We start from the raw sequence: 57671 nt of genomic DNA on the forward strand, positions 1-57671 counted from the left end.
GATAGAGATGGCCATTATGGAACGGATTGTATTCAACTACTAACCCAACTGCTTTCAAAAACATCCCTCCCTGGTTCTTTCTTTTCATTTTTTCTAATTAAATCATGAAACGTGAAGAGCATGAAGTCAAGTTTCTGAAAAAAAATAGGGATGAAAGATCTTAAAAAACAGCTTGAACATTTTGCATTAAAACAATATTCATGTATACTAAACACTGTAAAGAAAAAATATTGACAAATATTATTGCGAAAGCTATAATTACCTTTGTTGCCTTGAGGTGATACCATTTGAAATGGTCTATTAATCAACTGAACCAACTGCAAAACAAGGGACTTCAAATTGATGAAACCGTCCAATTGACAGACATGAAAGGCGCGCTTTCCGAAATACGTGAAATTTCACCTGTTTCAGTAAAAGGCAGAGCAGATCTGGGCTCTTCTAAAGCAACTTTTCATTTGACGCTGACTGGCACGATGATTCTCCCTTGTGCAAGAACGCTAGTGGATGTTCCATTTCCGTTCGAAATTCATACAACTGAAACGTTTTTATTAAAACCGAATGCAGACTTCGAGATGGAGGAAGATGTCCATCACGTTCAAGAAGATATCGTTGACTTAATACCTGTTATTAAAGAAAACATACTTTTGGAAGTACCGATGCAGGTTTTTAGCGATTCTGTTGAAGGAAATGATCAGGCTGCCCCGCAAGAGGGAAAAGATTGGAAAGTTATCTCTGAAGAAGATAACAAAAACAAGATTGACCCGAGACTTGCCGGCTTATCGAAATTCTTCGATGATCAAGACAGCTAATGCTATTGTTTAGCACTTATATATAGGCTGTTTTAAACACAAAGTTTTAATGAAACTCTGTAAGGAGGTGGGAATAATGGCTGTACCTTTTAGAAGAACTTCTAAAACAAGAAAAAGACTACGTCGTACACACTTCAAATTGCAAGTGCCTGGTATGGTAGCATGCCCAAACTGTGGTGAAGTTAAATTAGCTCACCGTGTATGTAAAGAATGTGGAACATACAAAGGAAAAGAAGTTGTTAGCAAATAATAACTTCATTAAAAACGCAAGGATCTCTGATCCTTGCGTTTTTTTTATGAAATATAAATATGTTCTAGTGCTTGGCCGGTCCTTTCTATAAAATAAAAGATATTCATCTTGTTCTATTAGGGGGATAAAAGTGGGGAAAGTATTAGCAAGCGAGAGAAACGGGATATTAGAGATCAAAATTAACCGGCCAGAACGAAGAAATGCAATTGATTATGATGTGATGAACGAATTAGAAATGATTTTGGACGAGGCAGAAGGCAATGAAAGACTGCTTGCGGCAACCATTACCGGAAGCGGCAGCAAGGCGTTTTGTTCAGGCGGTGATCTTTCTGTTTTCGGGAATATCACGACTGCTGAAGAAGCCCAGCATATGCTCTCTAAAATGGGGGATCTATTATACAGAATCATGACTCTTCCTGTACCGACATTTGCTATGATTAATGGAACGGCTGTAGGAGGAGGGATGGAAATAGCAGCTTCTGCTGATTTCAGACTAGTGAATGAAGAAGCGTCGCTTGGGTTTATTCAGGGAAATCAAGCGATTACAACTGGGTGGGGCGGAAGCACAATGTTATTTGAAAAAATGCAGCCTGATGCAGCCCTGTACATGCTCACGAGCGGACTAAGAATAAATGCAGAAAAGGCAAAAGAGCTTGGATTTGCTTCGAACATTTTTCATTCTGAAACATTTGAAGCAGATGCTTTGGATTTTATAAGAAAGTCTCTTATTCCTTATCCTGATGTGATACGAGGGTATAAAAGAGTTCAGATTAATAAATGGGTCCGCACCGGCCTGAAAGAACGAATGCAGGAAGAAATCGCAAAGTGTGCAGAGCTATGGCCACGTGAAGACCATCTTCGTGCAGTAAGGCATTTCTTCCAAAAATAGACAGTAAAAAACAGCTTGTAACCCTGGGATTTCTGTCACGTTCGATAGTCTATCTATTCTAGCAGGCGCATATGTATGTAAAAAATGCGTATTAGGGGGAATAGAAAATGACTACTACACGTCAGGATGCTTGGACTCAGGATGAGGATTTGATGCTCGCTGAAATTGTTCTCAGGCAGATTAGGGAAGGCGGAACACAGCTTGCAGCATTCGAAGAAGTAGGGAAAAAGTTATCAAGAACGGCAGCTGCATGCGGTTTTCGCTGGAATTCCTATGTAAGAAAGCAATTCAAATCAGGAATTGAAATGGCAAAAGCACAGCGCAAAAAAATCCGCAAACAAGAGACTGAAGAATCAGCTGAACCTTCTATGCCCTCTTTTGAAAGCGAATCACAGTCTGAAGCAGGCGTACCGCTGACTTTTCATGAAGTGATTTCATTTTTGAAAAACTATGAAAACTCTGGAAGTGCTGCAGACTTAAAAAGTGAAAATGAAAACCTCACTAAAAAAATAACCCATCTGGAGCAGCAAATCGAAAAGCTCCAAGCTGAAAAAGAAACCATCCACAGCAATCTGAAGATTGTAGAGGAAGATTATATGATGCTGATTGAAATGATGGAGCGCGCAAGAAATATGGTTGTTCTAAGAGACGATGAGCGCAGCCGCAAGGTGAATTTTCAAGTAGACCGCAATGGGAATCTGGAAAGAGCTGAAAAATAAAAGAATGACCGCAGATGCGGTCATTCTTTTATTTTATTGAAAGGATATTCTTACGCAGATTCGCCTCTTTGTTCTGAAACGCCTTCAGGATACCAGACAAGAGGATTTTCTCCCTTATCCCGCTCCATGTCATAAGTGACGGACTCAAATCCCATTCTGGACCAGAATTCATCTGACTTTATTCTTGAGTTGGTTTTGATTGGAACGCCGTAAGACTTCGCGTATTCAACAAGTGCCGTGCCATAGCCTTTTCGTTTATAATCAGGAAGCACTTCAAGCTTCCATAATTCCAGGTAATCCTGTTTTGGGTCAAAATATTCGTCGAACTTTTTATCGACCCGGTACAGACTCATACGGGCAACTAGTTTTTCGCCGAAGTAAATGCCGTAGAATGGCGAATTACTATCATTTTCTATGATGTTATCCTGAAGATCATCAAGCATGGACAGCTCCTGCAGTCCATATTCTTTAAATTTTTTGAATTCCTCTAATGTCTTATAATTAATAAGCAATTTTTCTACCTTAAACATTGTTTCTCCCCCTTGCAGCCTCTGATCGTTGTATATCATACAGGTTTAAGATAAGAATACAAAATCTTAATAAAATTTTAAAACTTACATTTATTATACCACGAAGAAAAGATTAGAAAAGAGTTTAGTGAGCGTTTTCAATTTATAGCAGGAAATTTAAAGTTTATGAAGAAATGTACTCTGTGGGGATATTCTTTTACACCTTGGGAGGGGAGAAATTGAAGAAGATTTTAATTGCAAACCGGGGAGAAATTGCGCTTCGGATTATCAAAACATGCCAAAAAATGGGGATTGAAACAGTCGTCATTTTTTCTGATGCCGATGCTGAACTGCCTTTTGTTAAAGAAGCAGACTATGCCTTTAGAATAGGTGAAGCTCCTGTGTCGAAGTCCTATTTATTAAAGGATGAAATTTTAAATATTGCTGTCCGGGAACAAGTGGATGGGATCCATCCAGGATATGGATTCTTATCTGAAAATACGGAGTTTGCTCAGGCAGCAGAAGAAAAGGGAATCAAGTTTATTGGTCCGAGTTCTGAAACAATGGCTCTAATGGGAGACAAAGTAGCAGCAAGAAAAACGATGAAGGAAGCTCTTGTACCTGTTGTGCCCGGAAGTGTCACCGGCATTTCAACGATCGAGGAAGCCTGTTCGTTTGCAGCAGAAATCGGCTACCCGGTTATGCTAAAAGCAAGCGGAGGCGGAGGCGGGATCGGCATGCACCGGTGTGACAATGAAGCGGCCCTTATGAAATGTTTTGCCTCAACAAAAACAAGAGCAAAAGCATACTTCGGAAACGATGAAGTTTTTATAGAAAAATTTATTGCAGATGCAAGGCACATTGAAATTCAATTATTTGGAGATCATCATGGAAATGTTGTTCACATGTTCGAGCGTGACTGCTCTGTTCAGCGCAGAAACCAAAAAGTGGTTGAAGAATCTCCTTCTCCGCATTTATCCGGGGAGACAAGGGCTAAGATGTGTGAAGCAGCTGTTGCGGCAGCAAAGCATGTAGGATACATAAACGCAGGAACGATTGAGTTTATTGTTGATGATAAAGAGAACTTTTATTTTCTTGAAATGAATACTAGACTGCAAGTAGAACACAGAGTAACAGAAGGTGTGACCGGGCTTGATCTTGTTGAACTTCAAATTCGGACTGCATCAGGAGCTGAGCTTCCTTTTACACAAGAGGAAATTACGAAAAACGGACATTCTATTCAATTTAGACTTTATGCCGAGGATCCTGTGAAGTTCATTCCGTCACCTGGATTAATTAAAGCGTTTACATTTAATGAAACAGATGGGGTCATTGTGGATTGTGCGTACACAGAAGGGAATACGGTTACACCTTTTTATGACCCGCTCGTGGCAAAAATCATTGTAAACGGCGAAAGCCGTGAAGAAACCATTGAAAAAGCACGGACCTTTTTAAATGAAATGAAAATAGAAGGAATTAAAACAAACCTTCCTTTATTCATTCATATTTTGTCGAATGAACAATTTAACCAGGGAAGATACAGCACATCTTTTCTGCAAACAGCGGTTTTCGCTTAATTTAGAGCTTGTAAAATAAAGAATTTGTTTCACCACATCAAGAATGGAGGATTTATAACATGATCGAAATAAAAGCAAGTATGGCAGGAACAGTATTAAATGTATTAGTGGCAGCAGGGGACGAAGTAACGGCTGGACAAGATGTGATCATGCTTGAATCAATGAAAATGGAAATACCTTTAGACAGCCCTGAAAACGGCGTTGTGGAGGAAGTAAAAACTGAAGCCGGCGATTTCGTTAATGAGGGCGATGTATTAATCATTTTAAAAGCTTAATAAAGGAGGTATTTCCAATGTTGAAAACGGATGAACTGGTCAAAATCCTGAAGGAAAAGACAGCTGAAATTGAAGCTGGCGGACAGCCTAAATATCACGAAAAGCTTCAGCAACAGGGTAAATTGTTTGTAAGAGAAAGACTTAACCGTCTATTTGATAATGGACAATATACAGAGGATGGGAAGTTTGCCAATAACCAGGCAGGCGACCTTCCATCTGACGGCGTCGTTACAGCGATCGGGAAAATAAATAACCAAACCGTTTGCGTAATGGCAAATGATTCTACTATAAAAGCAGGCTCATGGGGAGCAAGAACGGTTGAAAAAATCATCCGCATCCAGGAAACTGCTGAAAAATTGAAAGTTCCATTGCTTTATCTGGTGGACTCAGCCGGAGCGAGAATAACGGACCAGATTGATATGTTTCCAAATCGCCGCGGTGCAGGGAAAATCTTTTATAACCAGGTCAAATTATCAGGCATGATTCCTCAAATCTGTCTTCTGTTTGGTCCTTCAGCAGCAGGCGGAGCATATATCCCGGCATTTTGCGACATTGTCATTATGGTTGAAGGGAATGCCTCCATGTATTTAGGATCACCACGCATGGCAGAGAAAGTCATTGGCGAAAAAGTTTCTCTTGAAGAAATGGGCGGAGCGAGAATGCACTGCTCTGTAAGCGGCTGCGGCGATGTCCTTGTAAAGACAGAAGATGAAGCCATATTAGAGGCGAGAAGATACTTAACTTATTTTCCGCAAAATTATCAGCATGCCTCCATGCCTGCAGAACCAGTTGCTCCGAAGCAGGGCAGAAGGCTGTCTGAAATTGTTCCGGAAAATCAGAATGCGCCATTTGATATGTATGAGTGCATCGACTCTCTCATAGATGCGGGAAGCTTCTTTGAAATCAAACGTTTATTCGCCCCTGAAATTATCACAGGCTTTGCCCGGATGAACGGGAAGGCAGTTGCGGTCATTGCAAATCAGCCGCGAGTGAAAGGCGGCGTTTTATTCGTAGATTCAGCAGATAAAGCAGCGAAGTTTATGCAGCTTGCGGATGCGTTTCATATCCCATTATTATTCCTTGCGGATGTGCCGGGCTTCATGATTGGCACTAAGGTAGAAAGAGCGGGAATTATCCGTCACGGCGCTAAGATGATCGCTGCCATGAGCTCTGCTACGGTTCCAAAAATCTCCGTTATCGTGAGAAAAGCATATGGCGCAGGACTATATGCCATGGCAGGACCGGCTTTTGAAACGGATTGCGTCATTGCTCTTCCTACAGCTCAAATAGCTGTTATGGGTCCCGAAGCTGCAGTTAATGCTATTTATTCAAATAAAATTAATGAAATCGAAGATCCGAAGGAGAGAATGAAATTCGTCCTTCAAAAACAGCAGGAGTATAAAGAAAACATTGATATTTATAAGCTTGCATCTGAAATGATTGTAGATGACATTGTTTCTGCAGATGAGCTTAGAGAAGAACTGATTTCCCGCTTCTCTTTATATGAAACAAAACAGCTTTCATTCAGCGAACGGAAGCATCCGGTTTATCCGGTTTAAAGCCAGCTTTCTTAGCTGGCTTTTCTTATTGAGAAAATGAAAACCCAAGGCTAGTCAAAAAGTTCCAAAAAGCTTTCAGCGAGGTACTAAAAAGTCTTCAGAGGTGCTAAAACATATTTGGTTCGCCAACCAATATCTTAGCAATCCCAGCTGGATCGTACCTGTAACTCGGATATGGCGAAATCCACGTCCCAAATATCGGAAAATGGTGCCCTAGAATCGGAAAAAGTGAAATCCACGTCCCCGATATCGCAGAATGGTGCCCTAGAAATCGGAAAAAGCGAAATTCATGACCCCAATATCGGAAAATGGTGCCCTAGAATCGGAAAAAGCGAAATCCATGACCCCAATATCGTAGAATGGTGCCTTAGAAATCGGAAAAAGCGAAATCCACGTCCCCTATATCGGAAAATGGTGCCTTAGAAATCGGAAAAAGCGAAATCCATGACCCCAATATCGCAAATGGTGCCTTAGAAATCGGAAAAAGCGAAATTCATGACCCCAATATCGCAGAATGGTGCCTTAGAATCGGAAAAAGTGAAATCCACGTCCCCAATATCGGAAAATGGTGCCTAGAAATCGGAAAAAGTGAAATCCACGTCCCCAATATCGGAAAATGGTGCCCTAGAATCGGAAAAAGCGAAATCCACGACCCCAATTTCGCAGAATGGCGCCTTAAAAATCCGAATAAGTGAAATCCATGACCCAAATTTCGCAGAATGGCGCCTTAGAAATCGGAAAAAGTGAAATCCATGTAGCCATTCAATCCGAATGTAAGCATATATCACTGGCGGCTTTTTTATTCCAGCTTTATTAAATATGGGAAATCCTTCATATATTTGATATGATAAAAGAATTAAGGGAAAACGGTGGGATTAGCTGATGGAGATAGGAATTATCGGTTCAGGAGCGGTAGGGTTACTAAGTGCCGCATATTTAAGCAAGAACCATGATGTAACGCTTTATACAAGGCGAAAAGAGCAGGCAGAGCTTATCAATGCTGCAGGAATAAGTTTAGTCAAGGGAAATCAAGAGACCATATCTTTAAATCTTAGAGCTGAAGAAAAACCGGCTTATAAAGAACCGCTTTTAATTGTAACAGTCAAACAATATCAGCTGGATGACATTTTGAATGCCTTGAAAAAAAGTCCGCCTAAAACGGTTCTTTTTCTGCAAAATGGCATGTCTCATATCCCTTTGCTTCAAACCCTGACAGCACATCGGGTATTTGTGGGCACTGTGGAGCATGGTGCATTAAAACTGAGTGACAACACCGTTAAGCATACAGGTTTCGGATGCATTAAGGTCAGCCCATTGTTTCCAGTTGAAAGGTTAAAAGAGCTGTCTATCCTGCAGCTGCAAATGGATCATTTTCCATTTGAATATATAGGAGACTGGAAGTATATGATGTCGCGGAAACTGCTTGTGAATGCTTGTATTAATCCGCTGACTGCTTTATTGCGGGTTCCTAATGGCGAGCTTGCCTCAAATCCCATGTTTAACAAAATGACAGAGAGTGTATTTCATGAAGCAATGAAAGTATTGTCTCTTGAGAAAGGACAAGAAGAATGGGAGCATGTGATGGCCATATGCAGGAATACGGCTCAAAATCGATCATCTATGCTAAAAGACATAGAAGAAGGCAGAATGACGGAAATTGATGGAATCATTGGCTTCTTAATCAATCAGGCAAAAACAAAGAAACTTGAAGTTCCTGTACTTCATTTCTTATATCAAGCCATTAGAGGATTGGAGGGATGATTGTGATCGATTCTATTGTCAGCATTTTTGCATTTGCTGTTTCACTTCCGCTGTTCAGTTTTTTTCTTCTTTTTCTTCTTTTTCTTCTTTTGACAGCCAGAAAAAAAAGAGCCTTGCTGCTTGCTGCAGACATTGCTGTGGTTTTATTTATATTCTCAATTTATTTCAAACTGCTGACATTATCGCAAACTGCATTTTACGGCGGATTATTTTTCGTCTGCCTCCTCATCGTGTTTACAGGTCTACTTTTCCTGATCCGATCGCAATCGTCCATTTCATTTTCAATTGCATTTAAAAAATGCTGGAGGTTCTCTTTTTTGCTTTTGCTGCCGATCTCTACGTTTCTTACTATATATGGAATCATTTCCGGAATCCTTGAATATCTGTAAGATTGCAGGCAAACTTTTTTTATTTTCGAAGCAATAAATGCTATACTCTTCTCGGAAGCTTACATAACCCGGAAAGGAAGTACACAAATGGAGATTACTGACCTCTCCCTTCGCCACACGAACCGCCTTGTGGAAGATATGGTTCATGCAAGGCTAAATACGGTGGATTACTTTGATTATCAGATTACAAATGATGATGTCTATGAGAAGAGAATGAACGATTTAAAAAATAGAACATTCGCTCGGGAAGAATTATCTGATTACCTTTTATCCTATCATCAGAAACACTTCCCTGAAAATCACGCAGTGACCGATAACATTAAACGGCTGAAACAGCCTGACAGTCTTGTTGTAGTGGGCGGACAGCAGGCAGGTTTATTGACAGGTCCTCTCTATACAATACATAAGATTATTTCCATTCTCGTGCTTTCAAAGCAGCAGGAAGATAAGCTGTCGGTTCCTGTTATCCCGATTTTCTGGGTTGCAGGCGAGGACCATGATTTTGCGGAAATCAATCATTTGAATGTATCGCAAAATCAAGTCATAAAAAAGAAAGCCATCAAACACACACAATCCGAAAAAATCCCTGTTTATTATAAAGAACTGGATCAGACGGAATGCTGGAATTGGATTTGCTCTATTTTTGAAACGTATGGTGAAACAGATTATACAAACACGCTGATGGAAAGTCTCAAACAAACATTAAGTACATCAAAAACCTATACTCAATTTTTTGAAAAGCTTACATTTGAAATGTTTTCTGGGTACGGACTTGTCATCATGAACTCCTCTGACCCTGACTTAAGGAAGATGGAATCGGTATTTTTCCAGCAGTTTATCAGAAAAAATGAAGAATTTTCAGAGGCGCTTGCTGCACAGCAGGAGTTTATGAGATCAGTTGGCTATCAGCCGATCATTGAAACAGAAGTGACAAGTGCAAATCTGTTTTATCATCATGAAAATAACGAACGTTCTTTGCTTCATCGTTCAAAAGATAAAACATATTCAGTAGAAGAAAAAGTATCTTTTACTGAAGAAGAGCTGAGGCACCTTGCCGAACAATATCCTGAAAAGCTGAGCAACAATGTTGTCACAAGACCGTTAATGCAGGAGTGTATCCTGCCGACCCTGGCGTTTATTGCCGGTCCTGGGGAGCTAACGTATTGGGCGGAATTAAAAAGAGTCTTTCAGGTTTTAGGTTTTGAAATGCCGCCTGTCGTACCGAGACTGAATATTACATTATTGGAAAGATCCATTGAAACAGATATGCAGGATGTGGAGATCGGGATTGAAGATGTCTTTACACGAGGTGTGGAAAATGCACGGAAAGAGTGGGTCTCAAAAAAAGAACCTTCTCAAATGCCGCCTAAAATTGAGGAGACAAAAAAGCAGTTCGAACAGATTCACCGTGAACTGCGGGAGTCAGCTCTCTCAATTGACGCAAGCTTAGAGCCCTTTTTAATGAAAAATGCGTATTTTATTCAAGCTCAGCTGGATTTATTGGAATCTCACATCGACAAGAAGATTCAACAAAAACATCGGGTGGAAATGGATAAATTCACAAGAATCGGGAAATCTCTCAAACCAAATGGCGGTTTTCAGGAGAGAACCTGGAATATTTACTACTATCTGAATAAATATGGTCCAAATTTTTTAGACGAAATCGTGCAGCTTCGCTATTCTTTTAACAATCATCATAAAATTGTCAAAATTTAAATAACGATTTTCTGAAATCCTGTGGAATACAGGGTTTTTTTTTATGAAAAGAACGTGTAGAATAGGAGGTGGGGAGAAGTGGGGGGAAGTGGTGACTGAGAGGAAGAAAGTGGGGAGACGGACATGTTCATGGGTGAATATCATCATACGATTGATGCAAAAGGCCGCATGATCGTTCCTGCCAAGTTCCGGGAAGAGCTCGGAGAAACTTTCGTCATCACAAGAGGACTTGATCAATGTTTGTTCGGTTATCCAATGAGCGAGTGGAAATTGATCGAAGATAAGCTAAAAGCTCTCCCATTAACAAAAAAAGATGCACGTGCATTCACTCGGTTTTTCTTTTCAGGGGCTGTTGAATGCGAGCTCGACAAGCAAGGCCGCATTAATTTAGCTGCACCGCTTTTGCAATATGCAAAGCTTGAAAAAGAATGTGTTGTTATCGGAGTATCAAATCGGATCGAGTTATGGGATAAAGCAATTTGGGATACATATGTGAATGAACAAGAAGATTCATTTGCCGAAATTGCTGAAAATATGATTGGTTTTGATATATAATGGTCTCTTGTGCAAACAATGAGTAATAAGACATTCCAACATCATATTTAAACATCCAAAACAATCGACTCTGATAAAGGTGGTAACAGCAATGTTTCAACATAAAACAGTATTATTGCGTGAAACGGTAGACGGATTAAACATTAAAGAAGATGGTGTATATGTAGACTGCACTTTAGGGGGAGCAGGGCACAGTTCTTATCTGCTGTCTAAGCTTTCAAAGGATGGTCACCTCTTCGCTTTTGACCAGGATGATGCAGCCCTCTCGCATGCAAAAGAACTGCTGGCAGAATATGCGGGACAGGTTACATTTATAAAAAGCAATTTCAGGTATTTAAAAGAAGAACTTGAACAGTTAGGCGTTACTGAGGTTGACGGCATTCTGTTTGACCTTGGCGTATCATCGCCGCAATTAGATACACCTGAGAGAGGCTTCAGCTATCATCACGATGCACCTCTTGATATGAGAATGGACCAGCATGCCAGCATTTCCGCCTTTGATGTGGTGAATCACTGGACATATGAAGAACTGGTCAAAATTTTCTTCCGTTATGGAGAAGAAAAATTCTCAAAGCAGGTAGCGAGAAAAATAGAAGCAGCCAGAGAAAAACAGCCGATCCAAACGACAGGAGAGCTCGTTGAACTAATTAAAGATGCGATCCCAGCTCCAGCAAGAAGAAAAGGCGGTCACCCTGCCAAACGGATTTTTCAGGCGATCCGAATTGCGGTAAATGATGAACTGAAAGTATTTGAAGAAGCGATTGGACAAGCTGTCGACCTAATTAAACCCGGCGGCAGAGTCAGCGTCATAACGTTCCATTCATTAGAAGACAGAATCTGCAAGACGGCCTTTAAACAAGCTGCTGCATTACCGGAACTGCCTCCTAACTTGCCGGTTATACCGGATGAATTTAAACCGAAAGTGAAACTGATCACAAGAAAACCGATCGTGCCATCAGATGAAGAGCTAGAAGAAAACAATCGAGCAAGATCAGCTAAACTTAGAATCCTAGAAAAACTATAAAGATAGCCAAAAAAATCAGAGGGGGTTGTGTTCATGAGTAATTTAGCAGTGAAATTACAGCAGCAGAGGCAAGAGCAGCATAAACAAATGCCCGAGCAGCAGCAAACGGTCGTCACTACAAGAAGACCAGCCATAACACTAGGGGAAAAAGTGCTTATCGTCGCTTTCTTATCAGTCCTCTTATTTGCAGCCGTCCAAATCGTAACGAACAGTGTAACAGTCTACGAGTCAAATATTGAAATTCAGAAGATTGAGGCCAAAATACAGGATCAGCAAAGAATCAATTCTGATTTAACTGTCCAAGTTAAAGAATTAAGCACATACGAACGCATTTGGGCAAAAGCTAAAGAGCTTGGATTAACACTTAATCAAAATAATGTGAAAGTTGTTAATGAATAATCATGACACAGCCGAAAAATATCAATATGAACAGAGGAGCAGCAATATTAACTTTAATATTTGCATTGCTCTTTTTTGTCTTAATCATCAGATTCCTGTATCTACAGACAACAGGTGAAGTAAACGGAGAAATTCTTGCAGCCCGTGCTCAAGAGCAGTATGAGCGTAAGCGCGGCATTGAGGCGAACCGGGGCTCCATTTTGGACAGAAAAGGAGAAGTGATTGCTCAGGATACGTCAACGTATACTCTCGTCGCGGTGCTTGATGACAGCATGACGACAAACCCCAAACAACCAAAGCATGTCGTTGAACCGGAAGAAACAGCTGAAAAACTAGCTCCACTGCTTGATATGGAAGAGAGTGAAGTCACTGACATATTATCGAAGGATGCTTTTCAGGTAGAGTTTGGTTCTGCCGGAAGAAACATCAGCCATTCATTAAAAGTGAAGATTGAGAAAATGAATCTTCCTGGTATCGGATTTATCAAAGACACCCACCGCTACTACCCGAATGGCACATTCGCCTCACATATAATCGGGTATGCCGAAAAAGACGAAGAATCAAATAAAACGGTAGGGATGTTTGGAATTGAGAAGAGTCTTGATAAATATCTTCAGGAAAAAGATGGCTACAAAGTATATGAGGGAGATAAACAAGGGTTTAAGCTCCCGAATGGAGAAGAAAAAATAGTAGCACCTGATAACGGAGATAATGTATATCTGACGCTTGACCAAAAGATTCAAACATTCCTTGAAGATGCAATGAATGAAGCGGCAAAAGAATATGAACCTGAGAAGATTATCGGAATTGTGGCTGATCCTAAGACAGGGGAGATTCTTGCAATGGGACAGCGCCCAAGCTTTGATCCGAATGTCCGCGATATTGACAATTATTTCAATGATGCCATATCTTATCCATTTGAGCCAGGCTCGACGATGAAAATTTTCACGCTGGCAGCCGCAATTGAAGAAGGCGTATTTGACCGCAATGAATTGTATCAGTCAGGTTCATATAAAGTGGAAGGCGGAAGAATTCGCGATCATAATAAAACAGGCTGGGGAACGATTTCCTTCTTAGAAGGTGTGCAGCGTTCATCAAATGTAGCGATGGCCATCCTTGCGAAGGAAAAGCTTGGCCCAGATCGATTCATGCAGTATATGAACAAGTTCGGATTAAATGAAAAGACCGGAATTGATCTGCCAAACGAAGCGAATGGAAAGTTTAATTATAAGTATGATATTGAAAAAGTAACGACTGCATTTGGCCAAGGTTCAACTGTGACGCCGATTCAGCAGGTGAAGGCAGCAACTGCAATCGCAAACGGCGGGAAAATGATGAAGCCTTATATCATTGATAAAATTGTTGACGTTGATCATGACAAAGTGGTGAAGCAAAATAAGCCTGAAGTTGCAGGCACACCTATTTCTGAAAAAACGTCAAAAGAAGTGCTGGACATTTTGGAAACAGTTGTCAGTTCAGAAAAAGGCACCGGCAGACCATACCAGATTGAAGGGTATGAAGTTGCCGGAAAGACAGGAACGGCACAAATAGCAGGAAGTGATGGGAAATATTTAACCGGCCGGGATAACTACATTTTTTCATTCCTAGGAATGGCGCCAAAAGAAGATCCAGAACTGCTTGTTTATATAGCTGTCCAGCAGCCTGAGCTGAAAGACACAGAAACAGGCTCCATGCCTGTATCATCCATTTTTAATACCGTAATGAAAAACAGCCTGCAGTATTTGAAAATCCAGCCTTCTGAGGAAGCTGAAGAACAGCCTAAGAAAACGGAAACTGAAATTGGTGCAGAAGTGCCGTCCTTTGTAGGTGAAGATTCAGCATCAGCAGAAAAACTCCTGAAATCGAACAATGTTCAGCCGCTTATTCTTGGATCGGGAAATGAAATTGTTGCTCAATATCCGGAAGCAGGCACAAACATGATTGTCAATGAACGTGTGTTTTTACAGACAGATGGCAAAGTCGCGATGCCAGACCTAACTGGCTGGTCATCCCGGGATGTCATGAAGCTAGCTAATTTCCTTGACCTTGAGCTTAAGATAAAGGGAAAAGGATATGTTGTTTCTCAAAATATATCGAAAAATGAGACTGTAAATGAGGACGATCAGTTAATTGTAAAGCTTGAAAGTCCCAAACAGCCAAGCAACGGAGAAAATGAAGAGGCTGAAGAGGCAGCAGCAGAAGATGAAGCTGGGTAGACTATCAGGCTTGGTCAACATCGTTGATCAAGCTTCTTTTTTTGGCAAGTATAAAAAATTTCACAGTTTTGACCAGCTGCTCCTTATCCATGAATGTTCTAGATAATGCTGTACAAGCATATATTTGAACGAGCCTGGATAAGGAGGAGTATAATTCTATGCGCGTTTCAAATGTGACTGTCAGAAAGCGTCTGGCAATGGTGCTGCTGTTTGGATTTTTGACTTTTCTTATTATCGATATCCGTCTTGGATATGTTCAATTTTTTATAGGGGATAAATTGACTGCTCTTGCTAAGGATTCATGGAGCAGAAACATTCCTTTTGAGCCTGAACGGGGCGAGATTCTTGACCGCAACGGCGTCAAGCTTGCAACGAATATGAGTGCCCCGTCGGTTCTTGTTGTGCCGAGGCAGGTGGAAAACCCGGCAGATACGGCTGAAAAGCTTGCTTCTGTTTTAAATATGTCCAAAGAACGCGCTTATGAACTTATTACAAAAAAGCAGTCAATACAGCGCATCAATCCTGAAGGAAGAAAGATCTCTCATGAAAAAGCAAAAGAGCTCCGCGCCCTTGGTCTAAAAGGAGTATACATAGCGGAAGATTCTAAGCGGCATTATCCGTTTGGAAGCTATCTTTCACATGTACTTGGTTTTGCGGGAATCGATAATCAGGGCTTGCTGGGGCTGGAATCCTATTATGATGAACAGTTGAAAGGCACAAAAGGATATGTGAAATTCTACTCAGATGCAAAAGGGAAAAGAATGCCAGAGGAAGCAGATGAATATACAGCTCCAATAGACGGTTTAAATCTTAAATTAACCATTGATTCAAAAGTTCAAACCATTGTAGAGCGGGAGCTGGATAACGCTCAGGCAGCCTACAACCCGGACGGAATGATTGCCATTGCCATGAATCCCAAAAACGGAGAAATTCTTGCCATGTCAAGCAGGCCTGATTTTGATCCTGCAGATTTCAGAAATGTTGATCCGCTGATCTACAATCGGAATCTTCCTGTATGGAGCTCTTATGAACCAGGATCAACCTTTAAGATTATTACATTAGCTGCAGCCCTCGAAGAGAACAAAGTAGATCTGCAGAAAGAACACTTTCATGACGGCGGATCTGTGAAGGTTGGAGGAGCAAGGCTTAAATGCTGGAAAAGAGGCGGCCACGGCAGTCAGTCTTTTCTTGAAGTTGTTCAAAACTCCTGTAACCCGGGCTTTGTAGAATTAGGACAAAGACTCGGCACAAATACTTTATTTAAATATATTCAGAACTTTGGTTTCGGCCAAAAAACAGGGATCGATCTGCAGGGAGAAGGAAGGGGAATTCTCTTTAATGTTAAAAATGTCGGACCTGTTGAGCAGGCGACAACAGCATTTGGTCAAGGTGTTTCTGTAACACCCATTCAGCAGGTTGCAGCTGTTTCAGCTGCGGTTAACGGCGGAACGCTCTTTACACCATTTATTGCAAAGGAATGGATTGACCCCATCACTGGTGACATTGTCAGTCAGACAGCTCCTGAAGCTAAGCGCCGTGTGATTTCAGAAGAAACATCAAAACAGATAAGATATGCCTTAGAAAGTGTAGTGGCACAAGGAACAGGGAGAAATGCATTTGTAGACGGATACCGTGTGGGCGGGAAAACAGGAACTGCCCAAAAAGTAAAAGACGGAGTTTACTTAAAGAATAACTATATTGTGTCGTTTATAGGCTTTGCTCCAGCTGATGATCCAGAAATTGTTGTTTATGCAGCAGTTGATAATCCAAAAGGCACGGTTCAGTTCGGGGGAACGGTAGTTGCGCCAATTGTAGGAAACATCATGGAAGACAGTTTAAGAGAGCTTGGTGTGAAACCGAGAAAAGATCAAATCGAAAAAGAATATAAATGGCTAGACACAAAACTTGTAAATGTCCCGAATGTTGTAGGGCTGACTACAAAGGAACTGAGAGAGCAGATGGTAAACCTGAAGCTTGATATTGCCGGTTCCGGCGACTTAGTTATCCAGCAGTCTCCAGCAGAAGGAGTGAAAGTGAAAGAAGGTTCAACTCTCCGTCTGTATTTAGGAAAAAGCGACAAAAAAACAGATGACGAGTAACTGACTCTTTTTTATATCCAAAAAAGCCGGCATTCACAACACGTGTTTGCCTCACTTTTATTTATGGCGGAAAAGAGAAGCTCATGCTCTCGCACCCTCTGTAATTTTGAATATGGGATAGGAATAGAACTGCTGCCTTATCAATGACATTTTTAAAAGCTGATATGGCTCTTTTAGCGAAGATGAGATAAAATAAGAACTGTGCGTTTTTTAATAAATGGATGATTTTGTATAAAAAATAAAGAAAGAAACTATTGTTGGTTTTTGAGAGGATTTGGTAATGATGAAATTACAGACACTGCTATCGCAGCTGCAAAATATGAAATTAAACGTGAACGAAAATCCAGAAATTCTCTCGATTGAAATGGACTCAAGAGAAGTGAAGGAAGGAAGTTTATTTATTTGTATCAGCGGGTACACAGTAGATGGCCACGACTATGCTGAACAGGCTGTCAGCAGGGGGGCTTCTGCTGTATTATCTGAAAAGCCACTGTCACTTCCAGTACCTGTTATTATTGTTAATAACACAAAAAAAGCTATGGCGCTCCTTGCAGACACATTTTACGGGCAGCCTACACATAAACTTCATTTAATTGGTGTTACAGGTACAAACGGTAAAACTTCAACAACACATTTAATTGAGAAGATTCTTCAAAATTCCAGCCAAACGACTGGATTAATTGGAACGATGTACATAAAAATCGGAGATGAACAATTAAGCGTTAAAAACACTACACCAGAGAGTCTGACTCTTCAAAAAACCTTTGGAACGATGGTTGATAAAGGAGTCAGTCATGCAATTATGGAGGTTTCCTCCCATGCCTTGCATATGGGGCGAGTTCATGGGTGTGACTATGACGTAGCTGTCTTTACAAATTTGTCACAGGATCATCTGGATTACCACCAGACAATGGATTCATATCGGGCCGCTAAAGGCCTTCTATTTTCACAGCTTGGCAATAAATTCGATCAAAAGAAGCCAAAAACAGCTGTCTTGAACGGTGATGATCCTGCTTCTGCCGAGTTTATGAATATGACGGCTGCACATATATTGACGTATGGGATTGATACAGAGTGTGATGTGATGGCGAAAAATATTGCGATGTCTCCAAGCGGAACATCATTTGATCTTCTCACCCCCCATGGCAGTGAGAAGGTAAATATGAAGCTGATCGGAAAATTCAGCATCTACAATGCGCTTGCTGCAGCTGCTGCAAGCCTGGCTTCTAATGTGCCTCTATCTGTAATAGTTGCGACTCTTGGGGACATTGAAGGTGTCCGCGGCCGCTTTGAAGTTGTCGACGGAGGACAGGATTTTTCCGTAATCGTTGATTATGCCCATACTCCGGACAGTCTGGAAAATGTCCTTTCAACGGTCAAGCAATTTGTTCTTGGAAAGACATTTGTCGTTGTCGGCTGCGGCGGGGACCGTGACCGGACAAAACGGAAAATCATGGCGCAGATTGCAGTGAAGTATGCGGATGAACCGATCTTTACATCCGACAATCCGAGAAGTGAAGATCCGATCGCTATATTGAATGAAATGGAAGATGGGGTTAGAGGCGAATATTATCATTCCATTGAAAATAGAGAGAAGGCCATCTATTTTGCCGTTTCTCATGCATCGCCAGGCGACGTCATCTTAATCGCAGGAAAAGGCCATGAAACCTATCAGCAGATCGGTACACAGATTTTCGATTTTGATGATCGCGAGGTAGCTTTGAAAGCTATTAAAGAACGGATTAGAATATGATCCGCTATAAAAGATGTATTTAAGAAATTCACGAGTTTTTATTATATGATGAATCCGTAATCAGAAGCGGTCATCATGCAGCTATTCAGGGAGGATCTAAACATGCTTGAACAAATTATTTTATTTACTATTATTATGGGTTTTTTAATCAGTGTTCTGATATCTCCCATCTTTATTCCATTTTTAAGAAGACTTAAATTCGGACAAAGCATTCGGGATGAAGGACCGAAATCCCATCAGAAAAAATCAGGCACCCCGACGATGGGCGGAATCATGATAATTCTGTCTGTGATTGTAACAACGCTTGTCATGAGCTATAAATTTGCAGAACCAAGTGTGGAAATGTATTTGCTTCTATTCGTTATGTTCGGTTACGGCCTGCTCGGTTTTCTGGATGATTTCATCAAGGTTGTGATGAAGCGCAACCTCGGTCTTACATCAAAACAGAAACTGATTGGACAGATTATTATTGCGGTCATTTTCTATATCGTTTTTAAACAATATGGGTTTTCTTCAGAAATCCGCATTCCAGGCACTGAATTTTCATTTGATTTAGGATGGGCTTATGTCATTCTGATCATTTTCATGCTTGTCGGCGGATCGAATGCTGTTAACTTGACAGATGGCCTTGACGGCTTGCTCTCAGGTACTTCAGCCGTTGCATTTGGAGCATTTGCTGTTCTTGCCTGGAATCAATCTCAATATGATGTGGCTATTTTTTCAGTGGCAGTTGTAGGAGCGGTTCTTGGGTTTCTTGTTTTCAATGCACATCCCGCAAAAGTATTCATGGGTGACACAGGATCACTTGCACTCGGGGGAGCTATTGTCACAGTTGCGATTTTAACAAAGCTTGAAATTCTTCTTGTTTTAATCGGAGGAGTTTTCGTTATCGAAACCTTATCCGTTATTATTCAGGTCATCTCTTTTAAAACGACCGGAAAACGGATATTTAAGATGAGCCCTCTTCATCACCACTATGAGTTAACTGGCTGGTCAGAATGGAGAGTTGTCGTGACTTTCTGGACTGTCGGTCTTGTTTTCGCCGTTTTGGGAATCTATATTGAGGTGTGGTTATAAGATGAAAAGTATTCAAGATTTTACTCATAAACATGTACTGGTATTGGGGCTTGCAAAAAGCGGTTTAGCTGCTGCAAAGCTCTTACATAAACTCGGAGCAAACGTTACAGTCAATGATATGAAGCCTCTTGAAGAAAATGAGTCCGCTAAGGAACTTCAGGCTGCCGGTCTTAAGGTCATTTGCGGCAGTCATCCGAAAGAGCTCCTTGATCATGCAGAATATATTGTAAAAAACCCAGGTATCCCTTATACCAATCCATTGCTTGCTGAAGCTTTGGAGCGGAATATCCCGATTGTGACAGAAGTGGAGCTTGCTTATTTAATCTCGGAAGCTGATATGATTGGGATAACGGGCTCAAATGGAAAAACAACTACGACAACTCTCATTCACGAAATGCTCCTTGCTGATCAGAAGAAGTCTTTGATCGCTGGGAACATTGGCACCGTAGCATGTGAAGTCGCCGAACATGCTTCTAAAGAGAATGTCATTGTGACTGAGCTGTCTTCTTTTCAGCTCATGGGAACAATCAAATTCAGACCTAAAATTGCGCTGCTGCTGAATCTATTTGATGCCCACCTTGATTATCATGGCACTAGAGAAGAATACGCTCTTGCAAAAGCGAAAATCTATGAAAATCAGCAGGCAGATGATTATTCTGTTGTGAACTATGATGACATGGGTGTGCGCCGGGCAGCAGAAAAATCCAAAGGTCAAATTGTTTATTTTTCAGTTTCAGAGAAGCTTGAAAAAGGCGCTTATATAAGCAACGGTTCTCTCTGGTATAACGATGAGCAGATTATTAAAATAAAAGATGTTGTCTTGCCGGGCAAGCATAATCTTGAGAATATCCTTGCTGCGATCTGTGCTGTAAAACTATACGGGGCATCAACAGGCGCCATTCAAAAAGTTCTGACTGCATTTAAAGGGGTTAAACATCGGCTGCAGTTTATCAGCACGATTGATGGAGTAAAATATTACAACGATTCTAAAGCCACTAATATATTAGCAACATCCAAAGCGCTGCAGGCCTTTGATGCACCAACACTATTGCTTGCAGGAGGTTTGGATCGCGGAAACGAATTTGACGAGCTGATCCCATTCCTGGGCAATGTGAAGGCATTCATTACATTTGGACAAACTGCACCAAAGCTTGAGAGAATAGCAGGTGATGCTGGAATAGAAGTGATAAAACGTGTCGATAATGTTGAACAAGCGGCTATGGCGGCGTTTGACTTATCTCAAGATGGTGACATTGTTCTCTTATCCCCTGCGTGCGCTAGCTGGGATCAATATAAAACATTTGAGCAAAGAGGAGACATGTTTGAGAACGCCGTGCATAAGCTAAAGTAAAGGGCTCGTACACGCATCGTCACAAAGCTTGAGCCCTAATTCCATAACATTGGGGTGTTCGGCGTTGACGGCAAAAAGATCTGCACCAGACTTCATTCTAGTCATCATTACCTTGCTGCTGCTGACGATTGGACTGATCATGGTATACAGTGCAAGCGCAGTTTGGGCAACTTATAAATTTGAAGATTCATTTTTCTTTGCAAAGAGGCAGCTGCTTTTTGCAGGTGTAGGTGTAATCGCCATGTTTTTTTTAATGAATGTTGATTATTGGACATGGAGAACCTGGGCGAAAATGCTGATAATAATTTGCTTTGTTCTGCTTCTGGCCGTTTTAGTTCCCGGCATAGGGATGGAGCGAAATGGTTCCCGCAGCTGGATAGGAGTCGGTGCATTTTCCATTCAGCCCTCCGAATTCATGAAGCTTGCCATGATTGCGTTTTTGGCTAAATTTCTGTCAGAAAATCAAAAGAAAATAACATCATTTAAAAAAGGTCTTTTTCCATCGCTTGGCTTTGTTTTTACCGCGTTTGCGTTAATTATGCTTCAGCCTGATCTTGGAACAGGAACCGTTATGGTCGGGACTTGTATTGTGATGATTTTTGTTGCAGGGGCGAGAATCAGCCATTTTGGTTTCCTTGGTTTGCTGGGAGCTGCAGGATTTGCAGGGCTCGTTTTATCAGCACCGTATCGGATTAAACGTATCACATCGTTTTTAAATCCTTGGGAAGATCCGCTCGGAAGCGGATTTCAGATCATTCAATCTCTCTATGCAATTGGACCTGGTGGACTATTTGGTCTTGGACTGGGGCAGAGCAGACAAAAATTCTTTTACTTGCCTGAGCCGCAAACAGACTTTATCTTTGCTATCCTGGCAGAAGAACTTGGCTTCATCGGCGGTTCGCTGATCATTTTGCTGTTTGGTCTGTTATTATGGCGGGGTGTAAGAATAGCCCTCGGTGCCCCGGATTTATACGGTTCATTTCTGGCCATCGGCATTATCACAATGGTTGCGATTCAAGTCATGATCAATATTGGAGTAGTAACGGGACTGATGCCGGTTACGGGTATTACGCTGCCATTTCTCAGCTACGGCGGATCTTCATTGACGCTGATGCTGATGGCGGTTGGTGTTCTATTGAATATTAGCAGATATGCAAGGTACTGAACCTGCATTTCATAGATGAAATAGACCCTGTTGAAAAACAGGGTTTATCATTTTTTAATGCTGAATTTGAATATTTTTGAAAATGTTTCTATTAAATGGGGGATACCTATGAAAATTATGGTAAGCGGCGGAGGGACAGGCGGACACATTTATCCTGCCCTCGCCTTAATAAATGAAATTAAAAAAAATGACCCAAATGCGGAATTTTTATATGTCGGCACAGATAATGGCCTTGAGTCCAAAATTGTTCCAAAAGCAGGAATTCCATTTCGTTCAATTAAGATTTCCGGCTTTAAAAGGAAGATCTCTCTGGACAATGCAAAGACAATCATGCGCTTTTTCAAAGGGGTCAGCGACAGCAGGAAATTCATAAAAGAATTTAAACCGGACGTCGTAATTGGTACTGGCGGCTATGTATGCGGACCCGTTGTCTATGCAGCTTCTAAGCTGAAGGTGCCGGCGATTATCCATGAACAGAACAGTCTTCCTGGAGTGACCAACAAATTTTTAGCGCGCTATGTAGATAAGGTAGCCATTTGTTTTAAAGAGGCAAGAAGCTATTTCCCTGCTGAAAAAACAGTGCTGACAGGTAACCCCAGAGCGTCTGAAGTGGTAACGGATGACGTCAGTCAATATAAGGACCCTGAACTTATGGCTGACAAAAAAACAGTGCTGATTATGGGAGGAAGCAGAGGGGCAAAACCAATCAATGATGCTGTGATCGGCATGCTTGATGAAATGAAAAATAAAGATTATCAAGTTATTTATGTGACTGGTGAAGTTCATTATGAAAACGTAATGGATCAAGTTCTGAATCTGCCGAAAAATGTTGTGATCAAACCTTTCATTCATAACATGCCTGAAGTCTTAAAAGGCATTGATTTAATTGTTGCACGATCAGGTGCAACTACTCTGGCGGAGATAACTGCACTTGGTCTTCCAAGTATTCTGATTCCCAGTCCATACGTAACAGCGAATCATCAGGAAAAAAATGCAAGGGCCTTAAGTGATCATGATGCAGCGGCATTAATCCTTGAAAAAGACCTCTCAAGTGCTGTATTAATAAAAGAGATGGATGATATTTTGCTTGATGCCGTGAATTTAGAAAAAATGTCAGCCGCTTCAAAGCAGTTAGGCATACCTGACGCTGCAATGAAGTTATATAAGGAAATACAGGTTCTGGCTAAGCAATAAATTAGCTTGTTATCATACTTACAGACATAGAATGAAAAAAAGACAGAAGTCATAGGAGTTTACATGATCATAAAAGAGGGTATCAAGTAATTTGTGCCTATCGAACTATGATTCCTATGAGCCTTCTTCAATTGTCATACAGGAAAAGAACAATCTACTTTAGGAGGCTGTCATGGAAAAGATACTTATAAAATTACAGGAAGCAGAAGTTGGAAAAGTTGTTCAAAATGAACCGCTGGCAAAGCATACAACCATTAAAATCGGGGGACCTGCTGAAATTTTTGTGGAACCGAATTCGATTGAAGATCTGAAAAAAACAATGGAAATTGTGACAGAATGCGATGTCCAATGGAGAGCGATCGGCCGGGGATCAAACCTGCTTGTCGGGGATTCTGGCATTAAGGGTGTCGTGATTAAACTAGGAAAAGGACTGGATCATCTTGAAGTGAATGGAGATACCATTACCGCAGGCGGAGGATATTCTCTAATTAAATTAACGACAGTCATCAGCAAACAGGGACTCTCAGGACTTCAGTTCGCAGGCGGCATTCCTGGATCTGTAGGAGGAGCTGTGTATATGAATGCGGGTGCTCACGGTTCGGATATGTCTAAAATCCTTGTTAAGGCTCATATTCTGTTTGAGGATGGAACGATGGAATGGCTGACTGCGGAAGAATTGGATTTTTCATACCGGACTTCCCTGCTTCAGAAGAAACGCCCGGGCATTTGCCTAGAAGCGGTTTTAAAGCTTGAGAAGGGCAATCGCGAAGAAATTGTGGCAGAACTTCAGAAAAATAAAGATTACCGCAGAGAAACTCAGCCTTGGGATCATCCAAACTGCGGAAGCGTTTTTAGAAATCCCCTTCCGAATTATGCCGGCCAGCTGATTCAGGAATCAGGCCTAAAGGGCTATCAGATCGGCGGAGCGAAAATTTCCGAACTTCATGGAAATTTCATTGTGAATACTGGGAATGCCACGGCTAAAGATGTCCTTGATTTAATTGATTTTGTTAAAAAAACAATTTATGAAAAACATGGTGTCAGAATGGAAACAGAAGTTGAAATTGTCGGTGTAAATGAGTAGAGAATGCTCATCTCTTTTTCCTTTTATTGTGGTATACTATCTTTATTGAAGGTACAGTTGCTAAACGGCATACATCATGCCGTTTGTTTCTCTTTTTGAGATGATTTTACGCCCCCGAAAGTGTTTCGGGATGAGGGGTGATTACAGTTGGAAAAAGGCAAAGTCGTTTCGCTTGAAGATCGTGTTCCAAAGCTCATGGAGCATCGGAAACAAAAATCAAACCGCAGATTAATTTTATTTTTATCCGTCTTTTTCATCCTCATATTATTGGTGATCTACTTTCAATCTCCGCTTAGCAAAGTATCTTCCATAGATGTTGCCGGAAATAAGACAATATCTGATGAAGAAATAATAAATATGAGTGGAATCACAGCAAAATCCGGCTTTTGGAGCATTGATGAAAAAGAAGTGAATGATGCCCTGTCAGATTTTGAACAGATTCAAAATGTTAAATTGGACAAGCAATTGCCTAATAAAGTAACGATTGTGGTAGAAGAATATCATAAAGTGGCCTATATCGTGAAAGGAGATCAATACTCCCCCATACTTGAAAACGGCAAAACACTCGATCCTTTGGAAGGGACTTTTCCAGACGATGCGCCGCTTCTGATTAATTGGAGCAAGGCTGAAGAGATTGAAGAAATGACCATGGAACTAATGAGTCTTCCTGACAGTGTAACGAATGCGATTTCTGAAATTTACCATACACCTGAAAAAACGGACCCATGGCATATTACGCTATACATGAATGACGGATATGAAGTGCAGGCCTCAGTCCGCAGCTTTTCAAAAAAAATGATTGATTATCCGGCCATTGTCAGCCAGCTTGCGCCAAATTCCAAAGGCATTATACATATGGAAGTCGGAACCTATTTCGAATCATTCGATAAGAAGGATGAAGCTGCACAAGAAGCAGCGGAAGACGGAGCCGCATTAGAAGCAGAGCCGGAGGGGACAGAGCAAAATGAAAATGAAGATGAGAGGTAGATATGTTGTTCTCTCTTTAATCATGCTTGTTCTCGGTTTTTTAGTTTCGTTTTCTTATCAGCTCACAAAAGAACAGCGTCCTAATAATGGAATTTCTTCTGAACAGTGGAGCAAAGAGTATGAAACAAGACAGCTGCTGATCAAGCAGGAGGAAAGAAATACAGAGCTTCAAAAGGAACTATTTAAAAGCCAGGAAAAAGTAAGAGAAATTGAAGAAAATCTGAAGAATGAAAAGCAGATTTACTTTAATCTTGTGGAAGATGTTGAAAAGTACAGAATGTATGTAGGCGAGCTGGGTGTAGCAGGTGAGGGCATCGAAGTTACTTTGGAGGATTCCTCCTACATTCCAGAAGGGGAAAATGTAAATAATTATATTGTACATGAAGGCCATATTTTTAAAGTGATCAATGAATTGCTTATTTCGGGCGCAAGTGCCATCGCCATCAATGGACAAAGATTATCGCATGATTCGTATATATATTGTAATGGTCCTGTCGTTACTGTGGATGGAAATCAATTTCCAGCTCCCTTTGTCATTTCTGCCATCGGCGAGCCTGCTGTTCTAGAGCAGGCATTAAATATCGCCGGCGGTATTGTCGAGCAGATTGCTTACGATAATATCGTGATAACCCTTGAGAAAAAAAACGAAATAAAGATGAATCCATTATTGCAAGAAAAGAAATCTTGATAGGTGGTTGCCTTGAAGAAAAATCTTAAGGGTGTCAGCTTTGCATTACTGACTATGATATTTGGTTTAATGCTTGCCGTTCAATTTCAGTCGATTATGGAACCGGCAGTAAGAGACACACGTGACATGTGGCAATTGAGGGAGGCCCTCAAGCAGGAACAAGAGACTCAATCAAACCTTCTGCTTGAGATCCGCAAATACGAAGAGCTGATTGATACATACGAAAATGATGAAAATCAAAGTGCAGAAAAAACGCTGAAAGAGACTCTTGAAGAACTTAAAAATGAAGCGGGTTTAACGGAAGTAACAGGAGCGGGTGTGGTCATTACAATTGAACCCCTGTTTGATGAAGCAGTATCGCAGACAGAAGTTGAAAACATTGCACCGGATTTACTGAAACGATTGTTGAATGAGCTGAATTCTTATGGTGCAGAGCATGTCTCTATCGCAGACAGAAGAGTTGTGAATACAACGGTCATCCGTGATATTAATGGTCAAACAAAAATGGACGGGTACAGTTTGAATTCATATCCAATTGAAATTAAAGTCATTTCAGACGACGCTGAAAAGCTCTTCAGCAGACTAAACGGGTCTACGACAATGGACACCTTTGCAATTGACAATTTGCGGCTCACAATTTCTGCGCCCAAGGATCGGATTGTCATACCTCCATATGATGACGCGATTCGGATTAAAAACATGAAGCCGGTTGAGGAAGGAGAGAAATCATAATGTGGCTTCCCATTTTAGGATTAATATTAGGAATAACATTGGGACTGCTCACTGATTTCCGAATTCCCAGTGAATATTCGAATTATCTGTCCATTGCTATACTTGCTGCACTGGATACTCTGCTTGGAGGTATTCGCGCTCATCTGCAAAATATGTACGATGAGATGGTTTTTGTATCCGGATTTTTCTTCAACATCATATTGGCTGCAAGTTTAGCTTTTCTAGGTGTACATCTTGGTGTAGACTTGTATTTGGTAGCAATATTTGCTTTTGGAGTCAGACTGTTCCAAAATATTGCTGTAATCAGACGAATTTTAATTTCCAATTGGACTCAATCGCGCCAAAAACTAAAAAAAAGTTGATTTTTTAAGAGGGAAAATCAAGGATTTGACGAATACTCACTTTAGTATGTATTTATTAAGAAATTAAGGACATGGAAAATAAATGTGACAATGAGAAGTCAATTATCACAAAATTTTTCACCATTGTTACAAATATGTAAAACTAGAGTCATTGTATTGTTGTTCCTCTAATAATAGAATGTAAATGATAAGTTAAGGAGGTGCCATAGAATGAACAACAATGAAATCTTTGTAAGTCTAGACATCGGTACATCCAGTGTTAAGGTTATCATCGGTGAAATGGCAGATGATAATTTAAACATTATAGGTGTAGGCAATGTGAAATCTGAAGGATTAAGAAAAGGGTCGATCGTTGATATTGACGAGACCGTTCATTCTATTAAAAAAGCGGTAGAGCAGGCAGAAAGAATGGTTGGCATACCGCTTAAAAGAGTCGTAGTAGGGGTGACTGGCAATCACGTTCAGTTGCAGGATTGTCACGGGGTTGTTGCAGTTTCAAGTGACAATCGTGAAATTGCTAATGAAGACATAAGAAGAGTGATTGAGGCAGCTCAAGTTATGTCTATACCTCCTGAACGAGAAATAATAGATGTTATTCCTCAGCAATTCATAGTCGATGGTCTGGATGAAATCAGCGATCCGCGCGGAATGATTGGTGTCCGTCTTGAAATGGAAGGCACCATTATTACAGGATCTAGAACGATTTTACATAATCTGCTTCGCTGTGTTGAAAAAGCAGGTCTTGAAATAACGGATATTTGCCTGCAGCCGCTTGCATCAGGAGCCGTTGCATTATCAAAAGATGAAAAAAATCTCGGTGTAGCATTGGTTGATATTGGAGGGGGATCCACGACGATTGCTGTCTTTGATCAAGGTCATCTGCAAACGACAAGCGTCCTTCCAATTGGCGGCGAGAACATAACGAAAGATCTTTCAATCGGACTGCGCACAACAACTGACGAGGCTGAGCGCATTAAAGTGAAACATGGACATGCTTTCTATGATTATGCTTCTGAAGAAGAAGTGTTTGAGGCTGCGATTATTGGCACTGACCAAAAACAGCAATTCAATCAGCTTGAAATATCTGATATTATAGAAGCTAGACTTGAAGAAATGATTGAACTCGTTTTACACGAGATTAAGAGACTGGGTGTTAGAGACTTGCCTGGCGGATTTGTTCTGACTGGTGGAACGGTGAGCATGCCAGGAGTTCTTGAGATTTCCCAGGCTGTTCTGCAAAATAACGTTCGCATTGCTAGCCCAGATTATATTGGTGTTAGAGAACCTCAATATATGACAGGTGTAGGCTTGATCCAATTTGCTTATAAAAATGCGAAGATTCAAGGCAGAAGCATCAGTTCGAATGTTGTTCCTGATAAGCTTGAGAAAACGTCTCAAAGAGAACCTCAGCAGCAGCATCATCAGCAGCAGCGTTCAAAACCAAAAGAAAAAGAAGAGAAAAAAGAAAGCAAAGTAAAAAAATTCTTTGGTTACTTCTTTGAATAACCTGCATCAAGAGGAAGTCATTCGATGGATTAGGAGGATTTTGTATGTTGGAGTTTGAAAGCAATATTGATGGAATGGCAACAATTAAAGTTATTGGGGTTGGCGGCGGAGGAAACAATGCTGTTAACCGTATGATAGAACACGGTGTTCAAGGAGTAGATTTTATTGCTGTGAACACGGATGCACAAGCACTGAACCTATCTAAAGCAGAAACAAGAATGCAGATTGGTTCTAAGCTGACAAGAGGCCTTGGTGCAGGTGCTAATCCTGAAGTAGGAAAAAAGGCGGCTGAAGAAAGCAAGGAGCAGATTGAAGAAGCTTTAAGAGGCGCAGATATGGTTTTCGTTACAGCTGGAATGGGCGGAGGAACAGGAACTGGAGCAGCTCCAGTTATTGCCCAGATCGCTAAAGACTTAGGGGCTTTAACTGTAGGTGTTGTCACTCGTCCGTTTACGTTTGAAGGACGCAAGCGTGCAATGCAGGCAGCAGGCGGAATTTCTTCAATGAAGGAATCAGTTGACACATTAATCGTGATTCCTAATGACCGTCTTCTTGAAATCGTAGATAAAAATACTCCTATGCTAGAAGCTTTCCGTGAAGCGGACAACGTTTTACGCCAGGGTGTACAAGGTATTTCTGACTTGATCGCTGTACCTGGACTCATCAACCTTGACTTTGCGGATGTTAAAACAATCATGTCCAATAAAGGTTCTTCATTAATGGGTATTGGTGTTGCAACTGGTGAAAGCAGAGCTGCAGAAGCTGCTAAGAAAGCAATCTCAAGTCCGCTGCTTGAAACATCAATTGATGGTGCTCAAGGTGTCCTAATGAACATTACAGGCGGATCTAACTTAAGCTTGTACGAAGTTCAGGAAGCTGCTGATATTGTTGCAACTGCATCTGATCAAGATGTTAACATGATTTTCGGATCTGTTATCAATGAAAACTTAAAAGATGAAATTGTCGTGACGGTTATTGCGACAGGTTTCAATGAAGTTGAAATCAACCACAGCAAACCCACATCAAGACCTTTTGGGAATAATACATCTTCAAAACCTATGCCAAAGCCTCGCGACGTAAGAGAAATGAAGCGTGAGCGCGAAGAGCCTGCACAAGAAATGACAAACCGTTCTATGCAGCAAGGTGAAGATACACTCGATATTCCAACATTCTTAAGAAACCGTAATAAACGCCGATAAAACAAAAAGACATGGCCCAAGTGCCATGTCTTTTTGTTTTTCTCCAAATTATTATATGAAACATTTGCCCCATTCCTTTTTGCAGATTGCTCTAAAAGTCCTCTCATATCCTTCACTATTCTCTTAACTAAACCTTTTTCTATTACTAAAGCCGCAGCTTGTTCAAAAGAGCACTAACCAATAAAAGTTAAATAAGGTAATAAATGTTTATTTTTTCATTGCTGTTTTTGCTTTAGATAGTTTGACCTCCATTAACATCATCTAGAAAACCTGTGATAGCCTGCTTCATCAAGTGCCTCTATTTTCAGCTGACATGCTTTAGCCTTAGATGAATTTCCAGAAATATCCTACTAAACTCTTGTTTTATAAAAAGGAAGAATTTGGATACATTAAATGACAAAATTTTCTGAAAAATCCCTTTACATTTAAGATAACAGCCCAGAACTGACAGATATTCAAGCAGAAAGGAGGATCGTTTACGGCGAACTACAAATTAAGGGGGAATTTAAGGAATGCGGAAGAAACGTGCGAAATGGCTAAGTATTGTGTCAGTTTTTATCCTGCTTCTGACTTTGCTGGCTCCTAGTGTATCAACAGCAAGCACAAGCGTCAGCACATCAGTAAAGGATCAAAAAAACATAGCTGCTGAAAAAGTTTCCAAAAAACTTGCTAAATCATTTGAGAAACAAAATAAGGTTACCTTTCTAATCAAATTAAAGGAGCAGGTTGATTCAGCAAAAGTGGCAAAGGATGCTGCAAAAGCATCAAAAGAATCGAAGAGCCAAGCTAAGTATGAGAAGCGTTCGGCTGTTGTATCCTCTCTTCGTGCAAAAGCCATTGAAACTCAGCAGAACCTGAAAACGTACTTAACAAAGCAAGAAAAGGCAGGCAATGCAAAAGACATTCAATCCTATTATATTGTTAACGGGATGGCTGTTACGGCTACTAAGGAAGTCATGGAGAAAGTCGCTTCTTTCCCAGAAGTAGACAAAGTGCTTCCAAACGAAGTCCGGCAGCTGCATGCAGGAACTGCAGTGAAAGAAAAAACGTCCGAGAAACAGACAGATGCAAAAGCGGTTCCTGCAGCAACGGAGTGGAACATCAATCAGATCGGTGCTCCTGCAGCATGGGAGATGGGTATTAACGGAAGCGGAACTGTCGTTGCTTCCATTGATACTGGAGTGCAGTGGGACCATCCGGCTTTAAAGGGAAAATACCGGGGTTACAACCCTGCAGCTCCGAACACGCCTGATCATGAATTCAGCTGGTTCGATGCAACGGCAAACCAGGCTGTACCTTATGACGATCACGGACACGGAACTCACGTAACAGGTACGATGGTGGGTGCAGAACCAAACGGGAACAACCAAATTGGAGTCGCACCTGGTGCGAAATGGATCGCTGTCAAAGCATTTACACCAGATGGCGGTACGGATGCAGATCTTCTTGCAGCAGGCGAGTGGATTCTGGCTCCAAAAGATGAAGACGGAAATCCGCATCCTGAAATGGCTCCTGACGTAGTCAATAATTCATGGGGCGGCGGCGCAGGGCTTGATGAATGGTACAGACCTATGGTTAATGCATGGCGTGCAGCAGATATTTTCCCGGAATTCTCTGCCGGCAACACAACGTTATTTAACCCGGGCGGCCCAGGTTCTATCGCCAATCCGGCAAACTATCCGGAATCGTTTGCAACAGGTGCAACAGATATCAATAACCAATTAGGAAGCTTCTCACTGCAAGGTCCTTCACCATATGATGAAACAAAGCCGGATATTGCAGCACCGGGAGTAAACATCCGGTCATCTGTTCCTGGCGGTGTTTATGAAGGCGGCTGGAATGGAACATCAATGGCAGGTCCTCACGTTTCGGCTGTTGCAGCCATGCTGCGGCAGGTTGACTCGTCGATTACGGTGGATGAAATCGAAAACGTGCTTACATCAACAGCGACGCCTTTGACTGATTCAACGTTTACCAGCTCTCCTAATAATGGCTACGGCCACGGTTTGGTGAACGCGTATGACGCTGTCTCCTCACTGATAACAGGGCTAGGCAAAGTAAAAGGACAAGTGGCCAAAGAAGGGGAAGACACAGAAGCACCTGTCATGGAGCATGAGGCTCCTGCAGAAACATTCGAAGGCATGAACCTTCCTCTTACAGTGTCAGTCAGCGATAACATCAGCGTCACGAATGTGTCTCTTCACTATCAAAGCAACGGTGGAGAATGGCAGACAGCAGAAGCAGCAAGAGTATCAGGGGATTTCCTTAACGGAATTTACGAAGCCGTTATTCCAGGTGAAGCAATCGCGGAAGGTACACTTGTGTATAAGTGGAAAGCTGTTGATTTTGGCGCAAATGAAGTTTTTTCTGATGAGTTTGAAGCAGCTGTTCAGCCTGGCATTACGACTGGCTATGAGCAGGATTTTGAATCAGGTGCAGCCGGCTGGACTTCTTATGGAGTGAAAAACAGCTGGGAGCATGGGGTACCGGTAAACGGACCAGGCAATGCTGCTTCTGGTGAAAACGTCTTTGCTACGAATCTTGATGGAGATTATGAAAATGGAGCAAATATGAATCTGCTCATGCCTCCGATTGATTTGCCTGCTGAAGGCTCTGCATTCCTTCAGTTTAAGCAGTGGCATGAACTTGAAGCACGATATGACTACGGCCATGTTTTCGTTTCAACTGATCAGGAAACATGGACACAGGCTCTGCGGGTTAATGGAAATACAACCGGCTGGATTGACGGCCAGGTTGACCTGAGCCAATATGCGGGCCAGCGAATTTACGTTGCATTTAATGTAACTTCTGACGTAAGTGTCGTCAAAGACGGTTGGTACATTGATGATGTTAAATTGTCCTATACGGCCATTGAAATTCAAAGCAAAGCAAGTCTAGGTTTGGAAAGCAAATCTGCAAGTGCTGATAAAGCAGCTCAAGAGAAAAAAGAAAAAGTGTATCCGAATAAAATAACTCCTGCTCCATTCAGTGTAAATGCGAAGGGATCACAGGAAAATGCGCTTCCTGCTGCTCTTCCAGTAAGAGCGGAAGTAAGCTTTGTTGAAACTGGAAGATCCACATACTCGAGCCTTCAGGATGGAAGGTATGAAATCGTTCATGGGGCGGGATCTTTTACTCTTCAAGCAGAAGCTTACGGGTACGAAACACAAACACAGCCGGTCACGATTGAAAACGATGGCGTGACAGAAGCGAATTTTGTTCTTGATGAGCTTCCTCAGGGAACAGTCAGCGGCGTAGTGACAAATGAAGTAACAGGAGAGCCTGTACCAAATGCCACTTTGCTTCTTGTAGAAGATGCAGCGGTTACACCTGTTCAAACGAATGAGCAAGGGGAGTATTCGATTGCTGCATATGAAGGCGACTATACATTAAAAGCTATGGCACCTTCTTATTACGGCAAAGACACTGGCATCGTCATTGAGGCAGAACAAACAGCCGTTCAAAATATTACCCTAAAACCATTCATTGGATATCCTGGAGAGATCGGATATGATGACGGCACTGCTGAAAATGCAAGGGCCTTCAACGCAGCAGGCAACGGATGGGCAGTTAAAATGTCGCTTGCTGAAGGCAACGACCGCGCAATGGTAACTGGCGGACTGTTCCGATTCTGGGATACAGAATGGCCTCTTCCTGGGGGTACTGAATTCCAGGTTGCCATCTATGATGCATCAGGCGCTGATGGAGCACCGGGCAAAAAGCTTGCGGGACCAATCAATGCAACGGCACTCCGCAATGGGGAGTGGACAATGGTTAATTTGCTTGACCAGGGTGTAGTGGTTGATGGAGATTTCTATATGGTGTACATTCAGACAAAAGCTAATCCAAACTCACCTGGACTTGCATCTGATGAAGATGGTGAAAATGCAGGACGAAGCTGGCAGATGGTCAGCGGGGCATGGTCGCCATCTCCTGAAGAGGAAGGGAACTATATGATCCGGGCGATTGTGAATTATGAGGTGACAGCACCTGAAATCACGTCTCCTAAAGACGGGTCATTCACAAAACAGGAAACAGCTGTCGTAGAAGGTAATGCGGCACCGACAACAACTGTTCATATCTATAATGGTGTAACAGAAGCCGCTTCTGTTCAAGCTTCTGAAAACGGTACGTTCCGTGCTGAAGTAACCCTGAGCGATGGTGAAAATGTACTGACAGCCAAATCCAGCACAGATGCGGGAATGACCGATGCATCCAATGCAGTAAAAGTAACACTGGATCAAACAAAACCGAAGTTTACAATTGAAAACCCGAAAGACGGGCAAAAGCTGAACACTGAAGCAATAACCGTCAGCGGAACTGTTGCAGATGACCATTTGGACTGGATCAAAGTAAATGGTCAAAAGGCAGCTGTCAAAGACGGCAAATTCTCAAAACGGATCCTGCTTGAAAACGGAGAGAACGTGATTACCGTTCTCGCTGCTGACAAAGCAGGAAATCGTTTAAAGAAAACCGTTAAAGTATATGCGAAATACGATGCACCAGTCATTGATAATCTAAAACCTTCCGAGGACAAATATATCAAGTCAGGGGAAAGTGTGAAAATCGAATTTGACAGCGAAGAAGATTTAGATGCAACCTTTGTTATCCATATGCCGCTAACTAATGCGAGCATTCAAAATGCAACAGAACTTCCAATGAGAGAAACTGCACCTGGCCATTACGAAGGTTATTACACAGCAACCTCAAACATGAAGGCTGACGGTGCAAGAGTCGAAGTCATTGCAAAAGATGATTTTGGCAACGAAACAAGTGCCGTAGCTGAAGGAAAGCTGTTTATAAACGGCAAGATACCGGCGAAGTAATAAGTAAAAGAAAACCTCTCATTCCAGCACACGGGAATTAGAGGTTTTTCGGTTTGCCTCTGTTTACCATAGTTAATCAGTAAACAGAATTCCTTAAGTTTTTCCACCCTTTTCCATCGACAAATAGCAGCGATATCTATCAAAAATACTCTATTTTATCGGCAGTAACTGACAGACTTCACCTCCGACGCTCAGCTATACTATTACTATCCAATCGGACAGTGCCTTCATCCTTTTTTATATGTAATGTGAAAACCTTCGGAAAGGAGTTTCACGTGGCCATTTATTTGGATGTGATCTGGTTTTTGAATTTTTCGTTTGATTTGCTATTGCTGCTTCTCACAGCGATTTTGCTGAAAAGGAAGATCATGAAGCTTCGGATTGCCAGTGGATCCTTAATTGGATCCAGTATTGTAGTTCTGCTTTTTACTCCGTTTGCTCCTTTAGCTATGCATCCATTTGGAAAGCTGTTTGTATCCATTCTTATGGTGCTCACTGCCTTTGGTTTTAAAAGGTTTAAGTTTTTTGCACAGTCGCTGTTCACTTTTTACTTTGTCACCTTCATGGTAGGCGGGGGGATGATGGGTGCACACTATTTTATTCAGACAGAAATTGGATTTGCTGACGGCATTCTCATGACAAACTCAGGAGGCTTTGGAGATCCTGTCAGCTGGTTGTTCGTGCTGGCCGGTTTTCCGGCTGCCTGGATGTTTTCAAGAAAGCGGCTTGATGATCTGGAAATGAAAAAAATCCAGTATGATCAGATCGTCAGTTTATTCATTAAAGTAGGGGACTCGACAATTACTTTGAAGGGTCTTATCGACAGCGGAAATCAGCTTTATGATCCGATTTCAAAGTCTCCCGTGATGATTGCAGATGCAGGGAAGCTAAGAGGATTCCTGCCGGATGCTCTCCTGAACATAGCTCTTCAGGAAGATGTCATGACGGCATTGTCATCATCGGAGGAATCACATCCGCTAGAGAACAGGGTGCGGATTATTCCGTTCCGTGTAGTTGGAAAATCAAATCAGTTTTTAATTGGCCTTAAACCTGATGAAGTGATGATCACAACAAAAGATGAAACCATACTGGTCCCAAAAGCCATCATTGGATTGAACCGAACAAGCCTGTCGCCTGAAGGAGAATACGACTGCATTGTTCATCCGAAGATGCTTCAGAGCGGAGCCGTTCAGGACGTTTCGTGATCATCATCCTGTAGTAGTGTACTCAGATCAATCGGAAAATAGAAGGGGGAGAACCATGAAAAAACTAAAATTGCACATTACGTATTTATGGTATAAATTACTGATGAAGCTTGGCCTGAAAACCGATGAAATTCACTACATAGGGGGAAGTGAAGCTCTCCCGCCCCCCCTCTCAAAGGATGAGGAAGAAGTTCTCCTTAAAAAACTGCCTGGCGGCGATCAGGCAGCGCGATCTATTCTTATTGAAAGAAATCTCCGTTTAGTCGTATATATTGCCAGGAAATTTGAAAACACAGGCATCAATATAGAAGACTTGATCAGCATTGGAACAATCGGATTAATCAAAGCAGTAAATACCTTTAATCCGGAAAAGAAAATTAAGCTTGCCACATATGCATCACGATGCATCGAAAATGAAATCTTAATGTATTTGCGCCGCAATAATAAAATTCGTTCAGAAGTTTCCTTTGATGAACCTTTAAACATTGACTGGGATGGAAATGAGCTTCTTCTGTCGGATGTGCTTGGAACTGAGGAAGATATTATTACAAAAGATCTGGAAGCAAATGTTGACCGTAAATTGCTATTGAAGGCCCTTCAGCAGCTGAATGACAGGGAAAAGCAAATTATGGAGCTCCGTTTTGGGCTTCAAGGAGGAGAGGAAAAAACCCAAAAAGATGTCGCAGATATGCTTGGGATATCTCAGTCCTACATTTCAAGGCTTGAAAAAAGAATTATTAAAAGATTGCGTAAAGAATTCAATAAAATGGTCTAAAAAAATTTTTAACCAGAAAATTCCCAATCCTGGCATGGTTTTGTCCGTTTGTGAATGATTTCACGGCCTGGACATGTGCATATTTTTCCCACCTAAGGAGATACTTAACTCTGTACAGCAGCTCCTGTTAGGAGGGAAAGATGTGGCAAGAAATAAAGTTGAAATTTGCGGAGTAGATACTTCCAAACTTCCAGTCCTAAAAAATGAGGAAATGAGAATTTTGTTCAGGGAAATGCAAAGCGGTGAACTATCAGCAAGAGAAAAGCTGGTAAACGGCAATTTACGCCTGGTTTTAAGCGTCATTCAGCGTTTTAACAACCGGGGAGAGTTTGTTGATGACCTGTTTCAAGTTGGCTGCATTGGACTTATGAAATCGATTGATAATTTCGATCTTGGCCAAAATGTAAAATTTTCAACTTATGCTGTACCCATGATAATTGGGGAAATCAGAAGATATTTGCGGGACAATAATCCAATCCGCGTATCAAGATCTCTTCGTGATATTGCCTATAAAGCATTGCAGGTCAGAGAACAATTAATGAGCAAAACCTCAAGGGAACCTACCGCTGAAGAGATTTCCCGGGTTCTAGAAGTTCCTCATGAAGAAATTGTTTTTGCTTTAGATGCTATTCAAGATCCCGTTTCTCTGTTTGAACCGATATACAATGATGGGGGCGACCCGATTTATGTAATGGATCAGCTGAGCGATGAGAAAAACCGAGATTCTCATTGGATAGAAGAAATCGCTTTAAAAGAAGGAATGAGACGGCTGAATGACCGTGAAAAGTTGATTCTCAGAAAGCGTTTCTTTCAAGGGAAAACTCAAATGGAAGTAGCAGAGGAAATAGGTATTTCTCAAGCACAAGTTTCAAGACTTGAGAAAGCTGCAATCAAACAAATGAATAAGAACATACAAAATTAGGACTGTTCATCTGAACAGTCCTTTTCATATTAGTATCCTCTGTAGACATACGGATCTTTCGGCTCTTTGATTTTTTTCCATGATTCAGCCTTTAAATAAGGTATTTCAGATTTGAAAGGCTGATAATAAATAGAAGATAACGTACCTTTTACTTGAACCCATTCATCGTCTTTTAATTTGACCTCTTCAGGCAGTTCTACAAGCAGTCCGTAAACCCCAGAATCTGCGATACAGTGTATTATACCGAATCGCAAAACAAAAATCTGATTTTTATTAATGGATTCTCCCTTAAAAGCAAATCCATCAAACTGTATGGTTTTATCTGTAAACTCGCCCGGAAACTGATAAATCGTCTCAAGGACCTTTAAATAATTTACATCATTTAATTGAATCGAAGACTGTTCAGAATACTTTTTCAGTTCCTCATGCATTAAGTCATAATGTCCTTCTTTCCCATAATAAACACTTGTATCCGGCATTAAATATTGATTACGTGAAAATTCACCGGAATTTTCGATGTTTTGAAAGGTAAAGCCTTTTGCTTTAACAATCGTTGAATCCAATTTGGCAATCGGAAAAAAGAAACCTGCAATTAATGGATATATAAAAACGCAGCTGAGTAAAAATCTAGCTATACTGGACGATTTACCATGATGGTGATCATGATTGCAGCAGTTTGTTTCACAATTGCCATCTTCTGGTGTTTTAAAATACGTATAGGCCTGAATGGCAGTAAAGAGAGCAAAAATAAAAATCGCACTATATGATAAGTAAGCATACTTCATATTGATATATTTTGTTATATTTCCAGAAGCATGAAGGTGAAAAAAGAAATAAGTAAATGCCATTAACAGCAAGATTCGGAACAATGTGATAGATCCTCCTTTAGATAAACAGTGAGCCAATCAGCACTAAAAATGTGATATAGGCTATCAATGTAAAAACAAATTTTTTCTTGAAAGCATCAAGCATCATAAGCGTATTTTTTATATCGATCATGGGGCCGAATACTAAGAAGGCAACAATTGAACCTGTTGAAAATGTGCTTGTAAATGAAGATGCAATAAAAGCATCCGCTTCTGAACACAAAGATAAGATAAATGCAAGGCCCATCATGACTGCTGACGAAGATACTTCATTTTGTCCTATCGCAAGCAGGGTAGATGTCTTAATAAATGTCTGCATCGCAGCCGCAATGAAAGCTCCAATAATTAAGTATTTCCCCACTGAGAAGAATTCATCGACAGCATGCTGCAGAGCTCCCAAAAGTTTATGAAAGAAATGGGGTTCACCTTTTAAATCATGATTATGTATGTTCAGTGTTTTTTTCTCTAAAAGCTGTTGACTTTTATACTGAAATGAGATGATCAGGCCGACTATAATGGAGACAATGATTGCAAGACCTCCGCGATAAAGCATGATGTCCCAATTATTGCCGAATGCAACATAGGTTGAAAATAAGACAATTGGATTAATAACAGGCCCTGTCAGCATAAACGCGATTCCCATATGCAAGGGAACTCCTTTTAAAATAAGCCTTCTGACAATTGGGATAATCCCGCATTCACATGCAGGGAATAATGCGCCTATAAATGTCCCGTAAAGAACAGAAAGAAAACGGTTTTTAGGGATGAATTTAGAAACCATCTGCTCTGTAATGAAAATTTGGATGATGCCGGAAATAACTACTCCCAAAAGTACAAAAGGCATTGCTTCTATTAAAATACTTATAAAAATGGAATTCATTTGAAAAAAAGCTTGTTTTGTCACTTAAAATCCTCCGCTTTGAACGATAATTTTCATTTTCATGCACTGAAGTATATCATAATATTCTTTATGAAAAACTTGTATCGAAGGAATAGGATAAAAAGCTTGAATAGATTTATGAAGTAACATCATATAGTTAAAGTAAGAACAGGGGGCGGTTGCGGTGATGAATATCTCTGAATTTCAGACGAAAGATGTTGTAAATGTTTCAGATGGCAAGAAGCTTGGGATTGTATCAGATTTCGATATAAATGTGACAACAGGCAAAATTCAGGCAGTGATTATTAGCGGAACTGGTAAAGTGTTAGGTTTTTTTGGAAAAGATGAAGAACTGGTTGTTCCCTGGAGAAATATCGTGAAAATTGGAGAAGATGTTATTTTAGTGCGTGTAAATAGGGAGATAGACCAAAATAATGAATTAATTTAACAAACTTTCTGTCGGAATGGGAAAGATGTGGTAAAATATAGTCGTGTATAACGAAACATGCAGCAATCTGTAAACAAAAGGAATGAACATTTATGACTCAGCAGCCGTTTCAACTGCAGCATGACACCTATTTGAACAGCCCGGTCTGGGAAAAATTAAATGAAGAGCTTGTTGTCGGTTTTACAACAAAAAACGGCGGGATAAGCTGTGGAGATTTCCACTCGCTGAATCTTGGCCTGCATGTAAAGGACAAACCAGAAAATGTTGTTTTAAATCGAAGACGATTAGCAGATGAGCTGAAATCACCTCTAGAAAACTGGGTTTGCGCAGATCAGGTCCATGACAGCAGCATTTATAAAGTAAGTCAGTCAGATAAAGGCAAAGGAATACTTGATTATGAATCAGCAATCCGTGCAACGGATGGCCTTTATACACAAGAAGAGAATTTGATGCTTGCTCTTTGCTATGCAGACTGTGTTCCATTGTATTTTTATGAACATGAAAAAAAGCTGATTGGAACAGCACATGCCGGGTGGAAAGGCACTGTCAAAGACATAGGCGGGAAAATGATCCAAACATGGATAAAGGACGAAGAAGCTGACGTTACCTCCATTTATGCAATAATTGGTCCATCAATCGGACCCTGCTGCTATGTAGTTGACGATTACGTTATTGAAAAAGTCAATCAAGTTATTCGGAATACTGCTGCGCTGCCATATCACAAAGTATCTGAAGGTCAGTATTCCCTAGATCTAAAACAGCTGAACAAACAATTGCTGATTCATGCAGGTGTGAAAGAGGACCGGATTTTGACGAGTTCTTTATGTACAAGCTGTGAATCATCCATGTTTTTTTCCCATCGCAGAGACTCAGGATCGACTGGGAGAATGTTCAGTTTTATCGGTTTAACGAGGAGGGACAAGCAGCTATGAGTGTAGCAGACAACTTAAATGAAATTAATGTCCGAATTGAAAATACATGTTCTAAAATAGGACGAAATCCTAATGAAATTCAAATCATTGCAGTTACAAAATATGTAGATATAGATCGTGCAAAAGAAGCGGTAAGTGCTGGCATAAGTCATCTTGGAGAAAACAGGAATGAAGGGCTCATCGAAAAATATACAGCAATTGGATCAGAGGCGAAATGGCACTTTATCGGAACACTGCAGACCAGAAAAGTGAAAGATATCATCGGGAAAGCAGATTATATTCATTCACTTGACAGAATTTCACTGGCAAAAGAAATCAGCAAACGCGCCGATAATAAAATAGACTGCTTTATCCAGGTAAATACATCAGGCGAAGAATCTAAACATGGTATGGCTCCAAATGAGGTTTTGCCATTTGTTAATGAACTCGGCAGCTTTCCATACATAAACGTAGCAGGATTAATGACAATGGCCCCTCATACAGACGATACAACTGTTTTAAGGCAATCATTCGCCAGATTAAGGGAATTAAGCGAAGAAGTAAGAGCGCTTAACTTGCCTTATGCCCCGTGCAAAGAGCTGTCAATGGGCATGTCGAATGATTTCGAGATTGCGATTGAAGAAGGCGCAACCTTCATACGTATTGGCTCTGCCCTTGTAGGATAAGAAATCGGAGGTGTCAGAAGTTGAGTATTAAAAATAAGTTTAAAAGCTTTTTTGCCTTGGATGATGAAGAGTATGAGTACGTTGAACAAGACACTTATCAGGAAGATGACTATGAAGATGAGCAGCCGTTTGCCGCAAAACCGCAGACTAAACAGAATGTTGTAAGTTTGCAAAGTGTTCAAAAATCATCTAAAGTGGTTTTATGTGAGCCTCGAGTTTATGCTGAAGCTCAGGATGTAGCCGATCATCTAAAAAACCGGAGAGCGGTTGTAGTGAATCTCCAGCGTATTCAGCATGATCAGGCAAAACGGATTGTAGACTTTTTAAGCGGAACTGTGTACGCTATAGGAGGAGACATTCAAAAAATAGGAGCAAATATTTTTCTTTGCACTCCTGATAATGTGGATGTCGCAGGATCTATATCTGAAATTGTAACTGAAGAAGATCAGAGGTGGTAATTCTAGATGGGCATAGTAGCTGATGTATTATTTACATTATTGCAGATTTATTCGTACGCGATTATTATTTACATTCTGCTTTCCTGGTTTCCAAATGCAAGAGAAAGCGGTTTTGGCCAATTTTTAGCTAAGATTGTTGAACCTTACCTGGAACCATTCCGCAGATTCATTCCGCCGCTTGGAATGATTGATATTTCCCCGATTGTGGCGCTTCTTGCCCTAAGATTTGCGGGATATGGGCTGAATTCAATTTTCAGCATGATTGGATAAGATTGTCTTACAAGTGCCGTTTATCGGCACTGTTTTCATTTTAGAATGGTTTGGAGCTGTATGAAATGAACCGTGTTTATCAGCATTTTAGACAGGAAGAGCGTCATTTCATTGATCAGGTGATGGAGTGGAAAGAAAATGTTCTGAATCATTACAGTCCTAAACTGACTGACTTTCTTGATCCGAGAGAGCAGGAAATGGTTCAGGCTGTTGTCGGTTCAAACGGGGAAGTAAATGTCATGTTTTCAGGTGATGACATGGAGAGAAAGCGTGCTCTTCTTTACCCTGATTACTTTACACCTTCCTTTGATGATTTTCAGTTATCACTGATTGAAATTCAATATCCAGTTAAATTTATCTCACTTGAGCATCGCCATATTTTAGGATCACTTATGTCTCTTGGATTGAAACGGTCTAAATTTGGAGATCTTTTGTTCTTCGGGGAGCGGATTCAGCTTGTGGCAGCAATAGAGGTTGAGGATTTTATTTTAATGAATGTAACCGAAATCGGCAGAGCAAAGGTTTCCCTTCGGAAGCTTGACTGGAGCCTGCGAATTCTGCATCATGAAGAAATTCAGGAGCTGTCTGCAACTGTCAGCTCATTAAGGTTAGATGCTGTTGCAGCTTCTATTTATAATGTTTCCAGACAAAAAATCGGCATGCTCATTCAGAATGGACATGTAAAAGTAAACTGGAAAGTCACTGAGCAGACTTCCTTTGAATGCCGAGAGGGAGACACCCTTTCTGTCAGAGGTTTTGGGAGATCCAGGGTTTTGTCGATTGACGGCAGAACAAAGAAGGATAAATGGAAGCTGACTATTGGAAAACAAAAATAATTTAGGGATATAGCAGGAATTTTGAACTTTCTGTCTAATAATGAATTATACTATTTTAAAAGAAACGTTTCATTCAATACATAATGGAGGTGGCAGAAGTGCCCTTAACACCGTTAGATATTCATAACAAAGAATTCAACAAAGGCTTCCGCGGCTATGATGAAGATGAAGTGAACGAATTCCTTGATCAAGTGATAAAAGATTATGAAATGGCGATTCGCGAACGTAAAGAACTTGAATCAAAAGTCGGCGAATTGACTGAGAAGCTTGGTCATTTTGCAAACATTGAAGAAACTCTTAACAAATCGATTCTAGTTGCTCAGGAAGCAGCTGAAGAAGTTCGCCGCCACGCTCAAAAAGAAGCGAAATTAATTGTAAAAGAAGCAGAAAAGAACGCAGACCGCATCATTAATGAATCACTGTCTAAATCAAGAAAAATTGCAGTTGAGATTGAAGAACTCAAAAAGCAGTCTAAGGTTTTCCGCACTAGGTTCCAAATGCTGATTGAAGCACAGCTTGATCTTCTTAAAAATGACGACTGGGATCATTTATTAGAGTATGAAGTGGAAGCTCTATACGAAGAACGCGAAGAATCTAAAGTATAATCTTGACTTGCGTACATAGTTTCACATATAATACGATCACTACTACAATTATTAAAATATAAAAAATTGAAACGATGAGAGGGAAAGTAGCTCATTTTAACCTTTTTAAGCGAGCCGGAACTGGTGGAAGCCCGGCAAAGGAGAATGAGTGAAAATCACCCTTGAGTTTTTTGCTGAAACAAATAGAAAGTAAGCAAAGACGCGTTATTCACGTTACGAATGTCGAGAGGATAAACAGGCTGTCGTTTATCTAAAAGGGTGGTACCGCGAGAAAACCTTCTCGTCCCTTATGGGATGAGAAGGTTTTTTGTGTTTTCTTATTTAATGGCTGTTTTCTAAAAGCCTACTTTAAAATTGTTTGGAGGAATACCCATGGAGTACAAAGATACACTATTAATGCCAAAAACTGAATTTCCAATGCGCGGGAACTTGCCGAACCGCGAACCTCAATTGCAGGAAAAATGGGAAGAAATGAACATTTATCAAAAAGTGCAGGAGCGTACGAAAGATCGTCCGATGTTTGTTCTGCATGATGGACCTCCATATGCAAATGGCGATATTCATATGGGGCATGCTTTAAACAAAGTGCTGAAAGATTTTATTGTCCGCTATAAATCAATGACGGGCTATAACGCACCATATGTGCCGGGCTGGGATACACACGGCCTTCCGATTGAAACAGCTTTAACTAAAAACAAAAAAGTAAACCGGAAAGAATTAAGTGTTGCTGAATTCCGCAAGCTTTGTGCTGAGTATGCATGGGAGCAAATCAATAACCAGCGTGAACAGTTCAAGCGACTGGGAGTTCGGGGAGACTGGGAAAATCCATATGTGACATTAAACCCTGAATATGAAGCACAGCAAATCAAAGTATTCGGTGAAATGGCGAAAAAAGGCTATATCTATAAAGGTCTTAAACCAGTTTATTGGTCTCCTTCAAGTGAATCTGCATTAGCAGAAGCAGAAATCGAATATTACGATAAGCGATCTGCTTCCATTTATGTTGCATTTACTGTTACTGAAGGAAATGACGTATTAAACGGCGGAGAAAAAATCGTTATTTGGACGACAACTCCTTGGACGATTCCTGCAAACCTTGGTATTGCCGTACATCCTGAGCTTGAATACAGTGTTGTATCTGTAAAAGACGATTTTCTCATCGTTACATCTGCTCTTTTGGAGACTGTTGCGAAAGAACTTGAGTGGGAAACTTACACTGTTTCAAAAACACTTAAAGGCGCTCAGCTTGAAAAAGTGGTTGCGAAACATCCTCTTTATGACCGTGAATCGCTTGTTGTTCTTGGCGAGCATGTCACAACAGAGGCTGGTACGGGCTGTGTACACACTGCTCCTGGACATGGGGAAGATGACTTTATTGTCGGTCAAAAATACGGACTTGGCGTTCTTTGCCCAGTTGATGAAAAAGGCCATATGACGAATGAAGCACCAGGCTTTGAAGGCATGTTTTATGATGCAGCAAATAAACCAATTACAGAACAGCTTGATGAAGCAGGCGCTTTACTGAAATTATCGTTTATTACGCATTCTTATCCTCATGACTGGAGAACAAAAAAACCAACAATCTTTAGAGCAACGGCTCAGTGGTTTGCATCTATTAAAGACTTCCGCGAAGAGCTATTAACGGCAGTTAAAGAAACAAAATGGGTTCCTGCGTGGGGAGAAACAAGATTATTCAACATGGTCCGTGACCGCGGCGACTGGTGTATTTCCAGACAGCGTGCGTGGGGAGTTCCAATTCCGGTTTTCTATGCTGAGAATGGAGAACCAATCATTACAGATGAAACGATCAATCATGTTTCAGGCTTGTTCCGTGAACATGGTTCCAATGTGTGGTTTGAACGTGAAACAAAAGATCTGCTTCCTGAAGGATTTAAACATGAAGGAAGCCCAAATGGATTGTTCACAAAAGAACAGGACATTATGGATGTATGGTTTGATTCAGGTTCATCCCATCAGGCTGTCTTATTAGAAAGAGATGACCTGCAGCGTCCGGCAGATCTTTATTTAGAAGGATCTGATCAATACCGCGGGTGGTTTAACTCTTCCTTATCAACAGCAGTTGCTGTAACTGGTAAAGCTCCATACAAAGGAGTGCTGAGCCATGGATTTGCTCTTGACGGAGAAGGACGCAAAATGAGTAAATCTTTAGGAAACGTCGTTCTGCCTTCAAAAGTCATGAACCAGCTTGGGGGAGACATCCTTCGTCTATGGGTAGCATCTGTTGATTTCCAGGCAGACGTAAGAGTTTCTGATAATATCTTAAAGCAAGTTGCTGAAGTATACAGAAAAATCCGCAACACATTCCGTTTCCTGCTTGGAAACCTTGCAGATTTTAATCCGGCAAAAGACGCCCTGTCATATGAGGAGCTGCGTGATGTAGATCGTTATATGCTTGTAAAGCTGAATAAATTAACAGATAAAGTGAAAAAATCCTATGAAGAATATGAGTTTGCAGCGATTTTCCATGCGGTTCATAACTTCTGTACGATTGAACTTAGCTCATTTTATCTTGATTTCGCAAAAGATGTTCTGTACATTGAAGCACCAGATAATAAAGAGCGCCGTGCTATTCAAACTGTTTTGCACGAAACGCTTCTTTCTTTAGTGAAGTTAGTAACACCAATCCTTCCTCACACTGCCGATGAAGTTTGGACACATATTGATTCTGTAACAGAAGAAAGTGTTCAGCTTGTTGATATGCCGGAAGTGAAGACCCTTGAAAATGCGGATGCCTTAGAAGAAAAATGGGATGCTTTCATGGAACTTCGTGATGATGTACTAAAGGCGCTTGAAGTGGCAAGAAACGAAAAAGTAATCGGCAAGTCATTAACAGCAAGCATTGAACTTTATGTTGATGCTGAAACGAAGCAATTGCTTGATTCAGTTGAAGAAAACCTCAAGCAGCTGTTTATCGTATCAGGCTTTAAGCTTGCAGGTGACTATGACGCAGCACCGGAAGAGGCTCATGTATTCGATCATGTGAAAATTGCTGTGAAACCTGCTGAAGGCGAAACATGTGAAAGATGCTGGGTTGTCACAACGGATGTTGGCAGCAATGAAAATCATAAAACTCTTTGCGGCCGCTGTGCAGCAATTGTGGATGAAAACTATACAACTGCTTAAATTATTGGGAACCGCTGACTTCATTGATCAGCGGTTTTTTTATATTTAGTGCGGTTTGGCAGGCTGCTTTAAATAAAGCATAAGGACACTGGCTTAGAAAAGACTATTTAGTATGGTGACCAAACGGTTGAATGAATATCGGCTAATAAAGCTATTATTTGGATGGAAAATTCTATATCTGGCTTTGTATACAGAAAAGCAGCTAACATTGCAGAGACTCAGCTAGATGAAAAAATCATTTGGCTAGAAAAATTCAATATTCAGCAAAATAAATCGTGAAAACGGATAGAAAAAATGAAAAAATGGATAATAAAATCCTTGTTTACGCAAATAACAAAACGAGCGGATCCGCTTTTGTAGCTGTCTGTCGGAGCTGAACAGTCGGATCCGCTTTTCATTGTGTCCAGCTTCACCTCCTAGCTCCTCGGTCAGAACGGATCCGCCAGTAAAGGCAAAAAGCGCCTTTTCTGTCGGATCCTTATCTGCCTTTCGGAGCTGAACAGTCGGATCCGCTTTTCATTGTGTTCAGCTCCACCTCCTAGCCCCTCGGCCAGAACAAATTCCCCCAAAAAGTCAAACCCGGACTTTTCGGGTGAATTCTTATCTGTCTGTCGGGTCTGAACAGTCGGTTCCGCATTTCATTGTCATTACAGGAAAATTCTTAAAAGCGTGAGCGACAGGGAGAACGGATAGACTATGAGTACAAAGCAAGTACACAAGGAGTTGTCCGCTATGAGTATAGACGCCATTTGGTATGAGCTTCAAATCATGCAGCAGGAATTGAAATCAAGGCTGTTTGATCATTGCTTGTTTGAGGTGGATATGAATGAACAAAATCTATTTTATCCATTTAAAGAAAAAACAATTATGATAAATGTAAAAGAAGAATTAAATGATGTTGAAAGAGCTCTTCAGAAAATTAAAAACGGCACGTACGGTATTTGTGAAGAGACAGGAACTCCAATTGCACTTGATAAGTTAGCCATTATTCCCACTGCGAGAACCATTCATGATTTTGCTTTTCAGGAACTTTATGAAAGAAAATCTCTGCCTCATCTTTATCTCAATCACCAATCCCACTATGAAGTGGGAGAATATCATTAAAACACTGCTTTCTTAAGATACAAGCTTTACTCTTCTTTTTTGCCTGTGATACAATTCAAAGGTACATTATAGGAAAGTTGGGGAAAGCTTGTGCTTTACTATATCATCGCCTTTGTTATTATTGCGCTTGATCAGCTGACAAAACGGCTGATTGTCAATGAATTGGAAATCGGAGAAAGCATACCTGTTATTGAAAACGTACTGTATATTACATCACATCGGAACCAGGGTGCTGCCTGGGGAATTCTGCAGGGTCAGATGTGGTTTTTTTATGTCATTACCGTTATCGTCGTAATTGGACTCGTGATTTATATTCAGAAATATGCAAAAGACCAGCTTTTAATGGGAATGGCGCTCGGTCTTATGCTTGGCGGAGCCATTGGCAATTTCATAGATCGTGTTATTCATCAGGAAGTGGTGGATTTTGTACAAGTCTACATAGGAACATACCCATTTCCTATCTTTAACGTAGCAGATTCGGCCCTTTGTGTAGGAGTTGCTTTGTTATTTATTGTCATGCTTTTGGAAGGGAAACAAGAGAAGGAGAAAGTGAATGAACAGCATAGAAATTAAGATTGATGACAGCAATAAATTTGAACGTTTAGATAAACTGCTTGTGGCAGAGAATTCTGATTGGTCAAGAAGCCAGGTTCAAATATGGATTAAAGAAGGCCATGTAAAAGTAAACGATGCTGAATCGAGAAGCAATTATAAGGTACAGCCCGGAGATACGGTTACCCTTCTCATTCCAGACCCTGAACCTCTTGATGTGATGCCAGAGGAGATGAACCTTGATATCTATTACGAGGATGGGGATGTCCTCGTTGTTAACAAGCCAAAAGGAATGGTCGTGCATCCTGCACCTGGCCATTTGTCAGGAACTCTTGTTAATGGTCTGATGGCACACTGTAAAGACCTGTCAGGTATTAATGGAGTCATGAGGCCGGGAATCGTTCATAGAATTGATAAGGATACCTCTGGACTTTTAATGGTTGCCAAGAATGATAAAGCTCATGAGTCATTAGTCAATCAGCTGGTTGAAAAATCAGTTACTAGACGGTATCAGGCAATTGTTCACGGTGTCATCCAGCATGACAAAGGAACAGTTGATGCACCGATCGGCCGTGACAAACAGGACCGTCAAAGCATGACAGTAACAAATGAGCACAGTAAAGATGCTGTTACTCATTTTCATGTTCTTGACCGCTTTGAAGGATATACTTTAATTGAATGTCAGCTTGAAACGGGCAGAACGCATCAAATTCGTGTTCACATGAAATATATTGGTTTCCCGATTGCAGGAGATCCAAAGTACGGACCTAAGAAAACAATGAAAATAAACGGTCAGGCGCTTCATGCAGGCGTTCTTGGATTTAAGCACCCGAGCACAGGAGAATACCTTGAGTTTAAAGCACCTCTGCCCGCAGAATTTGAAGATGTTCTCTCGGAACTGAAAAATAACCGTTGACACATTCATGTTATTCTGACATAATGACTATAGTTCAAAAATGAACCTTTAATACAGTCCCGTGAGGCTGAGAAGGAAACGGATCTTATACGCTATTTCTGCGTATTTTAAGCTATGCATCCAAATCCCTCTTGCCAAATCGGCGAGAGGGATTTTTCTTTTTAAGGTTCTTAAGGAGAGGTGAGAAACATGCCGCAAAAAGCGATCGTTTTAGATCAGCAGTCCATAAGAAGAGCTTTAACTCGAATTGCACATGAAATTATCGAGCGGAATAAAGGAATTGATTCAGTGATTCTTGTCGGCATTAAGACAAGGGGCATTCACCTTGCCAAAAGGCTAGCTGAACGCATCGAACAGATTGAAGGAAAGCCGGTTGAAGTAGGAGAACTTGATATAACGCTTTACCGTGACGATCTTTCAAAAAAAACGGACGATCAGGACCCTCTTGTAAAAGGATCTGACATTCCGGCAGATATTACAAACAAAACCGTCATCCTCGTAGACGACGTTTTATACACGGGAAGAACAGTAAGAGCGGGACTTGATGCCTTAATCGATATTGGCAGACCATCGCAAATTCAGCTTGGAGTACTTGTAGACCGCGGTCACCGTGAACTGCCGATCAGGGCAGATTATGTAGGGAAAAACATTCCGACTTCAAGCTCAGAAAAGATTGTTGTTGAACTGCTTGAAGTGGACGAAACAGATCAAGTAACCATTTACGAAAAAGAATAAAAACCTTTTAATGAAGTCCAGAGAGGCTGCAAAAGGGAAAGAAAATCACACGCCTGTGATTGATTCAGGCGGGATTATTCTGCCTCTTTGCTCCTTATGCAAAGAGGTTTTTTATTTCTCAAAACGGAAAGAAGCGGAGGAATGAAAATGAAAAAGATTCAAGAGAATGACATACATCTGGATGTAAATGAGATTCCAAAGCCGCTTACATGGATTACACTCAGCTTTCAGCATTTGTTCGCAATGTTCGGCGCGACCATCCTGGTGCCTTTCCTTGTGGGTCTTGACCCGTCAGTAGCGCTGATTTCAAGCGGACTTGGAACAATTGCCTTCCTTTTAATTACGAAAGGTCAGGTGCCAGCTTACCTGGGATCATCCTTCGCGTTTATTGCTCCGATCATCGCAGCAAAGGCTGCGGCAGGTCCTGAGGGAGCAATGGTCGGCAGCTTTCTTGCAGGTGTTGTTTACGGAATTGTCGCTTTACTGATAAAAATGGTCGGATATAAGTGGATTATGAAGCTCTTGCCGCCGATTGTTGTCGGACCAGTCATCATCGTAATTGGTCTGAGCCTTGCAAACGTCGCAGTCGGGATGGCGATGAATAATCCGGAAGGAGAATATAATCTGACTTACTTCTCGGTAGCGCTTGTAACACTTGCCATTACGATCATCTGCTCCGTTGTATTTAAAGGATTTATCAGTCTTATCCCGGTGCTTGTCGGAATCATTGGAGGCTATGTTTATGCCCTTGCAATCGGACTTGTAGATTTCAGCAAAGTCGCAGAGGCCAGTGTATTTGAAAAACCGGACTTTATCATTCCTTTTATCACCTATACACCTAGCTTCTCATATGAAATCATCCTGCTGATGGTGCCGGTCGCAATCGTCACACTGTCAGAACATATCGGACATCAGCTTGTACTTGGAAAAGTTGTCGGCCGTGACTATATTGAAAAGCCCGGCCTTCACCGCTCAATCTTAGGAGATGGAACTGCGACGATGATTGCATCATTAATAGGCGGTCCTCCAAACACGACATACGGTGAGAATATCGGCGTATTGGCCATAACGAGAGTATACAGCGTATATATCATTGCCGGAGCTGCTGTGATGGCGATCGTGTTCGGATTTATCGGTAAAATTTCAGCTCTGATCAGCTCCATTCCGACGCCGGTCATGGGCGGTGTATCCATTCTGCTTTTTGGAATCATCGCTTCGTCAGGCCTCAGAATGCTTTCAGACAGCAAAATTGATTTTGGAAATAAGCGAAATCTCGTGATATCATCCGTCATTCTGGTTATCGGCATCGGCGGTGCTTTAATAAAAGTAAGTGAACAATTTGAGCTGCATGGCATGGCGCTTTCAGCCATCATCGGCATCCTTTTGAACCTTGTCCTCCCTGGACGAAAAGAGGCTGAAAAGGATCAGAACATGAAAGAAAACACAGCTGCATAATCACCTTTTAACGAAAGTCCAGAGAGGCTTTTAAGGGTGGATGGGGCATTGGCAGATCTGCTTGATGATTTGTCATGCTTCCACACACCCTGAATCTCTGATCAGGGTGTTTTTTTGCAAAAAAAAGATGGGGAGAGATGACTTTGAGGCACTTATTGAGAATGAATGATTTACCTGCAGATGAAATTATGAGGATATTAAAAGATGCAGAACGATTTAAAACAGGAAAGTCCTTGCTGCAGGAGACACCGAAATTTGTTGCTAATCTGTTTTTTGAACCAAGCACACGAACAAGATTCAGTTTTGAAGTAGCGGAAAAAAGACTGGGTCTGAACGTACTCAATTTTGACGCGTCGCACTCAAGCGTTCAAAAAGGAGAAACGTTGTATGATACTGTCCGGACGCTTGAGGCAATTGGTGCGGACGCAGTAGTCATCAGACATCCAGATGATGAGTACTTTACAGAATTGCAAGATAATATCAGCATTCCGATTTTGAATGCCGGAGACGGATGCGGCCATCACCCGACACAGTCTCTGCTAGATCTTCTGACAATTCAGCAGGAATTTAAACAATTTGAAGGCCTGACGATCTCCATCCATGGAGATATCAAACATAGCCGTGTAGCACGGTCAAATGCAGAAGTGCTGAAACGGCTCGGAGCAAACGTTTTACTATCAGGACCTGAGGAATGGAGAGATCCTTTCAATAAATTTGGTCAGTATGTAACGACAGATGAAGCCATAAAGACATCAGATGTAGTGATGCTGCTTAGAATTCAGCATGAGAGGCACCAAGGTGAAAATGAGGGGCTTACGGACTATCATCGCAGGTTTGGTTTAACTTTAGAAAGAGAAAATGCCATGAAGCCGAATGCCATCATCATGCACCCTGCACCGGTTAATCGCGGAGTTGAAATTGCAACTGAGCTTGTTGAAAGCAAAAAATCAAGGATCTTTAAGCAAATGGAAAATGGCGTTTTTGTCAGAATGGCCGTGCTGAAACGGGCATTAGCGAGTGCCAAATTAACCGAGGAGGAAAATACTTATGCATTTTATCATTAAAAATGGACGTATTTTAGATAACAGCGGTGCAGAAAAAAGAGCAGATATTCTGATTCAGGATGGAATCATTACTAAAATAGAAGAGAATATCAATCATGAAACGGCACAGATCATTGATGCAAGAGGAAATCTTGTTTCTCCTGGCTTCGTCGATTTACATATTCATCTAAGAGAACCAGGAGGAGAGCATAAGGAAACAATCGAAACAGGCACAAAAGCAGCTGCTGCAGGAGGTTTCACAACTGTTGCTGCGATGCCTAATACAAAACCGGTCCCGGACCAGCCCGAGCAAATGGAATGGCTTCAGAATCGCATAAAAGAAACCGCTTCGGTCCGTGTTTTGCCATATGCCTCTATTACTGCTCGCCAGGCTGGAAAAGAGCTGACAGACTTTGATGGCTTAAAACAGGCAGGCGCCTTTGCTTTTACAGATGACGGCGTAGGGGTCCAGTCAGCCGGAATGATGTTTGAAGCAATGAAAAAAGCAGCGGGGCTTGGAGCGAGCATTGTTGCTCACTGTGAAGATAACTCGCTGATTTATAAGGGAGCTTTGCATGACGGGGAATTCGCAAAAAAACATGGCATTAACGGCATTCCTTCTGTATGCGAGGCTGTACAGATTGCAAGGGATGTTTTGCTTGCAGAAGCAGCAGACTGCCATTACCACGTCTGTCACATCAGTACAAAGGAATCTGTAAGAGTTGTAAGAGATGCAAAGAAGGCAGGCATAAAGGTTACGGCTGAAGTTACTCCTCACCATCTTCTCTTAAGCGACAGTGATATTCCTGAACTTGATACGAACTACAAAATGAATCCGCCGCTTCGCGGAAGGGATGACCGCCAGGCTTTAATTGAAGCATTGCTGGACGGAACCATCGATTTTATCGCAACAGATCACGCTCCACATACAAAAGAGGAAAAAGAAGAAACGATTCAGCTTGCACCATTTGGAATTGTCGGTTTGGAAACGGCATTCCCGCTGCTTTATACACGCTTTGTAGAGACAAACGAATGGTCACTGAAGCAGCTTATCGATTATTTGACAAGTAAGCCTTGTGAAGCTTTTAACCTTCCATATGGAAAATTGGAAGTTGGAAGTCCTGCAGATCTTACAATTATTGATTTGGAAGAAGAGAAGGAAATTGATCCCGAAACATTCCTTTCAAAAGGCAAAAACACTCCGTTTGGAGGATGGAAATGCAAGGGATGGCCAATTGCAACAATCGCACAAGGACAGCTAGTTTGGGAAAGGGAGAGAGTAAACGCATGATCAGACATCTAATTCTCGAAGACGGAACGATATTCACAGGACAAGGATTTGGAAGCGAAGAAGATACGATTGGAGAAATCGTTTTTCACACAGGAATGACAGGCTATCAGGAAATTTTATCTGATCCATCCTATTGCGGACAAATTGTCACACTTACTTATCCGCTTATTGGAAATTATGGAATTAACCGAGATGATTTTGAAACCATCTCGCCTTTCATAAATGGGTTTATCGTAAAAGAATTATGTGAAGTGCCATCAAACTTCAGAAGCGAGTATTCGCTTGATGAGTATTTTAAGCTCAAAAAGATACCTGGATTAGCAGGAATTGATACTCGCAAACTGACAAGGATTATCCGGACATATGGCACATTGAAAGGGGCATTTTGCTCAGAGAAAGCAGATACGGAGGCGGTGTTTGCAAAATTAAGAGCGGCAAACCTTCCAACAAACCAAGTTGAAACTGTTTCAACAAAAACATCTTATCCGAGTCCTGGACGCGGCTGCAGAGTTGCATTAGTGGATTTTGGAATGAAGCATGGCATTTTGCGCGAGCTCAACAAGCGCGATTGTGACGTCGTCGTTGTTCCTCACACAACTACAGCAGAAGAAATTCTTCAGTTAAATCCAGACGGCATCATGCTTTCAAACGGACCTGGGGATCCAAAAGATGTGCCGCATGCACTTGAAATGATCAACGGAGTGCTCGGAAAAATTCCGATTTTCGGAATATGCCTTGGCCACCAGCTTTTCGCGCTGGCAGGAGGAGCAAACACTGAAAAAATGAAATTTGGACATCGCGGCTCAAATCATCCTGTTAAAGATTTATCAACAGGAAAAATTGCGATAACCTCTCAAAATCACGGCTACACCGTCACACTTGACTCGGTTGCCTCAACTGATCTTGAAGTAACACACATTGCGCTGAATGACGGGTCAGTAGAAGGCCTTAAACATAAAGAACTTCCTGCATTTACAGTTCAGTATCACCCGGAAGCATCACCAGGACCGGAAGATGCAAACGGACTTTTTGATCAATTTATCGACATGATTGAAACTCACAAGAAAGAAGGGATCAAAGTATGCCAAAACGCGTAGATATAAAAAAAATCCTAGTAATAGGTTCAGGTCCGATTATCATTGGCCAGGCAGCAGAGTTTGATTATGCCGGAACACAGGCCTGCCTTGCTTTAAAAGAAGAAGGTTATGAGGTCATTCTTGTAAATTCCAATCCGGCAACGATCATGACGGACACCGAGATGGCGGATAAAGTCTACATTGAACCATTAACAGTGGAATTTTTAACAAAAATCATCAGAAAAGAACGTCCTGATGCCCTTCTCCCGACACTTGGCGGACAAACAGGATTAAATATGGCAGTGGAGCTTGCAAATGCTGGAGTGCTTGAAGAGTGTAACGTTGAAATCTTAGGGACAAAGCTCAGCGCGATTCAAAAAGCGGAAGACCGCGATCTGTTCCGCCAATTAATGAACGAGCTTGGCGAACCAGTGCCTGAAAGTGACATTGTTCATAATCTTCAAGAAGCGATCGCTTTTGTAGGTAAAGTAGGCTATCCCGTTATCGTAAGGCCAGCCTACACGCTTGGCGGAACAGGAGGAGGCATCTGTTCGAACGAAGAAGAGCTGATTGAGATCGTAACGAGCGGATTAAAGTACAGTCCAGTGACTCAATGCCTTCTAGAAAAAAGCATTGCGGGCTACAAAGAGATTGAATATGAAGTGATGCGCGATAAAAATGACAGTGCGATTGTGGTCTGCAACATGGAAAATATCGATCCTGTAGGCATTCACACAGGTGACTCAATCGTAGTTGCACCAAGTCAGACTTTAAGCGACCGCGAATATCAAATGCTTCGTAACGTTTCGCTTAAAATCATCCGTGCCCTGCAAATCGAAGGCGGCTGCAACGTTCAGCTTGCTCTCGATCCAAACAGCTTTCAATACTACATCATTGAAGTGAATCCGCGAGTCAGCAGGTCATCAGCTCTAGCTTCAAAAGCAACTGGCTATCCAATTGCAAAGCTTGCAGCAAAGATTGCTGTCGGTCTGACGCTTGACGAAATGATGAACCCGGTTACCGGCAAAACATATGCCTGCTTTGAACCTGCACTTGACTATATCGTAACGAAAATTCCGAGATGGCCTTTTGACAAGTTTGAATCAGCAAACCGGAGACTCGGCACTCAAATGAAGGCGACCGGAGAAGTAATGGCGATCGGCAGAACGTTTGAAGAATCATTGCTGAAAGCGGTACGCTCACTTGAATCAGATGAATATCATCTTGATCTTAAAAATGCAGATGAATTCAGCAGCGAACTAATCGAAAAGAGAATCCGCAAAGCAGGAGACGAACGTTTGTTCTATCTTTCTGAAGCGATCAGAAGAGGGGTATCCATTGAAACGATTCATGAGTGGAGTGCCATCGATCTGTTCTTCTTAGTAAAAATAGAAAAAATCATCAAATTTGAAAATGTGCTGAAAGAAGCAAAGCTTGATGCAGATGTCCTTAAACAGGCTAAGAAAATGGGATTCTCTGATATTGCAGTCGCAAGGCTCTGGAACATGACAGAGCGTGAAGTCTATGATTACAGAAAACAGCTTAATCTCTTGCCGGTTTTCAAAACAGTTGATACATGTGCAGCGGAGTTTGAATCAGAAACTCCTTATTTCTACGGCACGTACGAAGACGAAAATGAATCAGCTGTGACAGAAAAAGAAAGTGTGATCGTCCTTGGTTCAGGACCAATCCGCATCGGTCAGGGCGTAGAATTTGATTATGCAACCGTTCATTCTGTGTGGGCCATCAAAGAGGCCGGGTATGAGGCGATCATTATCAACAATAACCCTGAGACGGTCTCTACAGACTTCAGCATCTCAGATAAGCTTTACTTTGAACCGCTTACTGTAGAAGATGTCATGCATATTGTAGAACTTGAAAAACCGCGCGGCGTAGTCGTTCAATTTGGAGGTCAGACAGCTATTAATCTTGCAGAAGAGCTTGAAGCGAGAGGCGTGCAAATCCTGGGTACATCCCTTGAAGACTTGGACCGTGCTGAAAACAGAGATAAGTTTGAGTACACTTTAGGCAAGCTTAACATCCCGCAGCCGCTTGGTAAAACAGCCACTTCTGTTGAAGAAGCAGTTAAAATTGCATCAGACATCCGCTACCCTGTACTTGTCAGACCATCATATGTTCTCGGCGGCCGGGCAATGGAAATTGTTTATGAAGAAAAGGATCTGCTGCATTATATGAAAAATGCGGTAAAAGTAAATCCGCAGCATCCGGTTCTCATTGACAAATATTTAACAGGAAAAGAAATCGAAGTAGACGCGATTTCAGACGGCGAAACGGTCTTTATACCAGGAATTATGGAACACATCGAGCGTGCTGGCGTTCACTCAGGCGACTCAATTGCCGTCTATCCGCCGCAAACTCTGTCTGCAGAAATAAAGGAAACGATTATAGAAAGAACAATCGCTCTCGCTAAAGGATTAAATATAAAAGGCTTGCTGAATATCCAGTTTGTTATATACAAAAATGAAGTTTATGTGCTTGAGGTAAACCCAAGATCAAGCCGGACAGTGCCATTCTTAAGCAAGATTACGGGTGTTCCAATGGCGAACATCGCAACAAAGGTGATTTTAGGAAAAACACTTAACGAGCTCGGCTATGAAACAGGCATTCAGACTGAGAGCGAAGGCGTCTATGTGAAAGTTCCGGTATTCTCCTTCGAAAAGCTGCGCAGAGTGGATATTACACTCGGCCCTGAAATGAAATCTACTGGAGAAGTCATGGGCAAGGATACAACGCTTGAAAAAGCTCTGTATAAAGGACTGATCGCATCTGGCATGAAGGTTCAGAATTACGGACAGGTACTCC

The 57671-nt window shown here is 41.4% G+C and carries 52 protein-coding genes and 1 other annotated feature (2 of these 53 cut by a window edge); of the genes, 48 read left to right on the forward strand and 4 right to left on the reverse strand.

Translation table 11 applies throughout. From position 1 onward, the window contains the following. Positions 1-58, reverse strand: partial view of a nucleotidyltransferase gene (locus LIT25_09980; GenBank protein USK35581.1) — the start only. Its footprint begins 1172 nt before the window's first position; only the first 58 of its 1230 coding nucleotides appear in the window; it begins with the start codon at positions 56-58; its stop codon lies beyond the left edge, outside the window. Positions 59-287: 229 nt separating this feature from the next. Here LIT25_09980 and LIT25_09985 point away from each other — a divergent pair, with 229 nt between their 5' ends. The 4 genes from LIT25_09985 (at position 288) to LIT25_10000 (ending at position 2667) form a co-directional block, all read left to right on the forward strand. Continuing rightward, entirely contained in the window at positions 288-809 is a 522-nt protein-coding gene (locus LIT25_09985; protein USK35582.1) for a DUF177 domain-containing protein, read from the forward strand. Between the two features lie 76 nt (positions 810-885). Then, entirely contained in the window at positions 886-1059 is a 174-nt protein-coding gene (gene rpmF / locus LIT25_09990; protein ID USK35583.1) for a 50S ribosomal protein L32, read from the forward strand. A gap of 130 nt (positions 1060-1189) precedes the next feature. Beyond that, entirely contained in the window at positions 1190-1948 is a 759-nt protein-coding gene (locus LIT25_09995) for an enoyl-CoA hydratase/isomerase family protein (GenBank protein USK35584.1), read from the forward strand. Positions 1949-2055: 107 nt separating this feature from the next. Further along, positions 2056-2667, forward strand: coding sequence for an RsfA family transcriptional regulator (locus LIT25_10000; protein ID USK35585.1), 612 nt, complete (start codon positions 2056-2058; stop codon positions 2665-2667). Between the two features lie 50 nt (positions 2668-2717). Here LIT25_10000 and LIT25_10005 read toward each other — a convergent pair whose 3' ends face one another. Beyond that, positions 2718-3197, reverse strand: coding sequence for an N-acetyltransferase (locus LIT25_10005; GenBank protein ID USK35586.1), 480 nt, complete (start codon positions 3195-3197; stop codon positions 2718-2720). Between the two features lie 218 nt (positions 3198-3415). Between LIT25_10005 and LIT25_10010 the strand changes: the two genes are divergently transcribed. From LIT25_10010 to sigG, 27 genes are all read left to right on the forward strand, one after another. Then, positions 3416-4753 (forward strand): acetyl-CoA carboxylase biotin carboxylase subunit, encoded by a 1338-nt coding sequence (locus LIT25_10010; GenBank protein ID USK35587.1) that lies wholly within the window; start codon positions 3416-3418, stop codon positions 4751-4753. A 59-nt stretch (positions 4754-4812) separates the two neighbouring features. Further along, the gene (locus LIT25_10015) at positions 4813-5028 is read left to right on the forward strand and encodes an acetyl-CoA carboxylase biotin carboxyl carrier protein subunit (protein USK35588.1); all 216 of its coding nucleotides are present in this window, start codon (positions 4813-4815) and stop codon (positions 5026-5028) included. A gap of 17 nt (positions 5029-5045) precedes the next feature. Then, entirely contained in the window at positions 5046-6587 is a 1542-nt protein-coding gene (locus tag LIT25_10020; protein USK35589.1) for an acyl-CoA carboxylase subunit beta, read from the forward strand. Positions 6588-7469: 882 nt separating this feature from the next. After that, positions 7470-8348, forward strand: a complete 879-nt coding sequence (locus LIT25_10025; GenBank protein USK35590.1) for a 2-dehydropantoate 2-reductase — start codon at positions 7470-7472, stop codon at positions 8346-8348. A gap of 2 nt (positions 8349-8350) precedes the next feature. Next, positions 8351-8737, forward strand: coding sequence for a DUF3397 domain-containing protein (locus LIT25_10030; protein USK35591.1), 387 nt, complete (start codon positions 8351-8353; stop codon positions 8735-8737). An 87-nt stretch (positions 8738-8824) separates the two neighbouring features. Further along, complete coding sequence (gene bshC, locus LIT25_10035) at positions 8825-10453, forward strand: bacillithiol biosynthesis cysteine-adding enzyme BshC (GenBank protein USK35592.1); 1629 nt, start codon at positions 8825-8827, stop codon at positions 10451-10453. Positions 10454-10576: 123 nt separating this feature from the next. Next, positions 10577-11008 (forward strand): division/cell wall cluster transcriptional repressor MraZ, encoded by a 432-nt coding sequence (gene mraZ, locus LIT25_10040; protein ID USK35593.1) that lies wholly within the window; start codon positions 10577-10579, stop codon positions 11006-11008. A 91-nt stretch (positions 11009-11099) separates the two neighbouring features. Continuing rightward, on the forward strand, positions 11100-12032 hold the full coding sequence (gene rsmH / locus LIT25_10045; GenBank protein USK35594.1) for a 16S rRNA (cytosine(1402)-N(4))-methyltransferase RsmH: 933 nt from the start codon (positions 11100-11102) through the stop codon (positions 12030-12032). A gap of 33 nt (positions 12033-12065) precedes the next feature. Continuing rightward, positions 12066-12431 carry a cell division protein FtsL gene (ftsL, locus tag LIT25_10050; GenBank protein USK35595.1) on the forward strand — a complete coding sequence of 122 codons (366 nt, stop codon included), beginning with the start codon at positions 12066-12068 and terminating at the stop codon, positions 12429-12431. Between the two features lie 2 nt (positions 12432-12433). After that, positions 12434-14647, forward strand: coding sequence for a penicillin-binding protein (locus LIT25_10055; protein ID USK35596.1), 2214 nt, complete (start codon positions 12434-12436; stop codon positions 14645-14647). Between the two features lie 158 nt (positions 14648-14805). Beyond that, complete coding sequence (locus LIT25_10060) at positions 14806-16746, forward strand: stage V sporulation protein D (GenBank protein USK35597.1); 1941 nt, start codon at positions 14806-14808, stop codon at positions 16744-16746. Between the two features lie 283 nt (positions 16747-17029). Beyond that, entirely contained in the window at positions 17030-18499 is a 1470-nt protein-coding gene (locus tag LIT25_10065) for a UDP-N-acetylmuramoyl-L-alanyl-D-glutamate--2,6-diaminopimelate ligase (protein USK36230.1), read from the forward strand. A gap of 102 nt (positions 18500-18601) precedes the next feature. Beyond that, positions 18602-19576 (forward strand): phospho-N-acetylmuramoyl-pentapeptide-transferase, encoded by a 975-nt coding sequence (gene mraY, locus LIT25_10070; protein ID USK35598.1) that lies wholly within the window; start codon positions 18602-18604, stop codon positions 19574-19576. A gap of 1 nt (position 19577) precedes the next feature. Then, positions 19578-20927: a UDP-N-acetylmuramoyl-L-alanine--D-glutamate ligase gene (gene murD / locus LIT25_10075; GenBank protein USK35599.1), complete on the forward strand. Its 1350-nt coding sequence runs from the start codon at positions 19578-19580 to the stop codon at positions 20925-20927. Positions 20928-20991: 64 nt separating this feature from the next. Next, a complete protein-coding gene (spoVE, locus tag LIT25_10080) occupies positions 20992-22092 on the forward strand; it encodes a stage V sporulation protein E (protein USK35600.1) in 1101 nt (366 codons plus the stop codon). Between the two features lie 108 nt (positions 22093-22200). Then, positions 22201-23286 carry an undecaprenyldiphospho-muramoylpentapeptide beta-N-acetylglucosaminyltransferase gene (gene murG / locus LIT25_10085; GenBank protein USK35601.1) on the forward strand — a complete coding sequence of 362 codons (1086 nt, stop codon included), beginning with the start codon at positions 22201-22203 and terminating at the stop codon, positions 23284-23286. A gap of 172 nt (positions 23287-23458) precedes the next feature. Continuing rightward, positions 23459-24370, forward strand: a complete 912-nt coding sequence (gene murB, locus LIT25_10090) for a UDP-N-acetylmuramate dehydrogenase (protein ID USK35602.1) — start codon at positions 23459-23461, stop codon at positions 24368-24370. Positions 24371-24517: 147 nt separating this feature from the next. Continuing rightward, entirely contained in the window at positions 24518-25357 is an 840-nt protein-coding gene (locus tag LIT25_10095; protein ID USK35603.1) for a cell division protein FtsQ/DivIB, read from the forward strand. Continuing rightward, positions 25347-26045 (forward strand): DUF881 domain-containing protein, encoded by a 699-nt coding sequence (locus tag LIT25_10100; GenBank protein USK36231.1) that lies wholly within the window; start codon positions 25347-25349, stop codon positions 26043-26045. Before LIT25_10095 ends, LIT25_10100 begins: the two co-directional genes overlap by 11 nt. Before the next feature lie 12 nt (positions 26046-26057). Beyond that, positions 26058-26777, forward strand: coding sequence for a DUF881 domain-containing protein (locus LIT25_10105; protein USK35604.1), 720 nt, complete (start codon positions 26058-26060; stop codon positions 26775-26777). Beyond that, the gene (locus LIT25_10110; GenBank protein USK35605.1) at positions 26777-27139 is read left to right on the forward strand and encodes a small basic family protein; all 363 of its coding nucleotides are present in this window, start codon (positions 26777-26779) and stop codon (positions 27137-27139) included. Before LIT25_10105 ends, LIT25_10110 begins: the two co-directional genes overlap by 1 nt. A gap of 210 nt (positions 27140-27349) precedes the next feature. After that, positions 27350-28645 carry a cell division protein FtsA gene (gene ftsA / locus LIT25_10115; protein ID USK35606.1) on the forward strand — a complete coding sequence of 432 codons (1296 nt, stop codon included), beginning with the start codon at positions 27350-27352 and terminating at the stop codon, positions 28643-28645. Positions 28646-28689: 44 nt separating this feature from the next. Beyond that, positions 28690-29844, forward strand: coding sequence for a cell division protein FtsZ (gene ftsZ, locus LIT25_10120; GenBank protein ID USK35607.1), 1155 nt, complete (start codon positions 28690-28692; stop codon positions 29842-29844). A gap of 512 nt (positions 29845-30356) precedes the next feature. Next, the gene (locus tag LIT25_10125) at positions 30357-34670 is read left to right on the forward strand and encodes a S8 family serine peptidase (GenBank protein ID USK35608.1); all 4314 of its coding nucleotides are present in this window, start codon (positions 30357-30359) and stop codon (positions 34668-34670) included. A 275-nt stretch (positions 34671-34945) separates the two neighbouring features. Continuing rightward, the gene (gene spoIIGA / locus LIT25_10130; GenBank protein USK35609.1) at positions 34946-35875 is read left to right on the forward strand and encodes a sigma-E processing peptidase SpoIIGA; all 930 of its coding nucleotides are present in this window, start codon (positions 34946-34948) and stop codon (positions 35873-35875) included. A 55-nt stretch (positions 35876-35930) separates the two neighbouring features. Then, on the forward strand, positions 35931-36650 hold the full coding sequence (gene sigE / locus LIT25_10135; GenBank protein ID USK35610.1) for an RNA polymerase sporulation sigma factor SigE: 720 nt from the start codon (positions 35931-35933) through the stop codon (positions 36648-36650). Between the two features lie 142 nt (positions 36651-36792). Then, a complete protein-coding gene (sigG, locus tag LIT25_10140; protein ID USK35611.1) occupies positions 36793-37572 on the forward strand; it encodes an RNA polymerase sporulation sigma factor SigG in 780 nt (259 codons plus the stop codon). A gap of 29 nt (positions 37573-37601) precedes the next feature. Here the strand turns inward: sigG and LIT25_10145 are convergent, their stop codons facing one another. Then, a complete protein-coding gene (locus LIT25_10145; protein ID USK35612.1) occupies positions 37602-38441 on the reverse strand; it encodes a TIGR03943 family protein in 840 nt (279 codons plus the stop codon). A gap of 16 nt (positions 38442-38457) precedes the next feature. Further along, positions 38458-39342, reverse strand: a complete 885-nt coding sequence (locus LIT25_10150) for a permease (GenBank protein ID USK35613.1) — start codon at positions 39340-39342, stop codon at positions 38458-38460. Between the two features lie 160 nt (positions 39343-39502). Here LIT25_10150 and LIT25_10155 point away from each other — a divergent pair, with 160 nt between their 5' ends. The 17 genes from LIT25_10155 to carB all read left to right on the forward strand — a co-directional run. Continuing rightward, positions 39503-39766: a YlmC/YmxH family sporulation protein gene (locus LIT25_10155; protein USK35614.1), complete on the forward strand. Its 264-nt coding sequence runs from the start codon at positions 39503-39505 to the stop codon at positions 39764-39766. A gap of 92 nt (positions 39767-39858) precedes the next feature. Next, positions 39859-40698, forward strand: coding sequence for a peptidoglycan editing factor PgeF (gene pgeF, locus LIT25_10160; protein ID USK35615.1), 840 nt, complete (start codon positions 39859-39861; stop codon positions 40696-40698). Further along, positions 40695-41363 carry a YggS family pyridoxal phosphate-dependent enzyme gene (locus tag LIT25_10165; protein USK35616.1) on the forward strand — a complete coding sequence of 223 codons (669 nt, stop codon included), beginning with the start codon at positions 40695-40697 and terminating at the stop codon, positions 41361-41363. The genes pgeF and LIT25_10165 overlap by 4 nt, the downstream gene beginning before the upstream one ends. Before the next feature lie 20 nt (positions 41364-41383). After that, positions 41384-41821 (forward strand): cell division protein SepF, encoded by a 438-nt coding sequence (locus LIT25_10170; GenBank protein USK35617.1) that lies wholly within the window; start codon positions 41384-41386, stop codon positions 41819-41821. A gap of 6 nt (positions 41822-41827) precedes the next feature. After that, positions 41828-42091, forward strand: coding sequence for a YggT family protein (locus LIT25_10175; protein ID USK35618.1), 264 nt, complete (start codon positions 41828-41830; stop codon positions 42089-42091). 65 nt (positions 42092-42156) lie between these two features. Continuing rightward, complete coding sequence (locus LIT25_10180) at positions 42157-42927, forward strand: RNA-binding protein (protein ID USK35619.1); 771 nt, start codon at positions 42157-42159, stop codon at positions 42925-42927. Between the two features lie 98 nt (positions 42928-43025). Then, on the forward strand, positions 43026-43532 hold the full coding sequence (locus LIT25_10185) for a DivIVA domain-containing protein (protein ID USK35620.1): 507 nt from the start codon (positions 43026-43028) through the stop codon (positions 43530-43532). A 65-nt stretch (positions 43533-43597) separates the two neighbouring features. Further along, positions 43598-43823, forward strand: a binding site (T-box leader). Between the two features lie 81 nt (positions 43824-43904). Then, positions 43905-46676 carry an isoleucine--tRNA ligase gene (gene ileS, locus LIT25_10190; GenBank protein ID USK35621.1) on the forward strand — a complete coding sequence of 924 codons (2772 nt, stop codon included), beginning with the start codon at positions 43905-43907 and terminating at the stop codon, positions 46674-46676. A gap of 696 nt (positions 46677-47372) precedes the next feature. Next, on the forward strand, positions 47373-47780 hold the full coding sequence (locus LIT25_10195; GenBank protein ID USK35622.1) for a TraR/DksA family transcriptional regulator: 408 nt from the start codon (positions 47373-47375) through the stop codon (positions 47778-47780). Between the two features lie 90 nt (positions 47781-47870). Then, on the forward strand, positions 47871-48353 hold the full coding sequence (lspA, locus tag LIT25_10200; GenBank protein ID USK35623.1) for a signal peptidase II: 483 nt from the start codon (positions 47871-47873) through the stop codon (positions 48351-48353). Continuing rightward, positions 48334-49248 (forward strand): RluA family pseudouridine synthase, encoded by a 915-nt coding sequence (locus tag LIT25_10205; protein ID USK35624.1) that lies wholly within the window; start codon positions 48334-48336, stop codon positions 49246-49248. The genes lspA and LIT25_10205 overlap by 20 nt, the downstream gene beginning before the upstream one ends. A 189-nt stretch (positions 49249-49437) precedes the next feature. Then, the gene (gene pyrR, locus LIT25_10210; protein ID USK35625.1) at positions 49438-49983 is read left to right on the forward strand and encodes a bifunctional pyr operon transcriptional regulator/uracil phosphoribosyltransferase PyrR; all 546 of its coding nucleotides are present in this window, start codon (positions 49438-49440) and stop codon (positions 49981-49983) included. 147 nt (positions 49984-50130) lie between these two features. Then, positions 50131-51438, forward strand: coding sequence for an NCS2 family nucleobase:cation symporter (locus tag LIT25_10215; GenBank protein USK35626.1), 1308 nt, complete (start codon positions 50131-50133; stop codon positions 51436-51438). A 143-nt stretch (positions 51439-51581) separates the two neighbouring features. Further along, positions 51582-52502, forward strand: coding sequence for an aspartate carbamoyltransferase catalytic subunit (locus LIT25_10220; GenBank protein USK35627.1), 921 nt, complete (start codon positions 51582-51584; stop codon positions 52500-52502). Continuing rightward, complete coding sequence (locus LIT25_10225) at positions 52486-53772, forward strand: dihydroorotase (protein USK35628.1); 1287 nt, start codon at positions 52486-52488, stop codon at positions 53770-53772. Before LIT25_10220 ends, LIT25_10225 begins: the two co-directional genes overlap by 17 nt. Further along, on the forward strand, positions 53769-54869 hold the full coding sequence (locus tag LIT25_10230) for a carbamoyl phosphate synthase small subunit (GenBank protein ID USK35629.1): 1101 nt from the start codon (positions 53769-53771) through the stop codon (positions 54867-54869). Before LIT25_10225 ends, LIT25_10230 begins: the two co-directional genes overlap by 4 nt. After that, positions 54854-57671, forward strand: partial view of a carbamoyl-phosphate synthase large subunit gene (gene carB, locus LIT25_10235; GenBank protein ID USK35630.1) — the 5' portion only. It continues 395 nt past the right edge of the window; 2818 of the gene's 3213 nt are visible here — the first part of the coding sequence; the start codon lies at positions 54854-54856; its stop codon lies off the right edge, out of view. Before LIT25_10230 ends, carB begins: the two co-directional genes overlap by 16 nt.

The sequence above is a fragment of the Bacillus sp. F19 genome (assembly GCA_023823795.1).
Classification (GTDB): Bacteria; Bacillota; Bacilli; order Bacillales; family Bacillaceae; genus Bacillus_P.

Bases quoted from the DNA above. Each gene is read 5' to 3' on its own strand.
- ftsA (USK35606.1), top strand. From the start codon at position 27,350: ATGAACAACAATGAAATCTTTGTAAGTCTAGACATCGGTACATCCAGT.
- LIT25_10020 (USK35589.1), top strand. From the start codon at position 5,046: ATGTTGAAAACGGATGAACTGGTCAAAATCCTGAAGGAAAAGACAGCT.
- LIT25_10055 (USK35596.1), top strand. From the start codon at position 12,434: ATGACACAGCCGAAAAATATCAATATGAACAGAGGAGCAGCAATATTA.
- LIT25_10205 (USK35624.1), top strand. From the start codon at position 48,334: ATGAACAGCATAGAAATTAAGATTGATGACAGCAATAAATTTGAACGT.
- LIT25_10015 (USK35588.1), top strand. From the start codon at position 4,813: ATGATCGAAATAAAAGCAAGTATGGCAGGAACAGTATTAAATGTATTA.
- LIT25_10005 (USK35586.1), bottom strand. From the start codon at position 3,197: ATGTTTAAGGTAGAAAAATTGCTTATTAATTATAAGACATTAGAGGAA.
- LIT25_10225 (USK35628.1), top strand. From the start codon at position 52,486: ATGCATTTTATCATTAAAAATGGACGTATTTTAGATAACAGCGGTGCA.
- ftsL (USK35595.1), top strand. From the start codon at position 12,066: ATGAGTAATTTAGCAGTGAAATTACAGCAGCAGAGGCAAGAGCAGCAT.
- LIT25_10025 (USK35590.1), top strand. From the start codon at position 7,470: ATGGAGATAGGAATTATCGGTTCAGGAGCGGTAGGGTTACTAAGTGCC.
- mraZ (USK35593.1), top strand. From the start codon at position 10,577: ATGTTCATGGGTGAATATCATCATACGATTGATGCAAAAGGCCGCATG.
- LIT25_10215 (USK35626.1), top strand. From the start codon at position 50,131: ATGAAAAAGATTCAAGAGAATGACATACATCTGGATGTAAATGAGATT.
- rsmH (USK35594.1), top strand. From the start codon at position 11,100: ATGTTTCAACATAAAACAGTATTATTGCGTGAAACGGTAGACGGATTA.
- rpmF (USK35583.1), top strand. From the start codon at position 886: ATGGCTGTACCTTTTAGAAGAACTTCTAAAACAAGAAAAAGACTACGT.
- LIT25_10060 (USK35597.1), top strand. From the start codon at position 14,806: ATGCGCGTTTCAAATGTGACTGTCAGAAAGCGTCTGGCAATGGTGCTG.
- bshC (USK35592.1), top strand. From the start codon at position 8,825: ATGGAGATTACTGACCTCTCCCTTCGCCACACGAACCGCCTTGTGGAA.
- LIT25_10065 (USK36230.1), top strand. From the start codon at position 17,030: ATGAAATTACAGACACTGCTATCGCAGCTGCAAAATATGAAATTAAAC.
- murD (USK35599.1), top strand. From the start codon at position 19,578: ATGAAAAGTATTCAAGATTTTACTCATAAACATGTACTGGTATTGGGG.
- murG (USK35601.1), top strand. From the start codon at position 22,201: ATGAAAATTATGGTAAGCGGCGGAGGGACAGGCGGACACATTTATCCT.
- pyrR (USK35625.1), top strand. From the start codon at position 49,438: ATGCCGCAAAAAGCGATCGTTTTAGATCAGCAGTCCATAAGAAGAGCT.
- LIT25_10175 (USK35618.1), top strand. From the start codon at position 41,828: ATGGGCATAGTAGCTGATGTATTATTTACATTATTGCAGATTTATTCG.
- LIT25_10100 (USK36231.1), top strand. From the start codon at position 25,347: ATGAGAGGTAGATATGTTGTTCTCTCTTTAATCATGCTTGTTCTCGGT.
- LIT25_10125 (USK35608.1), top strand. From the start codon at position 30,357: ATGCGGAAGAAACGTGCGAAATGGCTAAGTATTGTGTCAGTTTTTATC.
- ftsZ (USK35607.1), top strand. From the start codon at position 28,690: ATGTTGGAGTTTGAAAGCAATATTGATGGAATGGCAACAATTAAAGTT.
- ileS (USK35621.1), top strand. From the start codon at position 43,905: ATGGAGTACAAAGATACACTATTAATGCCAAAAACTGAATTTCCAATG.
- mraY (USK35598.1), top strand. From the start codon at position 18,602: ATGCTTGAACAAATTATTTTATTTACTATTATTATGGGTTTTTTAATC.
- LIT25_10165 (USK35616.1), top strand. From the start codon at position 40,695: ATGAGTGTAGCAGACAACTTAAATGAAATTAATGTCCGAATTGAAAAT.
- murB (USK35602.1), top strand. From the start codon at position 23,459: ATGGAAAAGATACTTATAAAATTACAGGAAGCAGAAGTTGGAAAAGTT.
- LIT25_10195 (USK35622.1), top strand. From the start codon at position 47,373: ATGAGTACAAAGCAAGTACACAAGGAGTTGTCCGCTATGAGTATAGAC.
- LIT25_10000 (USK35585.1), top strand. From the start codon at position 2,056: ATGACTACTACACGTCAGGATGCTTGGACTCAGGATGAGGATTTGATG.
- pgeF (USK35615.1), top strand. From the start codon at position 39,859: ATGACTCAGCAGCCGTTTCAACTGCAGCATGACACCTATTTGAACAGC.
- LIT25_10230 (USK35629.1), top strand. From the start codon at position 53,769: ATGATCAGACATCTAATTCTCGAAGACGGAACGATATTCACAGGACAA.
- LIT25_10110 (USK35605.1), top strand. From the start codon at position 26,777: ATGTGGCTTCCCATTTTAGGATTAATATTAGGAATAACATTGGGACTG.
- sigE (USK35610.1), top strand. From the start codon at position 35,931: ATGAAAAAACTAAAATTGCACATTACGTATTTATGGTATAAATTACTG.
- LIT25_10180 (USK35619.1), top strand. From the start codon at position 42,157: ATGAACCGTGTTTATCAGCATTTTAGACAGGAAGAGCGTCATTTCATT.